This window comes from Mammaliicoccus sp. H-M34, from assembly GCF_022386495.1.
In the GTDB taxonomy this organism is placed as follows: domain Bacteria; phylum Bacillota; class Bacilli; order Staphylococcales; family Staphylococcaceae; genus Mammaliicoccus; species Mammaliicoccus fleurettii.
In genome coordinates this window covers 57672-114572 of sequence record NZ_JAJNIK010000001.1, presented here as the reverse complement: position 1 = coordinate 114572, position 56901 = coordinate 57672, and the positions used below count along the sequence as shown (strand labels likewise).

Sequence of the window (56901 nt, the reverse complement as noted above, 5' to 3'; positions counted from 1 at the left end):
TAACCTAGACTTATGGTATGGTGATTTTCACGCATTAAAAAATATTAATCTTGATATCACTGAGAACGAAGTAACAGCGATAATTGGTCCATCAGGTTGTGGTAAATCAACTTATATTAAAACATTAAATAGAATGATCGAGTTAATTCCAAGTGTTAAAACATCTGGTGAAATCATTTATAGAGATAAAAATATTTTTGATAAAAAATATAGTGTTGAAGAATTAAGAACGAATGTAGGTATGGTATTCCAAAAACCAAATCCATTTCCTAAGTCTATTTACGACAATATAACTTATGGACCAAGAATTCATGGAATTACGGATAAAAAAGTATTAGACGAAATTGTTGAACGTTCTTTAAAAGGTGCAGCTATATGGGATGAATGTAAAGATAGACTTGATAAAAATGCGTATGGACTATCTGGTGGACAACAACAAAGAATTTGTATCGCTAGATGTTTAGCAATAGAGCCAGATGTAATTTTAATGGATGAACCAACATCTGCATTAGATCCTATTTCTACATTAAAAGTTGAAGAACTTGTTCAAGACTTAAAATCAAAATACTCAATTATTATCGTGACACATAATATGCAACAAGCTGCTAGAATTTCAGACAAGACAGCATTCTTCTTAAATGGATATGTAAATGAATTTGATGAAACGAATAAAATTTTCTCAAATCCAAGTGATAAGAAAACTGAAGACTATATTTCTGGGAGATTTGGTTAATATGGTTATTAGAGAAAAATACGAAGGCGAGTTAAACTTACTTATTGAAGATTTGTTTAAACTTGGCAAAGAAGTTTATAATATGATTGAGCAATCCATTTCCGTTCTTAGTGATGAGAAAAAAGATAATGCTAGAAATCTAATTGCATATGATAAAAAAATTAATCAAATGGAATATGATATCAATGAAAAAGTCGTTATGTTAATTACAAAACAGCAACCAATTGCCACTGATTTACGTGTAATGATTTCAGCTTTAAAAATTGCTTCAGAGCTAGAAAGAATGGCAGATAACTCAACTAATATAGCTCAAATTAGAAAAAGAGCTAAAATTACTGATTATTTTATATTAATGAGACTAAAAACAATGGGTAAATTGGCTATGTTAATGCTTAGAGATCTAGAAACTGCTGTTAATAATAAAGATATATTATTAATTAAAGAAATCATTGAACGTGATGATGATATTGATGATTTGTATAAAGAGATTAATAATACGACTTATTTAATAGACAATGACCCATTCATTTCTGCACAAGCACACTTAGCTGCAAGATATTTAGAAAGAATTGGAGATCACATTACAAATATTAGTGAAAGCTGTTATTATTATATTACAGGCAAACACTATGAAGCCGTTGAAAAATAATACTGGAATTATATAACCATAGATGGTATTATAATAAGGTCGTATATTAATTGAAATAAGAATAGGAGGGTTCATCATGCGCGTAAATGTAACTTTAGCATGTACTGATTGTGGTGAAAGAAACTACATCTCTAAAAAGAATAAACGTAATAACCCAGAGCGAATTGAAATGAAAAAATATTGTGCTCGTGACGGTAAACACACTCTTCATAGAGAAACAAAATAGTAAAACGAACAAGAACACATTGCCAGCTTTGGTAATGTGTTTTTTATTCGTTTTTAGGAGACCTACAACTACCTTTCACAGTATTTCTTGTGTTATCATTAAATGTATAAAATGGTAAAAATGAAATAATAATTGGGAAGTGTTAAACTCATGACGATGAAGAAAGATTTGAGAAAAGAAATATTAGGTTTGATGAAAAATCAACAAAAGTCTCAGAAGGACGATTATGATTTTAATTTACATGAACAATTATATACGCACTATAAATATCAAAATGCAAATTCTGTAGCTATTGTAATGAGCATGGATCATGAAGTAGATACTTTGCCAATTATCCAAAAAATATTAAAGGATAATAAAAAGGTTTATGTACCTACAACAAATTACAACACAAAAATGATGAAATTCCAGCGATTAACAGATTTAGAGTCAATTGCAATAGACGAAAAAGGCATTAAATTTATAGATAAAGAAACAGAAATAGAGGACAATATTGATTTGATAATTGTACCTGGTGTAGTATTTAATAATGAAGGTTATAGAATTGGTTATGGTGGTGGTTATTATGATAAGTTCTTATCTCAATATAGTGGAGATACGCTTAGCTTAGTATACCCATTCCAAATTAAATCTTTTGAATATGAAGAACATGATATACCTGTTGAAGAAATTATATTACCAAACGTTTTAAATGGAGAAGAATAAATGGATAAAATAAAGCAAATGTGGAAATCGATTTATTATTTAGTATATACAGAAGGGTTTAACATTTTATCGATTGATGAAGATGAATCAGAAATTTGGTTAACGCATGAATCTAAAAAAATCGTTAAAAGATTTATACATAAGACCCCGACACATCAAGAAGTTGATTTTGATTTTGAGAAAACAACGGATCATTTAAGCAATTTGATTGAAAGTATAGGGTTTAGTTTTGAACAACTAGATATATACTATGTAACGGATAAAGAAATAGATTTCACAGAGTTTAATCATTATAAGCGTCCTAAAATACGGTATTACGCTTTAAGTAATGTGGAAGATTTTCAAAAAGTTTCAGGGCATTTAATTACTAAGCAGCAAATTAAACGCTCCAAGACATCGGCCGTAACAACTTATAAAAATAAGTTACTTAATGCCAGTTTTATTGATAGTTTTATGTTGAAATTCTCACCAGTTACATATATTTTAGTAGCAATTAATGTGATTGTTTGGTTATCTTTAGTATTAATATTTAATCAAGTAGCGCAAATAAATTTAGTAGATTACGGTGGTCTAGTACATTTTAATGTTGTACATGGGGAATGGTATAGATTATTAACATCTATGTTCTTACATGCCAATTTCACACATCTTATAATGAATGTATTTTCACTTATTATATTTGGTAAATTAATTGAAGGTGCATTAGGATCGGTCAAGATGTTTACGATTTACATGGCATCTGGGCTATTTGCAGGATTAGTATCTTTGAGTATTGATACAGAATCTATATCGATTGGTGCGAGTGGTGCAATATTTGGTTTGATTGGTGCATTTATTGTTTACTTATTTACTAGAAAAAATATAAATAAACAATTTGTATTGCAAACTTTTATTGGAATTGCAATCATTTCACTATTAGCCTTATTTATTAATAATGTGAACCATTTTGCACATTTAGGTGGATTTATAGGTGGTGCTATCCTAATGTATATTATATATCGTTGGATGGAACATGATAAATTCAAATTATATTATATCATTGGGTTTATAGTATTAATTATTATTCTAATCATAGTTATTTTTAGTAGACAGCAGCATTATATATATGATGAATTAACGAAAAATGCTATGAATAACGGTGATTTTGATAGTGCTGAAACAATGGTAAAACAAATAAAAGAAAAAGATTTTGAATCAGATGAAACATATATTTTAAGTGGATTGATTGTTGCAAATAAAACTTCATTAAATGAAGCAATATTAGAATGGGAAAAAGGATTAAAAGTTTTTCCAAAATCTGGACAGTTAAATTATCAATTAGCGCTAGGTTATAGAGCTAAAGACGATTATGATAAAGCCAGTAAATTTATAAATCAATCATTGAAGCTTGATAAAGATAATAAACGCTATAAAGCTTTAAAAAAAGAAATAACTGCATTTAGGAGTTAATATATGGAAAACTTATATGATGTACAACAATTGTTAAAAAAGTTTGGATATATCATTTATTTTAAAAATGAAGATGATCAACTAGAAATGATGGAACAAGAAATCAAAACCATGTATCAATCTATGCTAATTGATAAAGACACATTTTTACAAGCAAGACTCATTATTAACCAAAGAAGGATTGAGAAAAAATGACACATATTTTATCAGCAGATATCGGCGGAACAACATGTAAATTAGGAATATTTGATCGTTCTTTAAATATTGAAGAAAAATGGGAAATTTCTACGAATAGAACTGGAGAAGGTATATTAGAAAACATTTACGATTCATTTATGGTCCATATGAATCGTAAAAATATAGACATTGAAAATATAATCGGTATGGGTCTTGGTGTTCCAGGACCTATCGATTTTGACAATGGTATTGTACATGGTGCAGTTAATTTAAATTGGAAAGGAAATATTGAAGTAAGAAAACTTATGCAACAATATTTTGATGGCCCAGTTTATGTTGATAATGATGCGAATGTAGCAACTTTAGGTGAGAAGTTTAAAGGTGCAGGAAGAAATGAAAGTGATGTCGTATGTATAACACTTGGAACTGGTGTTGGTGGTGGAATTGTATCCAATAGTGAATTAATTCATGGCCATAATGGTTCAGGAGCAGAAATCGGTCACTTTTTAGTAGATCAAAAGAAAAGGTTTCAATGTAATTGTGGATTAAAAGGTTGTTTGGAAACAGTTGCATCTGCAACAGGAGTTATAAATTTAGTTCATCATTATTATCCAAATATTAATATGAAGTCTAGACTACATGAATTAATCGCAAGCAAGAACGTAACGGCTAAAGATGTATTTGATGCTGCTAAAGCTGGTGATGAATTCAGTTTGTTTATTATAGATAAAGTGGCTGGTTACATAGCTTATGCAGCGAGCGTAATTAGTGTTATGACAAATCCAAAGTATATTATAATTGGTGGAGGCGTTAGTAAAGCTGGAGATATTCTTATCGAATTTATTAAAAAGCATTATGAAGAAATGACTTTTAAACCTGCTCAAGAAGATACGCACATTGAAGTAGCACAATTAGGCAATGATGCTGGTATAATTGGTGCAGCTGGCCTTATTAAGACATATGTACTAGAAAAGGAGAATCAATAATGGCAATCGTTGATGTGGTTGTAATACCGGTAGGAACAGAAGGACCGAGTGTGAGCGAATATATTGCAGATATCCAGTTGATTTTAGAAAAACATAAACAATCTGGAAAAATTGATTTCCAACTTACACCTATGAACACTTTAATCGAAGGTGACTTGAAAGATTTATTTGAAGTAATTCAAGAAATTCATGAAAGTCCATTTAATAAAGGATTGGATAGAGTATGTACTAACATAAGAATTGATGATCGAAGAGACAAATCAAGAAAAATGAATGAAAAATTAGAATCAGTTAACAGACATTTAAACAAATAAAAAAAGACGAGTGTAAACTCGTCTTTTCTTTAATGATGCAAAATTGGATAACCGTATGTAAATATTGTTGCTAATGAGAAAAAGCCAAAAGATACTACAGTTATTGCACCAAAAAGAATGCCCAAAATATTTTTGTTTTTGAATGCTGAAATCAAACCAAATATTGCAAGAATAAAAACGGCAAGCATTAATAAAGAGAAAATATTAACGCCGATATGGATTTTTATTCCAAACAACTCAAATAGTTCCCCTGTGTCGATAAATGGCATTCCAATACCCCCAATACGTTTTCTTTTATTATCATATTAATTGTATAATTAATATGTGATTTTGTCGAGGTACTTTTTAAAAAAAGAGGAGGAAATACAATGAAAGTACATAGTTATGCTTTAGGAATAGTTGAAACTAACTGTTATATTATCGAAGGAGATAAGGAACTGCTAGTAATTGATCCGGGTGATAATGGACAATTTATAAACAAACGCATAGAGAAATTCAATAAAAAGTTAAGTGGTATTCTACTTACACATGCTCATTTTGACCATATAGGTGGCATTGATGATGTCGTTAAAAAATATGAAGTCGATGTATATGTTCATAAAGAAGAAAAATCATGGTTAACAGATACAGTGAAAAATGGATCTAAAAAATTCGCAGCATATCAATTACCTCAAGTTGTACAACATACAGTACCTTTAGTAATGGATGAAGGAACTCACAAGATAGGAGAGTTTGAGTTTGAAGCTCTACATACACCAGGGCATTCACCAGGTAGCTTGTCATTCGTTTTTGGTGATTTTGCAATTGTTGGGGATACTTTATTTAAAGGTGGAATAGGTAGAACGGATTTATATAAAGGTGATACTGAAACTTTGATTAAATCAATTGAAGATAAATTATTAGAATTAGATCCCAATACTACAATTTTTCCAGGACATGGTCCCGAATCAACTATTTCTGAAGAAGAAATGACAAATCCATATTTAAATGGGTTTAGTTAAATAAAAAAGCATTACACATAATGTGTAATGCTTTTTTTAATGATGACCGAAGCCTGGCTCTAATAAGAATGTTGAATAATATGTAAATCCAACAAAACATAATACTAAATAAATAGCGAATATATACATATACATTCTTTCTGTTAATTTTAAGTATCCCAATAATACGAAAAATCCTGTCTGAGCTACAAAGAAATACGCCATCATGTCCATTCCTCCGACATAAAACATTGTAGCAAATATAGCAGTCCAGAAGCCTAGAGTTTTATAAACTTTATCCATCTTCTTAAGAACCCCCTCTGTGTTTACTTTCTTATTCACATTTAATTATAAAGTTACTCTATACAAAAGTAAATAGCATTTTTAGCAAATTAAAAACTATCATGGAAGTAATCAGCGAAATTGAAAGCGTTTATATATATGAGGAGGAGATTATGGAGAAATTATTCAAATCAATTATTAATGACGCAGTGAAATTAGAAGCTAGTGATATACATTTTATCCCAGTAATTGCTGATAAGGTTATTGTCCAAATGAGAATCAATGGCGAAAATAATCACTATGATTTATCGATGGATTCGAAGTTGTATAGTAGATTGTTAATTTATATGAAATTCATCTCTCATTTAGATGTAAGTGAAAGGAATAAAGCACAAAGCGGACAATATTTATATGAGCATGAGATAAGTTATTATTTGAGAATATCAACGATACCAATTAGCTTAGGTATTGAATCGTGCGCTATTAGAATAACACCACAATATTTTAGTGAGAGAGGATTTAGTAAGGATGATTTAGATTTTAAAGAAATTAGAAATGAAATATATAATGCTGAAGGATTATTTCTGTTTACTGGTCCCACTGGATCGGGCAAGTCCACATTGATGTATGAATTAATGCATGATTTAAAAAAAGTAAAAAACAAACATATTATCACTATTGAAGATCCAGTTGAACAAACTTTGGATGGTATTGTACAAGTTTCTGTTAATGAAAAAGCAAATATCTCTTATAATCAGTCATTCAAAGCCATTTTAAGGTGTGATCCTGATGTCATTATGATAGGTGAAATTAGAGATAAAGAAACTGCTAAACAAGTTATTCAAGCAAGTTTAAGCGGTCATTTAGTACTTTCAACAATGCATGCTAAAAATAATATTGGCGCAATACACAGGTTAATCGAATTAGGTATTACTACTGAACAAATTAAACAAGGTATATCATGTATCGCAAATCAGCGCTTAGTTAAACAAAATGACTCCAGTCGCAGTAGAGTTATGACTTATTTATTCAATGATGACATTGTTAAGTATATGGTGTGTGATTTTAATGAATAAAGGCAATGTCTTAAAAAAAGAAAAAGTATTATATCTAATAAGACTTTCAGACATGTTGAAACAAGGTTTTACCTTGTTAGAAGCAATTCAATTATTGAATGATCAATTTCCTCAATTGTCTAAAAAAGAATTAAAGATAAAAGTAATTGGACTAGTCAAAGATACTGGACAATTACACGAAGTTCTAAAATTTTTAAATTATCCTCAAGTAATCTTAACTCAAATATATTTTGGTGAACAATATGGAAACTTGATTGAAACAGTTGATCATTCCATTTTATATTTAAGAAAAATTGAGCAAGTAAAAGAAAGATTTATAAAAACAATTCAATATCCTGCTTTATTATTCTGCATTTTTTTCATGTTATTAGCTGCAGTAAATCAGACAATCATTCCTCAATTTAGTGAAATATACGAATCTATGAATGTTGAAATTTCAACTTCATTAAAAGTAATAACGACAATTTTTTCTTATTTACCCACAACTATTTTTACATTGTTTTTAAGTTTAGTACTTATTCTCCTCATTATTTACTTAAATTATAGTAGTAAAGACGTATCTAAAAGAATTTCATTCTCCAATAAAATACCTTTAATAAACAAATATATATCTATGTATCATTCATATAGAATATCTAGGGACTTTTCATTTTTTATACAAAACGGAATAACGCTTAATAAAATAATTGAAATATACATGATGCAAACAAAAGATAGCTTTTTAAAGTACATTGGCTTATCAATAAATAAATCTATGGAAAAAGGTGAATCGTTCCCGGATGCGATAAAAAAATTAGGATGTTTCGAGGAGCATTTAATTCATTATATTAAACACGGAGAAAATAAATCAAAGTTAGATATGGAATTGCATTATTTCAGTGTATTTATGTTAGACAAACTAGAAAAAACTTTTATAAAACATTTGAAATGGATTCAGCCAATTGTATTTGGCATTTTAGCATTACTCATTATAACGCTTTATTTAATTATAATTTTACCAATGTTGCAGATGGTAGAAGGAATAAAATGAAAGGGTGTAATAGATGAAAAGTTTTAAATTATTTTGTAAAAAAGAAGGTTTCACACTAGTAGAAATGTTGATAGTACTTTTAATCATAAGTATCTTGTTGATAATCATCATTCCTAACATTAGTAAGCAATCGGAAACAGTTAAAAGTACTGGTTGTCAAGCTCAAGTAAAGATGGTAGCTGGACAAGTTGAAGCTTATACGTTAAAGCATGATGCTAAACCGAATTCTGTAAATGATTTAGTAAGTGATGGTTATATCAATGATAAACAGCTTACTTGTAAATCAGGCGAAAGAATAACTTTGCAAAATGGCGAAGTAGTTGCTAATTAATGTGCAATAAAGGATTTACTTTAATTGAAATGATATTTGTAATTTCAATTTTAAGCATGATTATGATGTTAACAATGTTCTTATCAATTAATGCAATCGATAAAGTTGATTTAACAAATGGAATATATGATTTAGAAACAAAGTTAGAGTATTTAGAAACAAAATCTATTGCTACAAAAAAGCCGATTTTAGTTTGGTTTAAACCTAATTCAGAGAAAATTTATTATCAAATAGAAAGAAATCAAATTCAGACACTTACATTATATAAAGGAAATATTTCAAAAGATAATAAGTTTACTACGTTAGTATATGATGGTGAAGGAAATATCAATCAGTTTGGTACTTTGAAAATCATTTTTAATAACAAAAAATATAAAATTATATTTCGGATTGAGAAAGGGAGATATAGAATTGTTGAAGAATAATAACGGGTATGTTTTTATAGATTTTATGCTTTCGATATTTATTATCATGTTATTGAGTGGAACTTTATTACCATTAGTGACTTCTTTAAATAAAAATATTGAAAAAGAACATAATAAAATAAAACTATATCAGTTGTTATATCAAACTATTCAATCTCCTAGCGATGATCTCAAATATGATGTAAGGCGATATAAATATTTAAATTTAAAAAATCAAATTTGCTTGGAAGATGAAATGAAAAATGAAAAAGTTTGTGTTAAAAAATAATAAAGGGTTTACTATGATCGAGATGTTGCTGTCTTTATCATTTTTATTAATTATACTCGCGCTTATACCTATATTAATTAAAAGTATTTATACTTTAAAAGATAATGCTATCGACCATACTAATTACGAATTAATCATGTTTAGAAAAGATTTATCTGAAGAAATTAAAGATTGTAAGGTTATCATCGATTATTCAAACACGAGGATAAAGTGTATTCGCAATAGAAACTCAACAGAATACACTTTATTAAATTCAAAAATTTTTAAAAGTATAAACGGTAAAGGTAATATTACATTACTAAATAATGTTGAAAGTTTGAATATACAGCAATTACATCAAAATACCCTCAAATTAGATTTACTGATTAGGAAGGGTGACAAAAAAGTTCATGAAGAAATTTATATTTAAAAATGAAGGATTTATTCTGCCTTTTGTACTAGGGATATTATTTATTTATTCAGCTTTTCTATCATTTTATTTAGTTCAATATAGTTATAAATTAAATATTTATCATAATTTAGAGCAGTACTATCAACGAGAAATAAAAATAATTTTAAATAATAAATAATATTAGACTTTTTATTTTCTGAATAATGAGATAGAATAAAGTTTAAGTTGAAATGTAACAACTAAGGAGTAGATTTAATGTCGATAGTGTTAGTTGGTTTTATGGGTGTTGGCAAAACAACGATAGGTAAATTGTTAAGTGAACATTATGACAGGCCTTTAGTAGATATAGATACTTATATCGTTGAAATTACACAATTACCAATTCCACAAATTTTTGAAAATTTTGGTGAAGCATATTTTAGAGATTTAGAATATAAAGCTTTGCAAAAATGGATTGGTAAAGATGTTATTATTTCAACTGGTGGTGGTATTATAGAATCTGAACTTTCGAAAGATATTTTGAAAGATAATTTGAATACATTCTGGTTAAAATGTGATATTGAAATACTATTTAATAGAATTAATCATGATAATAATAGACCGAATGCAAGAGGTAAATCTTTAAATGAATTAAAAACCTTGTATTCAAAACGAGAATTAAGTTATAATGAAATCGCATACAAACATATTGATGCAAGCAGACCTAAAGAAGTAGTTGCAAGTGAGATTATTGAATCTTTATAAGCATATATAATTGCGAATGATCAAAGTTAGAGAGAGTGAATGTTATATTCATCGCCGAAGGAGCAAACCATTTTTGAGTGAATCTCTCAGGCAAAAGGATAACTTTGTGACGCATTCCTGAAGAGTACTTCAACAGGGTAGCGAAAGCTACCCTGTTTTTTTATTATACATATTTAGAAGGGGAGAGGTATGATGACTACAGAATTAAAGAAAACACCTTTATATCAAACATATATCGATCAAGGTGCTAAAGTTATTGATTTTTCTGGCTGGGCATTACCAGTTCAATTTTCAAGTATTAAAGAGGAACATAATGCTGTAAGAACAAAAGTTGGCATCTTTGATGTTAGCCATATGGGTGAAATTATTGTTACTGGTGAAGAAGCAGATCAATTTGTTCAATATGCTTTAACAAACGATTCTTCAATTTTAAATGAAACGAAAGCACAATATACAACACTTTGTAACGAAAAAGGTGGGGTTGTTGATGATTTAGTTATATATAAATTGGATGAATCAGTTTATTTCTTAGTTGTTAATGCTGGTAATACTGATATAGATTTTGAATGGTTACAAAAAATTGAAGGATTTAATGTAAACATTGAAAATAAATCTTCAGAATATGGTCAATTAGCTATTCAAGGACCAGAAGCTCGCGATTTAATTCAAAAATTAGTAGATGTAAATGTAAGTGAAATGAAAATGTTTGAGTTTCAACAAAAAGTTAGTTTATTTGGTAAAGAAGTTATTTTGTCACAATCAGGTTATACAGGTGAAGATGGCTTTGAAGTATATTGTCAATCTGAAGACACTAAAGAAATTTGGGATGGTTTCATAAGTGAAGGTGTCGTGCCTTGTGGTTTAGGCGCTCGCGATACGCTAAGATTAGAAGCTGCTCTACCGCTACATGGTCAAGACTTATCTGAACAAATCACACCTTATGAAGCAGGTATTGGATTTGCAGTCAAACCTTTAATTGAGGCAGATTTTATTGGTAAGTCTGTTCTTAAAGACCAGAAAGAAAATGGTGCAGAAAGAAAATCAATTGGTATTGAAATGATTGATAAAGGCATACCTAGAACGGATTATAAAATTTTAGATCCTGATAGTAATGAAATTGGATATGTCACATCAGGCACTCAATCGCCATCAACTGGAAAAGCAATAGCAATGGGATTAATCAAGAAAGAAGCGTTTGAATTAGATAAAGACATTTTAATTCAAGTAAGAAAAAGACAAGTAAAAGCTAAAATTGTAAAAAAATCATCATTTAAATCATAGGAGTGAATAAAATGGGTCACCGCTATATACCTTTAACTGAAAAAGATAAATCAGAAATGTTAGATTTCATAGGTATTAAATCTGTAGATGAATTGTTTACTGATATACCTGAATCTGTAAGATTTAATAAAACACTGAATATTAAAGAGAAAAAACCAGAAACTACTTTATTAAGAGAATTATCACAAATTGCTAATAAGAATATTACGAGTGAAACACATGCGTCATTTTTAGGAGCAGGTGTTTATGATCACTATATACCGACTGTAGTAGATCATGTCATCTCTCGTTCTGAGTTTTATACTGCATATACACCATATCAACCTGAAATTTCTCAAGGTGAATTACAAGCTATATTTGAATTCCAAACATTAATATGTGAATTAACAGGAATGGATGTAGCAAATTCGTCAATGTATGATGGAGGTACTGCTTTTGCTGAAGCTGCAGTACTTGCTGCAGGACACACAAAAAAGAAAAAAGTAATTGTATCTAAATCAGTACATTACCAGTCTATAGAAGTGCTTAAAACATATACTAAAGCCCAAGATATTGAAGTTGTCAAAGTTGACTTAGACGGCACAGTAACTGATTTGGATAAATTAAAAGAAGTTATCGATGATGATACTGCAGCTGTTTGTGTTCAATATCCGAACTTCTTTGGTTCATTAGAAGATTTAGAAGCAATTAAACAATTGATTGAAGATAAGAAGGCGTTGTTTATCGTTTCTAGTAATCCATTAGCTCTAGGTTTAATTACACCTCCTGGAGAATTTGGAGCAGATATCGTTGTTGGGGATGCTCAAGTATTCGGTATTCCAGCCCAATACGGTGGCCCACATTGTGGTTATTTTGCATCTACTAAGAAATTAATGCGAAAACTACCAGGTCGTCTAGTTGGTCAAACACAAGATGAAGATGGTAATAGAGGCTTTGTGCTAACACTACAAGCTCGTGAACAACATATAAGAAGAGATAAAGCTACTTCAAATATTTGTTCTAACCAAGCATTGAATGCTTTGGCTGCATCTGTATGCATGAGTGCATTAGGTAAAAATGGTGTATATGAAATGGCAAAACTAAATATGGAAAATACGACGTATATGAAACGTAAAATGCAAGAAGCAGGCTTTGAAGTATTAGAAAGTATTTCATTTAATGAATTTGTTGTTAAATTTAATAAATCTATTAGTGACATCAATAAAGATTTATTAGAAGAAGGTATAATAGGTGGTTTTGATTTAGGATTTATGAATGACGACTTTAAAAATCACATGCTAATTGCCGTAACTGAACTAAGAACAAAAGATGATATTGATACATTTATCCAAAAAGTAGGTGAATATAGTGCGTAAACCATCAAGTGAATTAATTTTTGAAAGATCTAGAAAAGATAGATTTGCATATTCATTACCAGAAAAAGAAGTTGAAACACAAAATGTTCAAGAAATACTAGGAGATAAATTTACTAGAAAACAAAAAGCTGAGTTGCCAGAGGTTAGTGAATTAGACTTAATGCGACACTATACAGAATTGTCGAATAAAAATCATGGTGTAGATACAGGTTTCTATCCTTTAGGTTCATGTACTATGAAATACAACCCTAAAATAAATGAAAAAGTAGCAAGAATGTCTGGATTTGCTAATGCACATCCATTACAAGATGTATCAACAGTACAAGGGTCACTAGAAATAATATACGACTTACAAGAACATTTAAAAGAAATTACTGGAATGGATGAAGTAACATTACAACCTGCTGCCGGAGCCCATGGTGAATGGACTGCACTATTAATGATTAAAGCCTTCCACGAAGCAAATAATGATTTTAATAGAACTAAAGTAATCGTTCCAGATTCTGCACATGGTACGAATCCAGCATCAGCTAAAGTAGCAGGATTTGATACTGTTACAGTTAAATCAAATGAAAAAGGGCTAGTAGATATAGAAGATTTAAAACGAGTAGTAGGTGATGACACTGCTGCAATTATGTTAACAAATCCAAATACATTAGGTTTATTTGAAGAAGATATTGTAGAAATTAGAGAAATCGTCCATCAAGCTGGTGGTAAACTTTATTATGATGGTGCAAATCTAAATGCTATAATGAGTAAAGTAAGACCAGGAGACATGGGGTTTGATGCAGTACATTTAAACTTACACAAAACATTTACTGGACCACATGGTGGCGGTGGACCTGGATCTGGACCTGTTGGCGTTAAATCAGATTTAATACCATATTTACCTAAACCAACAGTTGTAAAAGAAAATGATTCTTACAAATTCGAACATGATATGCCAAATTCTATTGGTCGAGTTAAGCCATTCTTCGGTAATTTCGGCATTTACTTAAGAGCCTACACTTACATTAGAACGATGGGGCCAGATGGATTAAAAGCTGTTTCTGAAACAGCAGTTCTAAATGCGAATTACATGTTGAGAAGATTACAAGATCATTTCGATACGCCATATACGCAACATTGTAAACATGAATTTGTTATAAGTGGTTCTAGACAGAAAAAACTTGGTGTAAGAACATTGGATATTGCAAAACGACTATTAGATTTCAATTTCCATCCACCTACAATCTACTTCCCAATAAATGTGGAAGAATGTATGATGATAGAACCAACAGAAACTGAATCAAAAGAAACTTTAGATGCTTTTTGTGACACTTTAATACAAATTGCAAAAGAAGCGGAAGAGAATCCAGAAACAGTCTTAGATGCACCACATACTACTGTTATAGGACGTTTAGATGAAACACAAGCAGCTAGAAAACCTGTTTTAAAATTCGAGTTGCTAAAAGAAGAAAAAAATTAATAAAAAAGGATGAATTCAATTAGAATTCATCCTTTTTTATTATTTAGACTTAACTTTCCCAGTCCATTTTTTATATCCGCCTTTAAGCATGTACAAGTCTGTATAACCTTTTTTCTTCATCATTCTTGCAGCTCTGGAACTTGCTACACCATTTGCATCACAAAAATAAATAGGTTGGTCTTTACGTAACCCTTGGTATCTTGTACGAAAGACACTCATTGGTATGTTTCTTGCCCCGATGATATGACCATATTCAAAATCAGCCTTTTCACGTAAGTCGATAACTTGTGCCTTCCTTAAACCCTTGTGAAACTCATTTTGATCTAATTCTTTAACTGCGCGCTTATTCAATGAATAGTTAATTGCCATATAAATGATAATCAAGACTAGGACTATGAGCGCGATGTACCAATAATTCATGGTCTAATTCCTCCCAATTCAAGTCGATACTACTATTATAAGATTTCTTGTGAGATTTATCAAAATTTTTTTGCTAAAATAGACAAGTATATAGAATTAATTGAATAGGAGTTTTTAATTGTGAAAGAAACTTGGCACTTTATAAACACAAAATCAAATGATCCATACTATAATATGGCAGTAGATGAAGCACTCATGAACTTCGTAAGCAGAGGTGAAATAGATCCAGTAATCAGGTTTTATACATGGAACCCTGCAACATTATCTATAGGGTATTTTCAAAAACTAACTAAAGAAATAGATATTGAGAAAGTTAAAGAAAAAGGTTATGGACTTGTTAGACGTGCAACAGGTGGTAGAGGCGTCTTACACGACAAAGAACTGACATATAGTGTTATCGTTCCAGAATCGCATCCAAATATGCCTAAAACAGTTACAGAAGCATATAGAGTAATATCAGAAGGATTATTAGAAGGATTTAAATCATTAGGCTTTGATGCTTATTTTTCTATTCCTAAGACAAAAGAAGCAAGAGATAAATTAAAGACACCTCGGAGTTCAGTTTGTTTTGATGCACCAAGTTGGTATGAACTTGTAGTAGAGGGTAGAAAAATAGCAGGGAGTGCTCAAACGAGACAAAAGGGTGTTATTTTACAACATGGATCTATTTTACAAGATATAGATGTAGACGAGTTATTTGATATGTTCATATATAGAAATGATAGATTGAAAGATAAAATGAAAGCAGCATTCGTGGATAAAGCAGTGGCCATAAATGATTTAGCTGACAGACATATTACTATTGAAGAAATGGAACAAGCATTTCATGATGGATTTAAAAAAGGGCTAGATATAGAATATAAGCCTTTGAACTTTACGGCTGAACAACTAGCAGAGATTAAACAAATAGAAGAAAAATATAAATCAGAAGAATGGACGTATAGAAAATAAAGAACATATTTAGATTTATATTCTTACATTGCGCATTAGTCGAATTGTAAAAAAAAAGAGACCATAGAGGTCTCTTTTTTATTTATTTCTACGCTTTTGTTTGCGCATTGCTTTCTTATATTTTCTTTGATCTGGTGTTAAGAAGAAGAAATAGTAAATCAAATAAATGATTAACCCAAATATTATGAGTGAAATAATCATTCTAATAAATCCCATTATAAAGAAATCAAGGTTCATAATTAACCCGAATAGTGCTACTGCAATAATTAAATAAAATAAAACATTTTTCATAGAATCTCACCTTAATTTGTTAGTCTATTAAATATAGCACAAATCAACTTTGTACTCACTTAATTTGTCCTATTTCTTCGTCTAAATTATTTAACTGATTGATTGATTTTTCTACTGCTTTTTTATCTTTTTTATTATAAGCTTCGTTTAAATCTTTAAATACTTTTTCGATTCCATTGGATAATTTCAGCATACTTTTATGCAAATCTTTATAATCTTCCGGGATAGATTTCCCTTTCATTTCGTCTTTATATTTATTTGTAATAGTCTTTTGATCATTATATATGTTATCTAGTTCACTTTTTGTATCTTCATCATTAAATTTAGTTTTTACATCTTTTTTGATTTTGTTGTAACTTGAGATATTTGTCTTAGTTTCATTCACAAAACGAGTTGATGATTTTAAATATTGAGTTGTAAATTGTTTGGTAGATTGTTTTTTAGTTTGTTTTATTGAGCTTTCTATACTCGATTCTTTTTGTTTATATGTTTTGTTTTTATCTTCTAAATCTAGAACTTCTTGTTTATGTTTTCTATTATCGCTTTTTAATGTTGATTTCTTTTCTTCTAGTTGTTGAACTTTATCATTACCACACGCTGATAATACAACTGAACTTGCCATGATTGCTATTATTGTTTTTCTCATGTTTATTAACTCCCAATGTTTTACTGTGAAAAATTTATTGTATGTATGCTATTATTTTAATGTATATAGATTTATTGTACAAATAGAAAGGGGATAAATATGAAAATTAATAAATTGAGACAAGTTATGAATCAAAAAGAATTAGATGCAGTAGTCATACTTTCACCATATAACTGTAGATATCTTTCTGGATTTACTGGTACTAGTGGTAGTCTGTTAATTACACAAGATGATTCCCAATTAATTACAGATTTTAGATATATTCAACAAGCAAATGATCAAGCTAAAGATTTTGAAGTTATAAACCAAGAAGGTCCAATGTTAGCAAAAATAAATGAATTAATTGAACAAGGTAAGTATAAAAAAGTTGGTGTTGAAGCTGATTTAATAACTTATAATAATTATCAATCATTGAATACAGATAATGTTGAGCTTTCTTCTATTGAAGGTGTAATTGAAACGATTAGAATGATTAAAGATGAATTTGAAATTAAACAAATTCAAAAAGCTGCTGATATAGTGGATGAAACATATGAACATATCCTTAAATGGATTAAACCAGGGATGACTGAAAATGAAGTAAACAATGAAATGGAAATGTTTATGAGAAGTAAAGGGGCTACTTGTTCATCATTTGATACTATAGTTGCTTCAGGTCATCGTGGTGCACTACCTCATGGTGTAGCAAGTAATAAAGTAATTGAACATGGTGACATGATTACATTAGATTATGGTGCACTATATGAAGGATATGTAAGTGATGTGACGAGAACATTTGCGATAGGTGAACCAAAAGAAGAAATGAAAAAAATATATAATATTGTATTAGAAGCTCAATTAGCTGCTTTAGAGCAAATTAAACCAGGTATGACAGGTAAAGAGGCAGATTCAATTGCGAGAGATATTATTAAAGGATATGGTTATGGAGATGCGTTTGGTCACTCTCTAGGGCATGGTATTGGCTTAGAGGTGCATGAAGGACCTGGACTATCCCAAAAATCAGATATTGTACTTGAAGAAAACATGTGTATAACATTAGAACCAGGTATATATATAGATGGATTAGGTGGAGTTAGAATAGAAGATGATGTATTAGTTACAAAAAATGGCTTACAACGCTTTACTAAAACTTCAAAAGACCTTATTATTTTATAAGAAGGTATAAATAGGAGGAAAATGAATGATTTCAGTTAATGATTTTAAAACAGGTTTAACAATTAAAGTTGAAAATGGGATTTGGAAAGTATTAGATTTCCAACACGTAAAACCAGGTAAAGGTGCAGCTTTTGTTCGTTCTAAATTAAGAAATTTAAGAACTGGTGCAATCCAAGAAAAAACTTTCAGAGCTGGCGAAAAAGTAGAAAAAGCTCAAATTGAAAACAGTCGCATGCAATATTTATATGCAAATGGTGATAGCCATGTATTTATGGATAACGAAACTTATGATCAATTAGAATTACCAGAGGAAAGATTAGAATACGAACTTAAATTCATTAAAGAAAATATGGAAGTTCATATTCAATCATATGAAGGCGAAACAATTGGTATTGAATTACCAAACACAGTAACATTACAAGTAACTGAAACTGAACCAGGTATCAAAGGTGATACTGCTACAGGTGCAACTAAACAAGCGACAGTAGAAACTGGTTACAGCTTAAATGTTCCTTTATTTGTTAATGAAGGAGATTTACTTGTTATAAACACTACTGATGGTAGTTACGTATCAAGAGGTTAATCAGAAAGAATAAATGATAAAATGATCAATAGATATAAATTCTATTGGTCATTTTTGATTAAATATTAAAATCTCTTGAATTGGTATGACCACTAAAGTAAAATGTATGAAGTGTAAAGAATTAGAATTTAAAAGGAGATTTTCAAATGAACTTAAAACAAATTAAAGAATTAGTTGATGTACTAGACAATTCTTCTTTAACTGAAATTGACATTAATGATAAAGATTTTAAATTAACTTTAAAAAAAGAAATTAAGCAAGAAATTATTTATAGCCAAGGTACTTCGAACGTAGTTGCTGAACAACCACAACAAATTTCTCAACCTTCTCCTCAACAAAATGTTGAAGCAGAGGCACCAAGTGGTTTAACTATTAATGCTCCAATGGTAGGAACATTTTACAAATCCCCATCTCCAGACGAAGGTCCGTATGTACAAGTCGGCTCACATGTTGATGCTGATTCAACTGTTTGTATTTTAGAAGCTATGAAACTATTTAATGAAATACAAGCAGAGGTTTCAGGAGAAATCACTGAAATATTAGTTGAAGACGGACAAATGGTAGAGTATGGCCAACCGTTATTCAAGGTGAAATAATATGAAAAAAGTATTAATTGCTAATAGAGGGGAAATAGCTGTAAGAATCATTAGAGCTTGTAGAGAGCTAGACATACAAACAGTCGCAATTTATTCAGAAGCTGATAAAGATGCATTACATACTCAAATTGCAGATGAAGCTTATTGTGTAGGACCAACACAATCTAAAGATTCATACTTACATGTTCCTAATATTATTTCAATAGCAAAATCAACAGGATGTGATGGCATCCATCCAGGATATGGTTTCTTAGCTGAAAATAGTGACTTCGCTGAAATGTGTGAAGCGTGCCAAATTAAATTTATTGGACCTAGTTACCAATCGATACAAAAAATGGGTATAAAAGATGTAGCTAAAGAAGAAATGATTAAAGCTGATGTGCCTGTTGTACCAGGTAGTGATGGACTAGTAGATACAGTTAAAATTGCAAAAAGATGTGCTAAACAAATTGGATACCCTGTAATAATTAAAGCAACTGCCGGTGGTGGTGGTAAAGGTATAAGAATAGCGCGAAATGAAGAAGAACTTGTAACTGGATTTAGAATGACTCAACAAGAAGCTGAAACAGCATTTGGTAATAAAGGGCTTTACTTAGAAAAATTCATCGAAAACTTTAGACATATAGAAATACAAGTAATGGGCGATTCGGAAGGTAATGTTATCCATCTGGGAGAACGTGATTGTACGATTCAAAGACGTATGCAAAAGTTAGTAGAAGAATCTCCTTCTCCAGTTCTTTCAGAAGTTATGAGAAAAGAAATGGGTGAAGCGGCAATTAGAGCAGCAAAAGCTGTTAATTATGAAAACGCAGGGACGATTGAGTTTATTTACGATTTAGATGCTGAAGCATTCTATTTTATGGAAATGAATACACGTATTCAAGTTGAACACCCAGTAACAGAGATGGTTACGGGTATGGATTTAGTTAAGTTACAACTTAAAGTTGCCAGTGGTGAAACTTTACCATTAACACAAGATGAAGTTAATTTAAATGGGCATGCAATCGAGTTTAGAATTAACGCTGAAAGTCCATTTAAGAAATTTATGCCTTCTCCAGGTAAAATTAATCAATATTTAACACCAGGAGGATTTGGTGTTCGAATAGATTCAGCTTGTTACACAGGATATACAATCCCGCCATATTACGATTCAATGGTAGCTAAACTAATCGTGCATGGTAAAGACCGAACTGAAGCTATACAAATAGGTAAAAGAGCGTTAACAGAATTTTTAGTTGCAGGCATTGATACGACTATCCCATTCCATTTAAGATTGTTAGAAAACGATGTGTTTGAATCAGGTGATTTTAATACCAATTTCCTAGAGATTCATGATATTATAAATAATGAAGATAAATAGGGAGGGATTCAAGTGGCTAAAACAATTGAGAATGAAAAGCCTTCTTTAGGTAAAATTGAGATTGCACCAGAAGTAATTGAGGTAATAGCGAGTATTGCTACTACTGATATTAAAGGTGTATCTCATATGCAATCCGTTTTTAATAAGAATTCCCTAGAAAAATTCGGGAAAAAGAATTTTGGTAAAGGTATAAAAGTCGATATAAAAGATGAAGGCATCTATATTAATGTTTATTGTACATTTGATTATGGTACAAAAATTTCTGAAACTGCACGAAAAGTTCAATCAGAAATTAAACAAGCATTAAATACGATGACTGCATTAACTCCTAAAGAAGTTAATGTTCATATCGTTAATATACATTTCCAATAATAAAAAATGATTAATTAAGAGGATGCGTGCATCCTCTTATTCTTTGAAGGAGAAGAATATGAAAAGAACAGAATTAAGAGAACTCGTCTTTAAAACACTATATCAATTAGAAAATAATAAAACAGAATTAACGGTAGAAGAAGCAATTAACTACTTAGTTGATGATTTCAAAGGTGAACAATATTTATATGTTAAGAATTTTGTTAATGAAGTCACTGACAAAAAAGAAGAACTTGATGAAATATTCAAACCTCATTTGAAAAATTGGACATTAGAACGTCTGCTTAAGACAGATCGTATCATTTTAAGAATGGCATCATATGAATTAAATTATACAGATACACCGCAGAAGGTAATTTTTAATGAGGCAGTTGAAATTGCCAAAATATACAGTGATGACGATCATTATAAATTTATAAACGGTGTATTAAGCAGTTTATCAAAATAATAAAGAGTGATATAAATGGATAAATATTTATCAGTTACAGCTATAACAAAATATATCAAATATAAATTTGATCAAGATCCTCATTTACAAAATGTATTTATAAAGGGTGAAATATCAAATTTCAAAAGACATTCAAGTGGACACCTTTATTTTGCTTTAAAAGACGATAAAGGTGTATTAAGTGCGATGATGTTTAAGTCAAATGCTAATCAACTGTCATTTGAACCTAAAGAAGGCGACCAAGTGTTAATTGAAGGACGTATTGGTATATATGAATCTAGAGGATCGTATCAAATATATGTTCAATCGATGCAATTAGATGGTGTTGGTCTTTTATATGAGAAATTTGAAGCTCTAAAAAAAGAATTAATGGAAAAAGGATATTTTAATAGCGAACATAAACTAAATATTCCTAAGTATCCTAGAAAAATAGCTGTATTAACTGCGTCTACTGGGGCAGCAATTAGAGATATTTGTTCTACCTTAGACAAACGCTATCCACTTGCTGAGCAAGTATTAATTAGCACACTAGTACAAGGTAAAGAAGCTAAGGATAATATCATTAACAATATACAACAAGCTGACGCAATGGACGTTGATGTTATTATCGTTGGTCGTGGTGGTGGATCTATTGAAGATTTGTGGAGTTTTAATGAAAGGGAAGTTGTAGAAGCAATTTATAACTGTTCCACACCTATTATTTCTGCTGTAGGTCATGAAACGGATACCACTTTAAGTGATTTTGTAAGTGATGTGAGAGCAGCTACACCAACACAAGCAGCTGTGATAGCGACACCAGATATTAATGCACTATATCAACTAATTGCTAATGCTCGTCAATATTTAACAAAACATGTTACTCAAAGTATTCAACAAGATAAACAAAAATTAAAGCAGCTCTCATCATATTATAAATTGAAGACACCTTCATTATTATATGATCAAGAAACACAGAAATTAGACGATTATCAAAAACAATTAACCAGAAATTTAGAGCAAACTATTTTACAAAATAAACATAAAATAGATATATTGCAAAATAAATTGAGAATAGCTCCAATCTATAATAAAACAACACAATATAGACAAGATTATGACAGATTAAATATTATGCAAAATCAGCTTATCAACAGGATTATTACACAAAAAAAGCAAATACTTAAAAGCAAGTTGGCCCAATTAGATGCACTGAGTCCAACGCAAATTATGCTTAGAGGTTATTCAATAATTGAAAAAAATGATAAAATCATTACAAGTAAAGATGATTTAAATGTAGAAGATGACATTACTATCAATTTAAAAGATGGTAAAATAGAAGCTAATGTAAAAGAAATTAGGTGACAATGTGGCTAAAGAACAAACTTTTGAAGAAATGATGGTTGAATTAGAGAAAGTCGTAGGTAAACTAGATGAAGAAAATATTTCATTAGAAGAATCTATTGAACTTTATCAACGTGGAATCGAATTAAGTAGTAAATGTGAATTGAAACTTAAAGAAGCAGAAGAAAAAGTAAATAAACTTGTTCAAAAAGAAGGTGATTCAGATGAGTCAGATCATGAATAATTATGTAGACAAATTTAATGAAGCTATAAAATCTACAAAGCTTGATCCAGTAGTTGAAACTAAGCTAGAAGAAAGCATGAGATATTCATTATCAGCTGGTGGTAAACGTATAAGACCTGTTTTACTTTTAATGACATTATCAATGCTTAAAATTGATATCAAAAAAGGTATGGAAACTGCGAAAGCACTAGAAATGATACATACTTATTCTCTAATACATGATGATTTACCTGCTATGGATAATGATGATTTTAGACGCGGTATGAAGACAAATCATAAAGTTTATGGGGATGCTACTGCAATACTTGCTGGAGATGCATTATTAACTAAAGCATTCGAACTTATTACTAAAGATACATATTTAGGCTCAGAAGAAAAAGTTAAAATTATTAGATTGCTTTCAGAATCAGCTGGTCATCAAGGAATGGTTGGTGGTCAAGTATTAGATATGGACAGTGAAGATAAAGAAATATCACTAGACACTCTACGTAAAATCCATAGGTATAAAACTGGTGCACTTATACGTTTCTCTGTAGTTGCTGCTTGTACAATAGCAAAAGTTAATAGCAAAACATTTTTACTACTAGATTCTTTTAGCCAAGAGTTAGGTTTGATCTTTCAAATTAAAGATGATTTATTAGATATTGAAGGTGACTTTGATAAAATCGGTAAATCAGTTGGAAGCGATGAAAATAATAATAAAAGTACTTATGTTTCACTCTTAGGTAAGACAAATACTAAAGTTGCTTTAGAACAACACGTAAATCAAGCATTGTATTTACTTGAACAATTAGAAGATAAATATAATATTGATGAACTGAAATCACTTACTCAATTATTTGCAAATAGAGAAAATTAAAAACAGTAAACTAAAGCGTTAGATCGTTTCGTAAGAAATAGTGCTGAAGGTGGTTAAACAATGGATGTATCTAGCATAAAAAATCCATCCTTTATCAAAGATTTATCTAATCAAGAACTTGAACAGTTAAGCAGTGAAATTAGAAAATTTTTAATAGAAACATGTTCAATAACTGGTGGACATATTGGAGCTAACTTAGGTGTGGTTGAATTAACGCTTAGTTTGCATAAACATTTTAATAGTCCTATAGATAAAATTATATGGGATGTTGGACACCAATCTTATATTCATAAAATTTTAACTGGTAGAGGTCATGAATTCAATTCTTTAAGACAATATAAAGGTTTATGTGGATTTCCTAAAACGAAAGAGTCTCGGCATGATGTATGGGAAGCTGGGCATAGCTCTACTTCATTATCAGCTGCTATGGGGATGGCAAAAGCACGTGATATTTTAGGAAACACAAATCATGTTGTACCTGTTATTGGTGATGGTGCTTTGACAGGTGGGATGGCACTTGAAGCACTGAACCATATAGGACATGACAAAACTAATTTAACGATTATATTAAACGATAATGAAATGAGTATAGCGCCTAATGTAGGTGCTATGCATAATATGTTTGGAAGAATTAGAACAAATCACAACTACAATAGATTTAAGTTTGATGCTGAAAGTTTTATGAATAGACTTCCTGGTGGAGATCGTTTAAGAGTTTCAGCAGACAAAATAAAGGATAGTTTAAAGTATTTAGTTGTAGATGGTATATTTTTTGAAGAATTAGGCATTAAATATATCGGACCAGTCAATGGTCATAATTTCAAAGAATTAGATGAAGCTATCAATACATCTAAACAAATAAATAAACCTGTGTTAATACACGTTGTAACTAAAAAAGGTAAAGGCTATAAACCTGCTGAAGTAGATACTATTGGTACTTGGCATGGTCTTGGACCCTATAAACTTGAAACTGGTGAGGTTATTAAAGGTAATGCAGAAGGACCAGCTTGGAGTGCATTAATGAGTAATCAAGTTCTAGAGTACGCTAAACAAGACAAACGTGTTGTTGCTATTACACCTGCAATGCCAGTAGGTTCAAAACTAACTAAGTTCCAGCAAGAATTACCAGATCAATTTTTTGATGTTGGTATTGCCGAGCAACACGCCGTTACGATGGCAGCTGGATTAGCAACTCAAGGTATGAAACCGTATGTAGCGATTTATTCAACATTTATGCAACGAGCGTATGATCAATTATTACATGATGTAGATAGACAGAATTTAAACGTATTATTTGGTGTTGATAGAGCAGGTCTTGTAGGTGCGGATGGTGAAACACATCAAGGTGTGTTCGATGTTGGATTTTTAAGTCAATTTCCGAATTTTACTATTATGATGCCTAAAGACGGTAATGAAGCAATGGATATGGTAAATACAGCATTTAAAACAGATCATGGTCCTATGGCTATAAGATATCCCCGTGGAAATGCTCCTATGCTAAGGGATACTAAAGAACATGAAATTTTAGACATTGGCACATGGACGTATGAACGAAAAGGAAGTAATTTATCTTTAATTAGTTATGGTCCAACTGTTAATTTCATTTCTGATATTGCAGATGAATTATTAAAAGAAGGTATTAATGTTAATGTCATTAATGCACGATTTATTAAGCCTATGGACTTTGAAATGCTACATGAATTAGGTGAAGAGTCTATGCCTATTATCACGATAGAAGAATCAATGTTAACTGGTGGATTAGGAAGCCAAATAGCAACTTTCTTAAAAGATCATGATTATAAGAATGTATTACGTAGAATTGGTATTGATAATGAATATATTGAACATGGTGATGTAGATTTATTATTAGAAGATATAGGTATCTCTAAAGCAAAAATTAAATCACTTGCAAAATCTTTAATAAAATAATATTTATAAATATATGAATAATTATATTGAAAGTGACGCTTTAGTAGTTCTAAAGCGTCTTTTAATATATTAATAGCGCTTACATTACTATTTTTGTTAATTTTATGCTATTATAAGTGTATAAATATTCATTAACAGAGGTGTATGAAATGGCGAACAAAACAATGCGTCAAATTAAGATAAGAGAAATAATTTCTAACGAACAAATAGAAACTCAAGAAGAGCTCGTAAAGCGATTAAATGAATACGAATTGAATATTACACAAGCTACTATTTCTCGTGATATAAAAGAATTACAACTAATAAAAGTTCCAGCTCCTTCAGGTCAATACATTTATAGTTTACCTAGAGATAGAAAATATCATCCGATTGATAAATTAGGTAGATATTTAATGGATTCATTCGTTAAAATTGATGGTGCGGATAATTTATTAGTATTAAAGACATTACCAGGCAATGCTCAATCAATTGGGGCAATCATTGATCAAATTGATTGGACAGAAGTTATTGGTACTATTTGTGGAGATGATACTTGTCTTATCATCTGTAAAGATACAGATGCTGCTGAAGTTATCACTGATAGAATTTTTAATATGCTTTAAAGGAGATTTTAAATACTATGTTACAAGCACTTACGATTAAACAATTCGCTATAATTGAATCTTTAGAAATAAATTTTTCAGATGGACTAACTGTATTAAGTGGTGAAACAGGCGCTGGTAAATCTATCATTATAGATGCAATCGGCCAATTAGTAGGTGCAAGAGCATCGCAAAGCTTTGTAAGACATGGTGAGCAAAAGGCGACTATAGAAGGCGTATTTGATATTGATAATGTACCAAACGTAAATAAAATCTTAAATGAGTTAGATATTGATTACGATGAAGATTTTTTGTTTGTAAAAAGAGAAATCTTCTCATCTGGTAAAAGTATTTGTAAATTAAATAATCAAAATGTTACTTTATCTGATTTAAAAACCGTCATGCAAGAATTATTGGATATACATGGACAACATGAGACGCAAGTATTATTAAAGCCTAAGTATCACTTATCTCTGCTTGATGATTTTGCGGATGGGGCTTATCAATCAGAAATCGATCAATTTGAAAAAGCTTTTCATTCTTATCGTTCGAAAAAGCAAGAATTAGAAAAATTAGAATCTCAAGATCAGGCATTACTACAACGATTAGATTTAATAAAATTCCAACGTGATGAATTACAAGATGCAGACTTAAAAGAAGATGAAATTGACTTTTTAAATAAAGAAATTAAAATGCTTCAAAATCATGAAAAGATTAACGAAAGTCTTAATAAAGCACATTTCTTACTGAGCAGTGAAGAGAACATTACAGATAAAATATATGAACTCAATCAAGAGATTCAACATATTAATGATATTATTCCTGATAAATATACATCGTTTAGTGAAGAACTAGATCAAATGTATTATACTTTGGAAGACTACAAACATGAATTATATAATGAATTAACGTCAAATGATTTTGATGAGTCATTATTAAATGACTATGAATCACGTTTAAATGTACTCACAGATTTAAATCGTAAATATGGTAAGAGTATAGCCGAATTAATAAAATATAGAGATAAAATTGATGATGAAATATTTAAAATTGAAAATTATGAACAAAGTACAACACAATTAAGAGATGAAATAAATAATTTATATGATGATGTAATGAAATATGGTAAAGTACTTTCAACAAAGAGAAGACAAGTTGCTTTGAAGTTAAGAGATAGATTAGTAGAAGAAGTTCAAAATCTACATATGCAAGATGCAAATATAGAGATAACTTTCACTAAAACTAAACCTAGCTCTTATGGATTAGAAGAAGTTGAATTTTTAATTAGTCCAAACAAGGGTGAACCACTAAAAAGTTTAAATAAAATAGCTTCTGGTGGTGAACTATCTAGGATTATGCTTGCTTTAAAAAGTATATTTGTATCATCAAAAGGACAAACTGCAATATTATTTGATGAAGTTGATACTGGTGTATCTGGTAGAGTAGCTCAAAAAATGGCAGAAAAGATGCATCAAATTTCGCAATCTTTACAAGTAATTTGTATATCACATTTACCACAAGTGGCTGCAATATGTGATAATCATTTATATATAACTAAAGAAACAGTAAACGATCGAACAACTACTTCAATTAAACAATTAAATGGTGAAGATAAAATAGATGAAATAGCAAGAATGATTTCAGGTGTTGAAGTTACAGAATTAACTAAACAACATGCTAAAGAAATGATTTTACAAAATAAAAATTTAAAATAAAATGATTTGATAGGGTGTTAGCATGGTAATTAAGGTAGCAATTATAGAAGACTCGAAAGCATATGTAAGTGAAATGGCTCAGTATCTAAAAAATCATGATATTGAGATAGTTAATATTGGATACAATGGTAAAGAAGCTCTTGATATTTTAAGTGGAGAAGCTTTCGATGTTCTTCTACTAGACTTAATCTTGCCACACATTGATGGTATGACTTTGCTTAAAAAATATATTAACCCAAATAAACAATATAAAGTAATATGTATGAGCGCATTTGTAAGCGATGATGTATTAAAAGAATCTGTTTCATTAGGTGTAGATTATTTTCTAATTAAGCCAGTTGAATTTGATGTCTTACTAAATACAATACAACGCGTATTAAATACAAGTGAAACAAATATTTCTGAAATAGACGCTTTAGATTTATTACTTGAAAAGATAGGTTTTTCATATAATTTGAACGGTTATAAATATATTAAATGTGGTGTTCATATAATGCTTAAACATACACACAAAATGCAATTAACTAAAGAATTATACCCACTTATTTCAGATTATTATGACGTTCAAGCTAATAATGTAGAGCGTTCAATCAGACATGCAATTAAATTAGCTTGGGAAAAAGAATTAAAAACGTATTGGTATAATAGTGAAAAATCTTATATAAGACCAACAAATGGTGAGTTGATTACGCATCTTTACAAAAAGTATAAAGAAACACAAAATGAAAAAAACTGATAAATCAAATTATGATTTATCAGTTTTTTTTGTATTATTTTTTTTCATAAAGTGTTCTTGCGCTCTTTTATTTTTCTTTTCACGATGTAAAATATATCCACCAATAAAAATAACGCCGAATACGAAAAATATGAATCCCAAGAAAAATTGCAACCAAATAAATTGTAATTGTGGAACAAGTTCACCAAAAACTGCGTCTCTCATCCACTTAATACCTAATCCTGCTATTATTCCTGGTATTACTAAAATGAGTAATGCAATGTACTTTTGCATAAGTTAAAACTCCTATTGATTAATAACTTATATTATATATGAGATAATGATTAAAAGTAAACATTGAAAAAATGGAATAATCATCAAAATTTGATTATGATATTAGAAGGAGGGGATTAAATGCAATTTAAAGATATGATAAATCAAGGTCAAAATATTTCAGCAACAATTGCAGTCTGTAAATCAAATGATGAAGGGGTTATTAAAGCAATAGTTAAAGCTATAAAATACACTCAAGCGAATTTTATATTATTTGATGAACAGCCGCAAGATGAGTTGATTAGATCATTCAATTTAACCCATGATGAGTTTAATAGAATTAAAATTATACAAACAGATGATGAAGCGCATACTGTTTCTGAGTGCGTTAAATCAGTAGATGAAGGACAAGCTGATTTAATAATGAAAGGTTTAATAGATACTTCTACTTTGTTAAAAGAAGTGTTAAATAATAAATATAATTTAAAAACAACAGATAGAATGAGTCATATTGCATTATTTAATATTCCTGAATATCATAAAATGCTAACTGTATCAGATGTTGCGATGAATATTGAACCTAATGTAGAACAAAAAATAGATATTACGACGAATTTAATAACATGTCTACAAAAAATAGGTATTGAATCTCCAAAAATAGCAGTTTTATCTGCAATTGAAAAAGTGAATCCTAAAATGAAGTCCTCGGTAGATGCTGATGCAGTTGTTTCAGGAATTCGAAATAAAATGGCAAATTTAGAAATTGAAGGCCCAATGGCATTTGATGCTGCAATCAATAAAAGAGCTTCGATTATTAAAAATATAGATTCTGAAATTTCTGGTAATGTTGACGGTGTTGTAGTGCCGCAAATTGAAAGTGGTAATATTTTATATAAATCGCTCGTGTATTTATCAAAAGCAGATGTAGCTTCTGTGATTATTGGTGCAAAAATACCAATAATTTTAACGTCCCGTTCAGATTCTTCTCAAGATAAATTTCATTCGATTTGTAGTGCTTTAATGCTTATTTAGTATATTATAATAATAAATAAATAACTATACTCCATTAAAGTGTTAAATGAAAGTGTTTACATTGCTTTTATATCAATTTATTTTGAATTTTCTAAAAATTTTTACTTCTTGAAAGCGCTATCATTTTTCGTTAATTTATTTGATAAATAAAACATTTGATGTAAAATTAGATTTAGAGTTAATATATTAAAGGATGAAAAGGGGATTATTATGTTATTTGAAACGATTGAGAAATATGACTATGAACAAATTGTATTTTGTCACGATAAAAGTTCAGGATTAAAAGCGATTATTGCAATACATGATACAACATTAGGGCCAGCACTTGGTGGTTGCAGAATGTGGCCATATGAAAATGAAGAAGAAGCAATCAATGACGCATTACGCCTTTCAAGAGGTATGACATATAAAAACGCTGCTGCAGGATTAAATCTTGGTGGAGGTAAGACCGTAATCATCGGAGATCCTAAAAAAGATAAATCAGAAGCTTTATTTAGAGCTTTAGGTAGATATGTAGAAAGTTTAAATGGCAGATACATAACAGCTGAAGATGTAGGTACAACTGAAGATGATATGGATATCATTTTTGAAGAGACTGATTATGTAGTTGGCCTATCTGAAAGTCATCAATCAAGTGGTAATCCGAGTCCAAAAACATCTTTAGGTGTATTTGTTTCAATGAAACGTGCTGCTAAAGAAGCGTTTGGCACAGATGAATTAGATGGAAAAACTGTTGCAGTACAAGGTGTAGGACATGTTGCTTATGATTTATGTCGCTATTTACATGAAGCTGGTGCTAAATTAGTTGTTACAGATATTAATCAAGAAGCTATAGATAGAGTTGTAAATGATTTTAATGCTACAAGTGTAGGTATTAACGATATCTATGACGTAGATGCAGATATATTTGCACCATGTGCACTTGGTGGCGTATTAAATGATGATACAATTAATCGTTTAAAAGTTAAAGCTGTTTGTGGTAGTGCAAATAATCAATTACAAGATATTGATAAACACGGTGCTCAATTAGAAGAAAAAGGTATTGTATATGCACCAGATTTCGTAGCTAACTCTGGTGGTGTTATTAATGTAGCAGATGAATTAGATGGCTATAATGAAACACGTGCTATTTCAAATATTGAAAAAATCTATGATCAAATGGATAAAGTATTTGAAATTAGTAAAAGAGATAACATTACTACAGCTCGCGCTGCAGAAATTTTAGCAGAAGAACGTATTGATCAGTTGATGAAAGTAAGAAGTAACTTCTTAAAAACGGAAAGATCAATTATATCTAGAGGTAAAAACTAATGAAAAAAATTCTTGTACTTAATTTAGGAAGCACATCATCTAAAGTTGCAGTATTTTCTGATTATGATATGTTATTTGAAGATGTTATAAGACATAATGTCGATCAAACAAATCTTCCGTTAATTGATCAAGTCCCATTTAGACTTGAAAGTATCAAGAAATCATTAGAACAACACCAAATAACTCTACAAGCTATAGATGCTATAGCTTGTAGAGGCGGTGTTTTAAAGCCAATTGAAGGTGGCACTTATTTAATAAATAACATAATGTATCATGATTTAAAATCATTTAAATATGGGTTTCATGCGTCTAATTTAAGTGGTGTTATAGGATATGAACTATCTCAAGAACTCAATATAGATTCTTATATTGTAGATCCAGTTGTAGTAGATGAATTAATTCCTGAAGCAAGGATAACTGGAATAAAAGGTATTGAAAGAAGAAGTATTTTCCATGCACTAAATCAGAAGTCCGTTGCTAAACAATATGCAGATGGAATTGGTAAAAATTACGAAGATATAAATGTCATCGTAGCTCATCTTGGTGGTGGTATAAGTATAGGCGCTCACAGAAAAGGTAGAGTTATTGAAGTAAATGATGGTTTGTTAGGTGAAGGACCACTTAGTCCTGAAAGGGCAGGTTCTATACCAAATGATGCGCTATTAAAATGGGCGATTGACCATGAATACAACTCTATAGAAGCAAATAATGAACTGAGTAAAAATTCTGGCTTATTATCATACTTTGGTACTAATGATTGTCTTAAAGTTGAACAATTAATGGAAAATGGCGATAAAGCAGCGAAATTAGTATTAGATGCTATGTGTTATCAAATTTCGAAATCAATCGGTTCTTGTGCAGTTGTACTTGAAGGTCAAGTGGATCAAATTATTATTACAGGTGGATTAAGTTATTCAAAATATATAATAAATAAAGTAAAACAATATGTATCTTGGCTACAAAATGTTACTATATATGAAGGTGAAAAAGAAATGCATGCCTTAAATGTTGGTGTTTTGGACCTCTTTTACGGTAAAATTAGTACCAAGTCATATGAATAAGGAGTAATACTATGTCTAAAGAATATGATTTAGTAATTCTTGGTGGAGGAACTGCAGGTTATGTATCTGCAATACGTGCTTCTCAACTTGGAAAAAAAGTAGCAATAGTAGAGAAATACAAAATTGGTGGGACATGTTTGCATAAAGGTTGCATTCCGACGAAATCGTATTTAAAAACAGCTGAAATTTTAAGATATATTAACCATTCAAATGAATATGGTATAAAAACAGCTTCAGCAGATTTTGAAATGACAGATATCGTTGCGAAAAAAGATGAAACAGTTTCAACTATGTACAGTGGTGTTCAAAGCCTGATGAAGAAATATAAAATAGATATTTATGAAGGGAATGGCACAATACTAGGACCTTCACTGTTTTCACCTCAAGCTGGAACAGTTTCTGTTGAGTTTGAAAATGGAGAATCAGAACTTCTTGTGAACAATAATGTGCTTATAGCAACTGGATCTCGACCTGTTGAATTACCATTTTTAAAATTTAATCATCATACTGTCGTTTCTAGTGACGATATGATGCAATTAGAAAGTTTACCTCATAATATTTTAATTATAGGTGGTGGTGTAATTGGTCTTGAATTTGCTTCATTATTGAATGATTTAGGAGTAGAAGTTACTGTCATTGAAGCAGGTGATTCTATCATTCCTAATGAGCAACAAGAAATTAGTAAGACAATTAAACGCTCATTTGAAAAGAATGGTATTAAAATATATGAAAAAATGCCATTGTCAGAAGAAAATATTCTTGTCCAAGATAATCATGTTGAAGTTCAGATTCAAGATAGTAACGAAACCTTTGATAAAGTATTGGTCGCTGTTGGTAGAACACCAAACACTGAAGAGCTTAGCTTAAACAATACTAAAATAAAAACTGATGATAAAGGCTATATAATTACGAATGATGTTTATCAAACTGATGATAAACATATTTATGCTGTTGGAGATGTGATTGGTAATTACCAATTAGCCCACGTTGCAACAAAAGAAGGGACAATTGCGATTGAACATATGTTTGATCAAGATCCAATTTTGTTAGACTATTTAACAATACCTAGATGTATTTATACAAATCCAGAGGTGGCTTCAATTGGCATGACTGAACAAGATGCTAAAAATGAAAACATTTCATTTAAAAAATTTAAAGTGCCATTTAAAGCTATTGGCAAATCTGTAATTGAGAACAATGGATTAGGTGAATGTATTTTAATTAAAGATATTGAAAATGAAAAAGTGCTCGGTATTCATATGATTGGTGCTAAAGTAACAGAATTGATTAATGAAGCAGCTCTATTTACATTTATGAATGGCTCAACTGAAGAATTAGCAACTACTGTACATGCACATCCATCTATAGGAGAAGTGCTTATGGAATTAGGACTAAAATCTGAGAATCGTGCTATTCACGTCTAAAGAGGAGAGATTAGATGTTAGATTATAAGACTGTCGGATTAACGCATGAAGACTTAAAAGAAATTTATAAATGGATGTTATTAGGAAGAAAAATTGACGAAAGAATGTGGTTACTAAACCGTGCGGGTAAATTGCCATTCGTCATTAGTTGCCAAGGTCAAGAAGCAACTCAAATTGGTACATATTTTGCTTTGAAAGATGAAGATGTATTAGCACCTTACTATAGAGATTTAGCTCTAGTAACTGCGCGTGGTATTTCAGCTGAAGAATCTATGTTAGCTGCATTTGCAAAACAAGGTGATACGTCAAGTGGTGGTAAGCAAATGCCTTCTCATTTCAGTAAAAAAGATTTAAATATCCTAACACAAGGATCATGCGTTACTACACAAGTGCTGCATGCAGTTGGAGCAAGTTTGTCATTAAAAATGGATGGCAAAAAAAGTATAGCACTTGCGACTCTTGGTGAAGGTAGTACGAGTCAAGGTGATTTTCATGAAGCTATGAATTTTGCAGGTGTCCATAAATTACCTTATATTTGTATCATTGAAAATAATAAATATGCTATATCAGTACCAAGTCACTTACAATATGCGACAGATGACCTGTCGTCAAGAGCAGCAGGTTATGGTGCTTTTGGAGAACAAGTTGATGGTAATGATCCAATAGCTGTTTATGAAGCTGTTAAGCGTGCAAGAGAACGTGCAATAAATGGTGAAGGACCAACCTTGATTGAAGCTCTATGTAGTAGGTTGACGCCTCACTCATCAGATGATGATGATAATTATCGTCCTTCAGATGAAATGAAACTTGAAAAAGAAAATGACTGTATGATTAAATTCAAAGAATATTTAGTTGAAAATGAAGTTGCTAATGATGCGTGGTTTAATCAAATTGAAGAAGAAATTAAACAAGAAATAAATACTGCTACAAAAAATGCTGAAAAAGCACCTTATCCACTACCTGAAGAAGCTTTAACACATGTATATGATCAAGGAGGCGAAAAAAATGCCTAAGTTATCTTATCTTGATGCAATTAATCAAGCAATGGACCAAGCAATGGAAAAAGACAATAATGTATTTGTAATTGGAGAAGACGTTGGCCTTAAAGGTGGCGTATTTGGTGCTACTAAAAATCTATATAATAAATACGGTAATGGCAGAGTGTTAGATTCACCACTAGCAGAATCTAATATTGTGGGTGCTTCAATTGGAGCGGCTATGATGGGAAAAAGACCTGTAGCAGAAATTCAATTTGCTGAGTATATCGTTCCAGCGACTAATCAAATCATTAATGAAGCTGCAAAAATTAGATATAGATCAAATAATGATTGGGATTGTCCGCTTACGATAAGAAGTCCTTTTGGTGGAGGAATTCACGGTGCGCTTTATCATTCCCAAAGTATTGAAAGTATATTTTGTTCAACTCCAGGTTTAAGAGTTGTTATTCCATCAAGTCCATATGATGCTAAAGGCCTATTACTTGCATCAATAGAAGACAACGATCCTGTATTGTATTTTGAACATAAAAAAGCTTATCGATTATTAAAAGAAGAAGTACCTGAAGAATACTATACTGTGCCATTAGATAAAGCGGATGTTAAACGAGAAGGATCTGATATTACAGTGTTTACGTATGGTTTATGTGTAAACTATGCACTTCAAGCAGCTGAAATATTATCAACAGAAGGTATCGATGCTGAAATTGTGGATTTACGTTCAATATATCCATTAGATAAAGAAACTATTATTAATTGTGCGAAAAAGACTGGTAAAGTATTGGTTGTTACAGAAGACAATTTAGAAGGTAGTGTTATAAGTGAAGTTTCAGCTATAATAGCTGAAAACTGTTTGTTTGACTTAGATGCGCCAATAGCAAGACTTGCAGGTCCAGACGTACCAGCTATGCCATTTTCACCGCCAATGGAAGACTTCTTTATGATGAATCCAGAGAAAATAGAACAAAAAATGAGAACATTAGCTGAATTTTAGGAGGTTAAATTATGGACGTAAAGATGCCGAAACTTGGAGAAAGTGTTCATGAAGGTACAATCGAACAATGGTTAGTTAAACCTGGAGATACGATTGAAGAATATGATGCATTATGTGAAGTGATTACAGATAAGGTTACTGCTGAAGTACCTTCAACATATAGCGGTACAATTAAAGAAATCGTTGTCGAAGCAGGCGAAACTGTTGATGTTGGGACTGTTATTTGTCGTATGGAAGTAGAAGGCGATATTCCAACAGATGAAAATGTTAGTTCTTCTGAAGTAGTTCATGACAGCTTACAAGTAGCAGAAAATGACCAAGAAGATAATGTCGCTAACAAAAATAATTCAGATAATAAATTAAATAATGGTCAATATTCACCTGTTGTATTTAAATTAGCAAGTGAAAACAACATTAATTTAGAGAATGTAAAAGGTACTGGCAACCTAGGTAGAGTGACGAAGAAAGATATTTTAAATGCGATTGAAAATGGTACGGTTGATGTATCAAACACTCAACAAAATGTTGAAGAAAAAACGACTGAAGTATCCAATGCGAGTTTCCAAAACGAACCAAACGAAAGTACAAATCTACCTGGAGATTCAGTTCCTATAAATGGCGTAAGAAGAGCAATAGCTAATAAAATGGTTCAAAGTGTTAATGAAATTCCACATGCTTGGATGATGGTTGAAGTAGACGCTACAGATCTTGTTAAAACAAGACAGCATCATAAAACTTCTTTCAAGCAAAATGAAGGTTATAATTTAACATTTTTCGCATTTTTTGTTAAAGCTGTAGCAGAAGGTTTAAAAAAATATCCAATGCTTAATAGTACTTGGGCGAATGATGAAATTAAAATTCATAAAAATATTAACGTTTCTATAGCAGTTGCAAGTGAAGATAAATTATACGTTCCAGTTATTAAAAATGCAGATGATAAATCTATTAAAGGTATTGCAAAAGAAATAAATGATTTAGCTACTAGAGGTAGAAAACATCAACTCACTTCTCAAGATATGCAAGGTGGGACTTTCACTGTGAATAATACAGGTTCATTTGGATCTGTTTCTTCTATGGGAATTATTAATTACCCTCAAGCAGCCATTTTACAAGTAGAATCAATAGTAAAAAGACCAGTCGTTGTAAATGATATGTTTGGGATACGCGATATGGTCAATTTATCTTTATCAATTGATCATAGAATATTAGATGGTTTAATGGCTGGTGAATTTTTGAAATATGTAAAAGAAAGAATACAAAGCATGACTGTTGAGAACACTTCTATATATTAATGAAACCTTGTCATTGTTTTAACTTTAATTCTCCTGTAAAATAGACTTATCTATTATTACAGGAGGCTTTTTATATGGAAATGGATTTCAATTTATATATGAATGATGTAGTCAGTTCTGCTCGAAATGAGATTGAATCAGCAGGTTACAAACAATTAACATCAAAAGAAGAAGTTGAAGAAACTTTTAATAAACCAGGAACAACATTTGTGATGGTAAATTCAGTTTGTGGGTGTGCAGGTGGTATAGCTAGACCAGCAGCTCAACACGCATTACACTATGATAAATTACCTGATCAATTAGTTACAGTATTCGCTGGTCAAGATAAAGAAGCTACAGAAACTGCTAGAGATTACTTTGAAGGTTATCCACCATCAAGTCCATCATTTGCATTTCTTAAAGATGGAAAAATTGTCAAAATGATTGAAAGACATGAAATTGAAGGACATGATCCAATGAGTGTTATTACAAACATTCAAGCATTATTTGAAGAACATTGCGCAGAATTATAAAGGATTGGTTAATTTCCTATGCAAATAAAACCGTATAGAATTGGTTATAGAACTTTAAAGACTGCCTTAGGGATGACATTAGCTGTCATCCTTTCTCAGTTAATAGGATTAGATAATTACGCTTCAAGTGCAATTCTCGTTGTACTTTGCATTAAAGATACAAGGATCAAGTCTTTTGAAGCAGCTATATATCGTTTTATAGCGTGTTTCATTGCGATAATGATAGGATCTGTATTTTTCACATATTTAGGTAGCACGCCTATAATATTAGGGATAATGGTTTTATTATTTATTCCAGTCACAGTTATGGTAGGCGTTCAAGAAGGAATTGTAACGAGTTGTGTTATAATTTTACATTTATACATGGCTAAAACAATTGATTTTCACTTAATCATAAATGAAATTTTATTACTAATTATAGGTATCGGTATTGCATTAATTATGAATATGTTCATGCCTAGTTTAGATCATAAACTCAATCAATATAAAAGAAAAATTGAAGATGACTTTATTATTATTACTTTTGTATTTAGTGAAGCCTTAAAAGACCCTAACAAAAAAATAAATACACCTTCATTTGATCAAGTATCTCAAAATATTAAAAAAGCTAAATCATTAGCGTTCAGAGAAGTTAAAAATCATTTTGTTAGAAATGAAAATTCTTACTATCATTATTTTGATATGAGACAAGAACAACTCTCATTATTGAAACGCATGAAAAATTTGATTGAATCAATGCAACACAGTAATCACGCTCATTATTTATGTAGTGAATTAATGCTTGATGTTTCTCAGAATGTTCAAAGTAAAGATTACTCATTAATGAGATTGCATAGTTTATACGAAATAAAAATTAAATTACAATCTATAGACTTACCTAGAACTCATGAAGAACTCGAAAGTATAGCAGCACTCATTCAATTATTAAATGAAGTTGAAGAATATTTATTAATCAAATCACAATTTGGTAGTTTGAAAAAATAGTAAGCTTATAAGTTAATATTTTAAAAAAATCACCCAATCCGAAAATGAATTCAATGGATTGGGTGATTTATTTTGAGAAAGATAATTATATCTCGCTATTTTTAGTTTATGATAGTAGAAATGGCAAAACACCAGATAGTACTAATGCTGCAACTATTGCTACTAACATTACTATGATGACTATTTTACGAACTTTCTTGTTTAGCATGGAAACCCTCACTTTGAACAATAATTTTGTATATATTTATTAACTATTATACACTAGATAATGAGATATTTAAATAAATGAAATGAGGGACCATCATGATCAATGAAGAAAGATTACTTAATACATTCTTAGAATTAATAAAAGTTGATTCTGAAACTAAAAATGAAAGAAAAATTGCTGACTTACTTAAACAAAAATTTACTGAACTAGGTTTAGAAGTTAAAGAAGATGATTCAGCAACTGAAACGGGTTATGGGGCAGGAAACCTAATTTGTAAATTAAAAGGTCAGGATAGTAGCAAAACTCCAATTTATTTTACAAGCCATATGGACACAGTAACTCCTGGGAATAATATTGAACCGGAACTACGTGAAGATGGTTATATTTATTCAAATGGTGAAACAATCTTAGGATCAGATGACAAAGCTGGATTGGCAGCGATATTAGAAGCAATCAAAGTTATGCAAGATGACAATATCAAGCATGGAGATATTGAATTTATCATTACTGTTGGCGAAGAGTCAGGACTAGTAGGTGCTAAAGCATTAAACCCTGAAGACATAAATGCTAAATTTGGTTATGCAATTGATGCTCCTGGTAAAGTTGGAACAACAGTTGTTGCAGCTCCAACTCAAGCTAAAATTGAAACAATTATTACAGGCAAAACTGCTCATGCTGGATTAGAACCAGAAAAAGGAGTATCTGCAATAAATATTGCTGCTAAAGCTATTAGTCATATGAGTTTAGGAAGAATTGATGAAGAAACGACTGCTAATATTGGTAGATTTGAAGGTGGTACAGCTACTAATATCGTTAGTGACCACGTATATATACTTGCGGAAGCTAGATCATTAAATGACGAAAAAATGAATCAACAAGTATCACATATGAAAGAAGCTTTTGAAAAAACAGCAGAAGAATTTGGTTGTACTGCTGAAGTAAATGTACAAATCATGTACCCAAGCTTTAATTTATCTGAAAAAGATGAGGTTGTAAAATTAGCTATTAAAGCGTCAGAAAAAATAGGTCGTCAACCAGAACTTGTAAAATTAGGTGGCGGTTCAGATGGTAATATTATAAGTGGTTTTGGAATACCTACTGTAGTGTTAGGTGTTGGATACGAATATATTCATACTAAAAATGAACGTATGCCAATTGAAGAATTACAAAAAATTACAGAACAAATAGTCGCAATATCTGAATTAGCATAAAAAATACTAATGTAAACGTATTCATTTAATTTTAAGGTGCTATAAGACGCGAAACCAATTCAAATTATGTTAAAATATACTAGAAAATGAAAAAAAGTGAGGTTAATTTCATGACACAACAAATAGGCGTAGTTGGTTTAGCTGTAATGGGTAAAAACTTGGCTTGGAATATTGAATCACGTGGCTACTCAGTCTCAGTATATAACCGTTCTAAAGAAAAAGTCGACCAAATGGTTGAAGAATCAAAAGGTAAAAATATACATCCGAACTATTCTATTGAAGAATTCGTAGATTCATTAGAAAAACCAAGAAAAATTTTACTTATGGTAAAAGCTGGTGAAGCAACAGATAAAACGATTGATAGCTTATTACCATTATTAGATAAAGGCGATATTCTTATTGATGGTGGAAACACTAACTATTTAGATACTATTCGTAGAAATCAATTCTTAGACGAGAGTGGAATAAACTTCATCGGTACTGGCGTTTCAGGTGGAGAAGAAGGTGCATTAACTGGACCATCAATCATGCCTGGTGGACAGAAAGAAGCTTATGATTTGGTAGCACCAATTTTAGAAAGTATTTCTGCAAAAGCATCTGACGGATCACCATGTGTGACATACGTTGGACCAGATGGTGCGGGACACTATGTAAAAATGGTGCATAACGGAATTGAATATGCAGATATGCAATTAATTGCAGAAAGTTATGACTTAATGAAACGTGTATTACACATGGATCATAAAGAAATTGCAGAAACATTTAAGTCATGGAATACTGGTGAACTAGAAAGTTATCTTATCGAAATTACTGGTGAAATCTTTAACAAATTAGATGAAGATGGAACACCATTAGTTGAAAAAATTATGGATAAAGCTGGACAAAAAGGTACTGGTAAATGGACTTCAATTAATGCTTTAGAATTAGGAATTCCATTGACTATTATTACTGAATCAGTATTTGCTAGATTTATTTCATCATTTAAAGATGAAAGAGTTAAAGCAAGCACTGCATTTAATCCAGAAGTTACAGAATTCGATGGAGATAAAGAGGCATTCTTAGAACAAATCAGACAAGCACTTTATATGAGTAAAATTTGTGGTTATGCTCAAGGATTTGCTCAAATGAAAACTGCGAGTGAAACAAATAACTGGGACTTGAAATTAGGCGAATTAGCTATGATTTGGAGAGAAGGTTGTATCATTCGTGCCCAATTCTTACAAAAAATCAAAGAAGCTTATGATAATGATAAAGATTTAACAAACTTATTATTAGATCCATACTTCAATGATATTGTTGCTAAATATCAAGGTTCATTAAGAGAAGTGTCAGCAACAGCTATAAAAGCTGGTATTGCAACACCAGGTTTCTCTTCAGCTATAAACTATTTCGATAGTTATAGATCAGAAGATTTACCAGCCAACTTAATTCAAGCACAACGTGATTACTTTGGTGCACATACTTATGAGCGCAAAGATAAAGAAGGTATTTTCCACACTGAGTGGACTAAATAATTAGAGCTTGGAACATATTTCCTAACTCAAAATAAATAAGCATATCACTTAACTGATTTTTAAAGTTACAGTGATATGCTTATTTTTTATAATATCCTACGATTTTGTACGTGCATGCTTGCCTAGGGTATGGCTCGAGCCTGTAGTCTCTCACGCATACTATTCCCTCAGGCGTCCGCACTTAACAAAATCGTTGTTCATATTTATTTTTATACAAAAAAAGCACTTTCGTATAATTTAATTAATAATAATAAAAACTAAATTAACGAAGTGCTTTCACTTATCATTTTGATTAATTCAATCTTTTATGATCGATTGGAACCCATAGTTGTACTTTTGATATTTCCTGATTAAAGTTAACATCTAATGGGTAAACTTCTACGTAAAAGTCATCATGCAAATAGGGCATTTTAAGTTGCCATTGATTTTCAATATGATGCCATGCTTCACTTACTACAAAATCTAATTCACCTTGTAAATTAAATGTTGCGAAGTGATGACCTGGTAAATAATAATTATCTAAATGACCTGGGTAGCGATCACTAGGAACACCCACAAATACTTCTAGTCCATCTAAAAGTGGTCTTCTAACAATAAATAATTGATGGGGTTTTACATCATTATATTTAATGAAATCTTCGATATATTTATTTTCTAATAACATTTCTAATAAATCAGGTATTAAAAAATGATTATCTAGTTCGTTTGAATGATAATGATGATTCTTGCCAACTAATTTTAAATCATCTTTATACTGTAATGAATAATTTAAAGGTTCAGTCTCAGTTGCTGTTAACTTTATAGATACACGTTTTTTGATTTTTAACATAGATTGATGCGTCTTTGTTTGTAAAGGACTTATACCATGATATTCATTATAATCATGTGCGAATGCGTTAGCGTCTTTATAGCCATACTTAAGTGCAATATCTAGTATTCTTGAGTGACCACCAAGTATATCAAAAGCCGCTTCTGTCATTTTTCTCGCATTTTGATATTCAATAGGTGTCATACCAATCACCATTGTAAATGTTTGATTCAAATGAAATGGTGATTTGTCTACATGTTCACTTAAGGTTTGCAAATCAATATTGCTCAGTAAATGGTCTTCTATGTACACAATCGCTCTCTGTAAAACTTTAATTACTTCCAATGTTCAGTCACTCCTGTTGGTAGAAAGATTAGTTAATATCGTCCCACCATTTAAATCCATCGATAGACAATAATAGCTGACTTTTTATTGGTCCATTAGTGCCAGCTCTATAATTTGGGAATGGTGCTTTATCATTGTCCCACACATTTTGTATTACATCTACATATTTCCATGTAGCTTTTAGTTCTTCCCAATGAGTGAAGTTGGTAGCATCACCTTTAAGACAATCAAATATTAGATTCTCATATGCATCTACGGTGTTCATTTTATCTTGAGCACTCATTGAATATGATAATTGTACAGGTTCAGTTTCAATACCTTGAACTTGTTTTTTAGCATTTAAATGTAATGATAAACCTTCATTAGGTTGGATGTTGATAACTAATAAATTTGATTCTAATTCTGAATCACGGTCATAATATAAGTTCATAGGTACTTCTTTAAATTCAACAATAACTTGAATACCTTTTTTCTTCATTCTTTTACCAGTTCTAATAAAGAATGGTACGCCAGCCCATCTAAAGTTATCGATTAATAATTTACCTGCAACGAAAGTAGGTGTGTTAGAATCATCAGCCACTTTCTCTTCTTCTCTATAACTTTTAACTTGTTCTCCGTCAATTTGACCTTTGTCATATTGTCCTCTAACAAAGTTTTGTTTTACTTCTGATTCATTTAGAGGTCTTATAGAACGTAAAACTTTTACTTTTTCATTTCTAACGTCTTCACTATTTAAACTAATAGGGGGTTCCATTGCTAATAAAGCTACCATTTGTAACATGTGATTTTGGAACATATCTTTAAGTGCGCCACTATTTTCATAATAGCCTCCACGATCTTCGACACCTAAAATTTCAGATGAAGTTACCTGTACGTTTGAAATGTATTTATTATTCCATAATGGTTCAAACATAGCATTAGCAAATCTTAACACTTCAATGTTCTGAACCATATCTTTGCCTAAGTAGTGGTCTATTCTATATATTTCTTCTTCTTTAAATGAACGTCTTATTTGTATATTTAATTCTTCTGCAGATGCTAAATCAGTACCAAAAGGTTTTTCTATAATTAATCTTTTGAAACCGTCAGTCTCAGTTAAGCCAGATGATTTTAAGAAGTCAGTTACAGTTCCGAAAAATTGAGGTGCCATAGCTAGATAAAATAATCTATTGCCTTCTAATTGATATTTAGAATTTAATTCATTTGAAAAAGTTAATAACGCTTCATAACTAGAAGGGTCACTCACATCATGTGATTGATAAAATACATGTTCCATAAATTCATCTAATTTATCTGTATCTTGAACATGCTTTTCTACTGAAATTTTAATTTCATTTCTGAATTTTTCAGTAGACCAATCTCTTCGTCCAACACCAATAATTGCAATGTGGTCATCTAGTTGGTTTTGTTGATATAAATGAAAAATAGATGGGAATAATTTGCGATGACTTAAATCACCTGTTGCCCCAAATATTGTAATTAAACATGGGATATTTTTAGTTTCGGTTGTCATTTATTTACCTCGATTCTCTAACTTTGTTGCTATTTTCAATATCATTTATTATAACATGTTACTAATTGATATTCTTCAATTTAAACTGTTAATTTTCGATTTATTCAGTAATTTGTATAATGACAGGTTTATTTATGTATTTTTATAAATCGCAGTTAAGAACATGTTATAATAATTTCGTAAGGAGGAAGACGATGGAACTAACATTTTTAGGCACAAGTGCCGGACTACCGACTAAAGAAAGAAATACACAATCTATTGCTTTTAATTGCCTTCCACATGAAAATCAAATTTGGTTATTTGATGTAGGAGAAGCAACTCAGCACAGAATATTGCATACAGGCATAAAGCTGGGTAAGGTAAGTCACATATTTATAACGCACTTACATGGTGATCATATATTTGGATTACCTGGATTATTAACGAGTCGTTCCTTCCAAGGTGGTAAAGATAAACCGTTAACGATAATAGGGCCAAAAGGAATTGCAAAATTTATTCATACGGCTCTAGAAATATCACAATCAAATTTAAATTATCAAATTACAGTAAATGAGTTTAATACAGAAACTGAATTAAATGTAGATAGTTTTCATATTCAAGCTTTGCCTTTAAAGCATGGTATTTTATCAGTTGGTTATAGAATTACAGCACCAGACATAGAAGGTAAATTAGATGTAGAAAAGCTTAAGGCTTTAGGTATTGAACCTGGCCCAAAATATCAAGAAGTTAAAGCTAATGAAACATTCGAATATAATAATCAAACTTATCAATCTAAAGATTTCAAAGGACCAAAGAAGAAAGGTAAAGTTATCACGATATTTGGAGATACTATGCCTTGTCAAAATGAACTAATTCTAGCTAAAGATGCAGACGTAATTGTGCATGAAACGACATATATAGAAGGCGATAAAAATTTAGCTAATTCTTATTTTCATAGTCATATTGATGATGTATTTCAATTAATGAGAGATGAAAACGTTAAAAAAGGATTGTTCACACATTTATCTAATCGATATGAACTAGAAGATATAAAAGAAATAGAACAATCATTAATTAAAAATACAGACCAAGAATTTTACTTTGTAAAAGATTATGATCATTTTCAAATATAAATAAAAAGTCTTCTATTTAAACTTAATTGACAATAAAAAAAGATGAAAGTATCGTATTGATACTTTCATCTTTTTTATTAATCTTCTTCAGCTTCAGCAAGCTCGATACTTCTTTTTACAGCAGCATTCAAGCAATCTAAGAAAACAGCTTCGATATCATGATTACTTAAAGCATTTAATCCAGCTTGTGTTGTACCACCTTTAGATGTAATGTTTTTACGTAATTGATCCATTTTTAAATCTGAACGTTCGATCATTTTACCAGTACCAATAATTAATTCTTTTATAGACTCTTCAACTTGTGATTGTTCGATACCAAGTTTAGTACCAGCATTAACATATTGTTCAAATACGTGATATAGAAATGCAGGACCACTACCTGTAATGGCAGTTACTTGATGTAAATGGTCTTCTTTTACTTCTAAAGCAGTACCAAATGCTTCGATAAGCGTTAATACTTCTTGTTTAGAATTTGGACCAAAGTTAGTTGAGAAGCTAATCCCTGTAACAGAATGCCCAACGTGTGCATTTGTATTCGGCATAATTCTTGCTATTGGATTTTCAACTTGCAAATTCTCTCTAATATAACTAATTGGTAAACCAGCCATAATTGAAATGAATTTGTTGTCTTTTGTGATGTAAGGTTTAATACGTTCAGCTAATTTTAAAAAGTCATAAGGCTTAGTACTTAAGAAAACATAATCAGCATCTTTTAATAATTCTTCATCATCATAGCTATAACTCACGCCTAATGTGTCATGATAACCTTCTAATTTTTCTAGATTAGATTTGTTTGTTAAAAAAATATTTTCAGGCTCAATTGATTTACTGTTTACTATTCCTGTAAAAATTGCATTTGCCATATTACCAGATCCATAAAAAACTATTTTCATAATAAAACCACTCACTTCCATAAGAATTCATTTTAATTATAAAGTAATTAAAACTTATGTCAAAAGTGCTTGTATATAATTTAGCAGTTAGAAACATTTGTGATACATTAAATATAATAAGCAAAAAAGGATGATTGTAATGCTAGGTAAACATTATTTGCTAACTGGAGCAACGGGTTCATTAGGAGAAAGTATTATTCAGGCTCTCAATAAACATGGAGCATATGTATCAATAATTGTGAGAAATAAAGAAAAAGCAAATAAGTTAAAAGCTAAATATAAAAATATATTAGAAGTATATATACTAAATATGAATGATGTAACTCAAATTGAATCTTTCCAAGTATCAGAAAATATAAAATATGATGGCATTATTAATAATGCAGGGTTAGGATTTTTTAAATCAAACGAAGCGCATACTACTGAAGAAATTAAGGAAATATATAATATCAACCTCATAAATCTTATTATTTTAATAAATAAAATTATACCCAATTTAAAAAGAGGATCCTCAATAGTGAACATTTCGTCTATTTCTGCAAAGGTAACAACGCCATATGGAAGTCATTATGCGGCATCTAAAGCAGCTTTAAGTAGTTTTACGAACGCGCTAAGATTAGAAAGAGAAGATTTGCATGTTTTAACAGTTCATCCAGGTCCATTTAAGTCTCAATTTCATTTAAAAGCGGATCCTACAGGAACATTTCAAAAACTCACAAAAAATATTCAACTTGATGTCGATGAATTAGCAGAAAAAATTGTCAGAGGAATGATAAAAAAGAAAATAGAAATTAATGAACCACAGTGGATGGATTGTGGTTTGAGATTTTATCAATTAGCTCCAAGAACATTCGAAAAGATATTTAAAAAAGGGTTTTTAAGCAAAAAAATATAAAACACGCCAATTCCAAAATAAATGAATTTGGATTGAGCGTGTTTTGTTTGTCTTAATTTTTATGATAAGTGATTTGTATACTCTAGATTCTTAACGATTGCTCTTGCGTGTTTGATTTCTTTTTCTGTTAATGATTGGTTATAGTTTTGAATACTATCTTTAAGTTGATCTGGTGAGCTTGCACCTGTAATAATTGACCCGAGTGCATTGAAAGACTTCAAATAATTGAAAGTGACTGCTGACAAATTATCATATTCTTTATTGAGCTGAGAGATCGTGTCTGAAAGATCATTATAATTGTATTCTAATAAACCATCTTTGAATTTTTTATCAAGTATTTCAGTGGATTTGCCTGTTAACAAACCTTTGGATACAGGGCCTCTTGCTAATATTTTTACATCATGTTGATCTATTTTTTCTAATAAATCTTCTGGTCTATTATCTAAAAGGCTAAATTGCATCATGATTGTCTCAATATTACTATTTTCTAAATAATAATCAATGACATTTGGTCGGATAGAAGAAATACCATATGCTTTAATTAAACCTTCTTCTTTCAATCTTTCAAATGCCTCAATTGATTCGTCTTTATTATCTTCAATTGTACCACCGTGTAACATATATAAATCTAATTGTTCAAGGTTTAATCTTTGTAATGATTCTTTAATGCTATTCATTATATGCTCTTTAGAAGGATCCCAATAATGTTCTTTTGTTTCTTTGTTAAAATGATTTCCTACTTTTGAACCTATAACAATGTTATTTTGATCTTGATATTTCTTTAAAATTTGCCCAACTATTTTTTCATTTTCACCGAAATCATATAAGTCTGCTGTATCAAAATAAGTGATACCTTGTTGAATGGCTTCATCTATAATTGTTTCAGCATGATTTGAATCTGTGCCTAAACTCATGCAACCTAAGCCAACTTCCGAAATTTCAATGCCACTTTTTAATATATTTTTTTGCATATTGAAGCTCCTTTCGCTACACTTTATATATTAAGTTTAGCAGATAAATTATTTAAATGAAAAGAGGGGCACTTGAATGAAATTAACAGAAGAAACGATATCGAAAGAAAATATATATAATGGAAGAATTATCAACCTTGAAAAGCATAAAGTTAAATTACCAAATGGTAAAACAAGTGAACGTGAAATTGTTTTACATAATGGGGCAGTTTCAGTACTAGCAATAACACCAGAAAATGAAGTTATTGTTGTAGAGCAGTTTAGAAAAGCTATGGAGAAAACTTTGATTGAAATACCAGCCGGTAAATTAGAAGTTGGAGAAGAAAGAGAAAGTGCTGCTTTACGTGAATTAGAAGAAGAAACAGGTTATATAGCTGATAAATTAGAACTTATAGGTGAAGTTTATGGGTGCCCAGGATTTTGTAACGAAAAAGTGAGTATATATATCGCTAAAGATTTAACGGAAGGAAAAGTTAATTTAGACGAAGACGAATTTCTACACTTAAGTAAAATACCAGTAGAAAAAATTAAATCACTATTATTGTCACAAGAGATTGAAGATGCTAAGACAATGATCGCATTTCAATACTTATTACTAAATTATAATCATTCTAAATAAAAGGACATTTTCTCTTGCTTTTTAATCATATTATTGGTATTTTAGTATACGAATACAATTCTAATTGATAATGATTTTATTTAAGAAAGAAGGTGTCAAGTTGGAAGAACGTATACAACGTGTGAAAGAACAATTACACAAAGCTTCCTACAAACTAACGCCGCAAAGAGAAGCGACAGTTAGAGTACTACTTGAGAATGAAGCCGATCATTTAAGTGCGGAAGATGTTTACTTAAAAGTTAAAGATAAGGCACCTGAGATTGGATTAGCAACTGTTTATCGTACACTTGAACTTTTAGCTGAACTAAAAGTAGTTGATAAAATTAACTTTGGTGATGGCGTTGCAAGATTTGATTTGAGAAAAGAAGGTGCAAAACATTTCCATCATCATATGGTATGTATGGAATGTGGAGCAGTTGATGAAATTGAAGAAGATTTATTAGAAGACGTTGAACGTCGTGTTGAGAAAGAATTTAACTTTAAAATTTTGGACCATCGATTGACTTTCCATGGTGTTTGTCATAGATGTCGTGAAGAATAAATCTATATATTTTGACGTTACTAAAAGAAGTTCATACTGATTTTAGTGATGTCTTTTTTTATGGTAAAATAGTGACAATAACGAGGTGAGTATATGGATCAAATCATAAATGAATTCATAGATTTTATAAGATTAGAAAAAGGATTAAGTCAAAATACAATTCAATCTTATAAACGAGATTTAACACAATATAATAAATATATAAATGAGCATAAGGTTAGTCACATTGATAATATAGACCGTATTGTTATTCAAAAATATTTTGCTCATTTAAAAGAAGAAGGAAAATCTTCTAAAACAATTGCTAGATTAGCAGCTACTATAAGAAGCTTTCACCAGTTTGCAATAAGAGAAAAGTATGCTGTAAAAGATCCAACAATTCTTATTGAAACACCGAAATACGAACAAAAACTTCCAGATGTCTTAAGTGAAGAAGAAGTTAACCAGTTACTTACATTTACGCATATCACAAACGAGAGAGATGAACGTGATAGAGCTATGCTTGAATTACTTTATGGTACAGGCGTAAGGGTATCAGAGCTCATTCAATTAAAAGTAGAAGATGTTAATTTGACAATGGGGTTTATTAGAGTATTTGGTAAAGGGAATAAAGAAAGAATTGTACCTCTTGGTGATCATTTAATGGCTGTGTTGAAACGTTATATACAAGACGTGAGACCAAATTTATTGAAGAAGCAAATAACAGATGTATTATTTTTAAATGCTAGAGGTACAGCTTTAACTCGTCAAGGATTTTGGAAAATATTAAAAAAAATCGGATTTGAAAAAGGTATAACTAAAACTTTAACGCCACATACTTTACGGCATTCGTTTGCAACGCATTTGTTAGAAAATGGAGCAGACCTTAGAGCTGTTCAAGAAATGTTAGGACACTCTGACATTTCAACAACTCAACTCTACACACATATTTCTAAAAAACAAATAAGAGACATGTACTTGAATTACCATCCGAGAGCAAAAAAGGAGATTAAGCATGAAGAATAATAAATCACAAAATAATGAAACGAAAAAATATAGAACATTAGCTGTTCTATTAACTTTTGCAATAGTGTGGGGATTTGTTTATTGGTTATTTATAGTTTAGAATGACGTTGGTTGTAAGCTAAATTTCTGCTTTCTATAACTTCCGTACGGTCACGAAGCAGATGATGATGCTTAATATAATCTGATACATTTTTATTATAGTTAAAATCAAAGTCATCATAAGTACTTTCTAAAGCTTGGTAACATGCTTTAGTTAATGGAAGCTGTATATTACGATATACTTTACCTTGATCAATTCGCATGATTTGCGACTTAATAATTGATACATAAGGTGTCTTTTCAATACCTAATTGATGAAATTCATCATTAGCCTCTGCGATTTGTAAAGATTTTTTATATGTTTTAAGTGCGCCAGTAATATTTCCACGTCTATAGTGATAACAAGCAGTAGAAAATAATATTAAACTAACTATTGAGTCGTTTTTACTAAAATTCTCATATTCTTTCCAATGTTCTTCTAAAATATCGTGACATTCAAAGTAATGTCTTAAGACATGGAAATGATAATGAAATGACATAACTTGTGTTTCCATTTTAAATCCCTCTTAGCATAGAATCTTTATATGTAATCATGGTATAATAATTTTTAGGTTTATGCACGTAAAAGGAATAGAAATGAGGAAGTTTTAAATGTATGAAGTAAAACTTGATGCCTTTGAAGGACCTTTGGATTTATTACTTCATTTAATACAGAAATACGAAATTGATATTTATGATATACCAATGAAGGAACTTACAGAACAATATTTAAGTTATATACATCAAATGAAGATATTAGAAATTAATGTGGCAAGTGAGTATTTAGTTATGGCATCAGAATTGTTAATGATAAAAAGTAAATTATTATTGCCTACACAACCTTCTGACATTGATGAATTTGAAGATGATCCAAGGGAAGATTTAGTTAAACAGTTAATAGAATATCAAAATTATAAAGAATATGCAGAATTGTTAAATGTTAAAAAGAATGATAGAGAACATATATTTATTAAAAAACCTGCAGATTTGTCCAAATTTGAAGCGGTACACGATAAACGTGCACCATTAGATTTAGATATGACGGATTTAATTATTGCATATCAACGAACAAAGAGAAGACAGAGATTTAATAAACCACAGCATGTAACTGTGAGTGAAGATAGTTATACAATTGAGATGGCTACAGCAAATGTTAAAGATCAACTCTCGCGTTGTAAAAGTTTTAATTTTTTCGAAACTTTACCACCTGATTTGAATACAAATGTTTTAGTAACAATGTTTTTAGCAATATTAGAAATGATGAAATTAAGACAAATTGATGTTTTTCAACAATATCAATTTGGAGAAATAACTATAAATCGAGGCGTGAACTATGTCAGTGAGTAAATTAGGATTATTAGAAGGATTATTATATTCATTAGGTGATGAAGGAATTGAAACAAACCAATTATGCGAATTGTTGGAAATTACACCATCACAATTGAAAGATTTAGCCGCTGAATATGAAAGAGAAACATTGCAAATTATATTTTATGGTAACAAGTGTATTTTAACTGCTAAACCAGTTATGCATGCATATCTTGAAAAGTTAATGATAGACAATATGAATACTAAGTTATCACAAGCAGCTTTAGAAACTTTATCAATTATTGCATATAATCAACCTGTTACAAGAAGTGATATTGAAGTAATTAGAGGCGTGAATTCTGACGCTTCTGTAAAAACATTAATAGCTAAAGGTGTAGTAGAATCAAAACATAATGAACAATCTAGAAGTCAATTACTTTATACAACTGATTACTTTTTAAATGTTTTTGGTCTTACTTCTTTAGATGATTTACCTAAATCAACGAACGAAGAAAATGAACAAGAAGAAATGGATTTGTTTTTTAGTAGCATGAATGAAAAACAAAATAATGAGGAGCAATAAATATGAGCGAAGAATTAGAAAGATTACAAAAAGTAATCGCAAAAAGTGGATATACTTCACGTAGAAAAGCTGAAAAATTAATCGAAGAAGGACTTGTATATGTCAATCATAAACAAGTTAAAGAACTAGGTACTAAAGTGAGAGATTCAGATTATATAGAAGTTGAAGGTATTCCTTTAGAAATGCCTGATAAATTATATATATTATTCCATAAACCAACAAAAGTAATCACAAGCGTATCTGATGATAAAGGTAGAACAGTTGTAACAGATTTTTTCAAAGAAATTAAAGCAAGAATTTTCCCTGTTGGTCGTTTAGATTATGATACTTCTGGATTACTAATTTTAACAAACGATGGGGAATTCACTAATTTAATGACACATCCTCGTTATAAAATTCAAAAAAAATATGTAGCGAAATTAAAAGGCTATTTATTGAGAGAAGAAGTTAAACAACTAGAAAAAGGGATACAACTTGAAGATGGTTTAACACAACCAGCTATCGTTAAAGTGAAAAGTCAGGATAAAGAACGCAACGTAACACATGTTGAAATTACGATTACTGAAGGTAGAAATCGACAAGTTAGAAGAATGTTTAGTCACTTTGGACATGAAGTTGTGAAACTATCACGAGTTGAATATGGACCTTTAAATTTAAAAGGGTTAAATGCAGGTCAAGGTAGAACAATGTCACCACATGAAATAAAAGTATTAAGACATTTAGCACAAGATGGTAAATAAACTGTAAACGTTCACAATAATGCCACTAATCTGCTTTTTAGTCATGATATACTATACAAAACACCATAACATTTTACATGTATGGTTTTTTTATTGTGTTAGGGAGGATAATAATAAATGAAGAAAAAACAGAAGACTATACTCCAAATTGTTATTACGGCGGTTATTCTTCTCGCAATTATATTTACAGTATGGTCTAGCCTTACTAAAGATAATGATAAAATTGCTCAAGTAGGAGATGAGGCTCCTCTATTTGAACTTGAAACTGTTGATGGAAAAAAAGTTAACTTAAAAGATTTTCGTGGAAAAGGCGTATTAATAAACTTCTGGGGAACATGGTGTGAACCTTGTAAACGTGAAATGCCTGAACTTGAAAGACAATACCAAAACTATAAAGATAACGGCGTAGAAGTCATTGCTATACATGTAAGAAATAATCCACAACAAATTAAACAATATTTAAGTTCATTAAAAGAAACGCCATCATTTAATGTTGCGATGGATAATGATAATTTGGTCACTGATGCATATGGAGTAAACCCATTACCTACAACTATTACTGTTGATAAAGATGGTAAAGTTAAGTCTAAGCATACTGGTGAACTTTCTAAAAAACAAATCATCAAAGAAATGGAAATGGTCAAAGTGAAATAGAGGGGGATTTAAGGTGAGTAACAAGCAAATTATTTGTGAGTGTGGGCATAAAAACCCTGAAGGTACTCAACTCTGCTTAAACTGTGGTCGTTTAATAAATGACGACTACGATAAGAAAAAAACAACTGACGTTATGCGTTATGATGGCCAAGCAATACGTTCAAAGACTAAGAATAGAACAATTTTAGATCGTGTCTGGAATTTCTTTGCTTCAATTAAAACTGGGGTTACATTACTTATATTGACTGTTGTAGCAGCATCAATAGGTACTATATTCCCGCAAGAATATTTCATTCCTATGAATGTTAATCCAGAACAATATTATTATGAACATTACGGATCGTTAGGATTGTTATACTACAAATTAGGATTTCATAATTTATATACTTCATGGTGGTTTTTAATTTTACTTGGCTTAGTTGCCTTTTCAATTATTACATCTAGTATAGATAGAGGTATACCATTACATAAGTCTTTGAAAAATCAAAGAACAAAAAAACACAGCACATTTTATAAACGTCAAAGATTAAACATGTCTACTAGAAGTGAAGTTGACTTAGATAGTATTGGTAAATCATTTAAAGAAAAACGATACAAAGTAAAACAAGAAGACAATCATTTGTTACTTGAAAAAGGTCGCTTATCTAGATATGGTCCTTACATTAATCATACAGGACTTATTATATTGTTATTCGGTGCTATGCTTAGATTTTTACCAGGCTTTTATTTAGATGAAATGCTTTATGTTAAAGAAGGAGAAACTAAACCTGTTCCTGGAACTGATAGAGCATATTATATAAAAAACAATGACTTTATATACGAAGAGTATGATCAAAAGTCTCAATCTAATACAAATGCGGAATCAATCGATCCAAGTTTAAATAAAATTGCTAAAAACTATGAGACTAAAGCTACGTTATACAAGAATGATCAACAAGATGTTATAGGTTCGAAAGCAAACTTAAAAGAAGTAGCTACAGATTCTATAAAAGTAAATCATCCATTAACATATGACAATTTGCAATTTTATCAAAGTAGCTTTGATAATTCTTTATTAAAAGATATGACTTTTAACTTAAAAACGAAAGACGGAAAATCTTTAGGTGAATCATTTACTGTTAATTTGGAAAGTCCTAAAAAGGAATATAAACTTACTGATGATTTAACAGTAAAATTAAGAAGTTATGCACCAGACTATGAAAAAATAGAAAATGGTGTATTAGCTACTAAATCACCAAATCCAAATAATCCTGCTTTTGTGTTTGAAGTTACTAAAAAGGGTGAGAAACCTGAATTTAGTTTCTTGAGAATTAAGGAATCAGAAGATATATCAAAAGGTAATCAATATGATGTGAAGTTCGCTAATGCTACGAATCAATGGGCAACCGTTTTAGCGGTTAAAAAAGATTTAACATTACCAATATTATTTACTGGATTTGTCATTTTCTTAATTGGCCTAGCAGTTGGTTCATATATTAATCACAGACGTATTTGGATTAATAGCGACAATGGTGACTTTAATATTGCAGCCCATACAAATAAGAATTACTATGGATTTAGTAAAGAAATCAATCAAGTATTAGATAAACATCAAATTTCACATATCAAAGATACAAAAGAAGATATTCACGAAAGCAAGGAGGCAAATAATGGATAAAGATTTATTTTTAAATATTAGTAATATTAGTTTATATTCGGCATTTATACTATATTTAATAGCAATTGTGCCATTTTCTTTTTCAGTTCGTTCATCTAAAAAAAGAGCTGAAAAAATTGGAATTATTTTAACAGTTGTTGGTTTCGTATTACAAATTATTTACTTTATTACGAGATGGATTGCTTCAGGTCATGCTCCAGTTAGTAATATGTATGAATTTTTAACGATGTTTGGAATCATGATGGTAGGAGGATTCCTTGTTATTTATTCAATTTACAAAACACCAATTCTTGCACTATTCGTACTACCAATTGCAATGTTACTAATTGCATATGCAAGTATGTTTTCTAGAGATGTATCACCATTAATACCTGCATTACAATCTAGTTGGTTAGCAATACATGTAATCACAGTAACGATTTCTTACGGTATATTATCTATTAGTTGTGTTGCTGGTTTAATATATTTATTTGCAGCAGTTGATCCAAAAGAAAAAACGATACATAGCTTCTTTGTTGAAGTGATTATGTATTTCGTTGTAATCATCATAGGTTTTATTTTAACAACTGTAATCATGAAAGATATTGTTGGATATGATGACACATTCTTCTTTATTGATAAAAACGACAGTAATTCTGTACAACATTACCATTTACCTGCATTTGTGACACAGCAAGACAGCTTGCTTGTTGATCATGTTTCAGGAAGTGATTATGAACCAATTGAAAGAAACGATATATTGAGCTGGATTAAAATTGAATTACCAGCCGTAATCAATGCTCAGAAACTCAATACAGTAATATGGTCAATTGTGATTGGTTCTATCTTGTATGGTATACTGAGATTGATTTTAAAAGGAAAAACATTGTTCAGTCTAATGAAACCATTGACGAAAAAAGTCAATCTATCCTTAATGGATGAAATAGGATATCGAGCAGTTATAATAGGATTTCCTTTATTTGCTCTGGGTGGTATTTTATTCGCGAGCATTTGGGCTCAAATGGCATGGAGTAGATATTGGGGATGGGATCCTAAAGAAGTATGGGCACTCATCACATTCTTGTACTATGCGATATTCCTACACTTAAGATTAGGTAAAGGTTGGGAAGGTCGCAAATCAGCATGGTTAGCTGTTGGTGGTCTTGCAATTATCCTATTTAATGTTATTGCAGTTAACTTAATTGTAGCTGGTTTACATTCTTATGCTTAAAAATTGCTAGAAGGGAGTTAAGCAAGTATGACAGATCGTATTTTAGTTGTAGATGATGAAGATAGAATTCGCAAGTTAGTAAAAATGTATCTTGAAAGAGAAG

68 protein-coding genes and 1 riboswitch (2 of these 69 running past the window's edge) are annotated in these 56901 nt (G+C 30.5%); of the genes, 56 read left to right on the top strand and 12 right to left on the bottom strand.

The window, feature by feature from the left end; all coding sequences use genetic code 11:
• From pstB to LQ608_RS00565, 8 genes are all read left to right on the top strand, one after another.
• A protein-coding gene (gene pstB, locus LQ608_RS00600; protein ID WP_239749370.1) for a phosphate ABC transporter ATP-binding protein PstB crosses the window boundary here: on the top strand, positions 1–733 show its 3' portion. The gene continues 56 nt to the left of window position 1, outside the view; the window shows 733 of its 789 coding nt (coding positions 57–789); its start codon lies off the left edge, out of view; the stop codon is at positions 731–733.
• A 1-nt stretch (position 734) separates the two neighbouring features.
• Positions 735–1382, top strand: a complete 648-nt coding sequence (gene phoU, locus LQ608_RS00595) for a phosphate signaling complex protein PhoU (protein WP_078356547.1) — start codon at positions 735–737, stop codon at positions 1380–1382.
• Between the two features lie 76 nt (positions 1383–1458).
• Complete coding sequence (gene rpmG, locus LQ608_RS00590) at positions 1459–1608, top strand: 50S ribosomal protein L33 (protein ID WP_016911879.1); 150 nt, start codon at positions 1459–1461, stop codon at positions 1606–1608.
• 150 nt (positions 1609–1758) lie between these two features.
• Positions 1759–2313 carry a 5-formyltetrahydrofolate cyclo-ligase gene (locus LQ608_RS00585; RefSeq protein ID WP_239749176.1) on the top strand — a complete coding sequence of 185 codons (555 nt, stop codon included), beginning with the start codon at positions 1759–1761 and terminating at the stop codon, positions 2311–2313.
• Positions 2314–3762, top strand: a complete 1449-nt coding sequence (locus LQ608_RS00580) for a rhomboid family intramembrane serine protease (RefSeq protein ID WP_078356549.1) — start codon at positions 2314–2316, stop codon at positions 3760–3762.
• 3 nt (positions 3763–3765) lie between these two features.
• Positions 3766–3957 (top strand): YqgQ family protein, encoded by a 192-nt coding sequence (locus tag LQ608_RS00575; RefSeq protein ID WP_078356550.1) that lies wholly within the window; start codon positions 3766–3768, stop codon positions 3955–3957.
• Entirely contained in the window at positions 3954–4925 is a 972-nt protein-coding gene (locus LQ608_RS00570) for an ROK family glucokinase (RefSeq protein WP_239749175.1), read from the top strand. The genes LQ608_RS00575 and LQ608_RS00570 overlap by 4 nt, the downstream gene beginning before the upstream one ends.
• Positions 4925–5239 (top strand): MTH1187 family thiamine-binding protein, encoded by a 315-nt coding sequence (locus tag LQ608_RS00565; RefSeq protein WP_078356552.1) that lies wholly within the window; start codon positions 4925–4927, stop codon positions 5237–5239. The genes LQ608_RS00570 and LQ608_RS00565 overlap by 1 nt, the downstream gene beginning before the upstream one ends.
• Before the next feature lie 29 nt (positions 5240–5268).
• Here the strand turns inward: LQ608_RS00565 and LQ608_RS00560 are convergent, their stop codons facing one another.
• Positions 5269–5508, bottom strand: a complete 240-nt coding sequence (locus tag LQ608_RS00560; RefSeq protein ID WP_078356553.1) for a DUF2759 domain-containing protein — start codon at positions 5506–5508, stop codon at positions 5269–5271.
• Positions 5509–5607: 99 nt separating this feature from the next.
• Between LQ608_RS00560 and LQ608_RS00555 the strand changes: the two genes are divergently transcribed.
• Positions 5608–6240 (top strand): MBL fold metallo-hydrolase, encoded by a 633-nt coding sequence (locus LQ608_RS00555; protein ID WP_239749174.1) that lies wholly within the window; start codon positions 5608–5610, stop codon positions 6238–6240.
• A gap of 36 nt (positions 6241–6276) precedes the next feature.
• On the opposite strand, the gene LQ608_RS00550 is transcribed toward LQ608_RS00555, so the two are convergent.
• Positions 6277–6522, bottom strand: a complete 246-nt coding sequence (locus LQ608_RS00550) for a DUF2626 family protein (protein WP_078356555.1) — start codon at positions 6520–6522, stop codon at positions 6277–6279.
• Between the two features lie 152 nt (positions 6523–6674).
• Between LQ608_RS00550 and comGA the strand changes: the two genes are divergently transcribed.
• The 10 genes from comGA (at position 6675) to gcvPB (ending at position 14870) form a co-directional block, all read left to right on the top strand.
• A complete protein-coding gene (gene comGA / locus LQ608_RS00545) occupies positions 6675–7577 on the top strand; it encodes a competence type IV pilus ATPase ComGA (protein ID WP_239749173.1) in 903 nt (300 codons plus the stop codon).
• Positions 7570–8607, top strand: a complete 1038-nt coding sequence (comGB, locus tag LQ608_RS00540) for a competence type IV pilus assembly protein ComGB (RefSeq protein ID WP_078356557.1) — start codon at positions 7570–7572, stop codon at positions 8605–8607. Before comGA ends, comGB begins: the two co-directional genes overlap by 8 nt.
• 13 nt (positions 8608–8620) lie before the next feature.
• A complete protein-coding gene (gene comGC / locus LQ608_RS00535; RefSeq protein WP_107509991.1) occupies positions 8621–8938 on the top strand; it encodes a competence type IV pilus major pilin ComGC in 318 nt (105 codons plus the stop codon).
• Positions 8938–9363, top strand: coding sequence for a competence type IV pilus minor pilin ComGD (comGD, locus tag LQ608_RS00530; RefSeq protein ID WP_078356559.1), 426 nt, complete (start codon positions 8938–8940; stop codon positions 9361–9363). Before comGC ends, comGD begins: the two co-directional genes overlap by 1 nt.
• Complete coding sequence (gene comGE, locus LQ608_RS00525; RefSeq protein ID WP_239749172.1) at positions 9353–9631, top strand: competence type IV pilus minor pilin ComGE; 279 nt, start codon at positions 9353–9355, stop codon at positions 9629–9631. The genes comGD and comGE overlap by 11 nt, the downstream gene beginning before the upstream one ends.
• Entirely contained in the window at positions 9606–10040 is a 435-nt protein-coding gene (gene comGF / locus LQ608_RS00520; protein ID WP_239749171.1) for a competence type IV pilus minor pilin ComGF, read from the top strand. Before comGE ends, comGF begins: the two co-directional genes overlap by 26 nt.
• A gap of 237 nt (positions 10041–10277) precedes the next feature.
• Positions 10278–10766: a shikimate kinase gene (locus LQ608_RS00515; RefSeq protein ID WP_239749170.1), complete on the top strand. Its 489-nt coding sequence runs from the start codon at positions 10278–10280 to the stop codon at positions 10764–10766.
• Between the two features lie 16 nt (positions 10767–10782).
• A riboswitch (glycine riboswitch) is annotated at positions 10783–10878 on the top strand.
• 80 nt (positions 10879–10958) lie between these two features.
• The gene (gene gcvT, locus LQ608_RS00510) at positions 10959–12047 is read left to right on the top strand and encodes a glycine cleavage system aminomethyltransferase GcvT (protein ID WP_239749369.1); all 1089 of its coding nucleotides are present in this window, start codon (positions 10959–10961) and stop codon (positions 12045–12047) included.
• A gap of 11 nt (positions 12048–12058) precedes the next feature.
• Positions 12059–13402: an aminomethyl-transferring glycine dehydrogenase subunit GcvPA gene (gene gcvPA, locus LQ608_RS00505; RefSeq protein ID WP_239749169.1), complete on the top strand. Its 1344-nt coding sequence runs from the start codon at positions 12059–12061 to the stop codon at positions 13400–13402.
• Positions 13395–14870 (top strand): aminomethyl-transferring glycine dehydrogenase subunit GcvPB, encoded by a 1476-nt coding sequence (gene gcvPB, locus LQ608_RS00500; protein ID WP_078356566.1) that lies wholly within the window; start codon positions 13395–13397, stop codon positions 14868–14870. The genes gcvPA and gcvPB overlap by 8 nt, the downstream gene beginning before the upstream one ends.
• A 39-nt stretch (positions 14871–14909) precedes the next feature.
• Here gcvPB and LQ608_RS00495 read toward each other — a convergent pair whose 3' ends face one another.
• Positions 14910–15290 carry a rhodanese-like domain-containing protein gene (locus tag LQ608_RS00495; protein ID WP_078356567.1) on the bottom strand — a complete coding sequence of 127 codons (381 nt, stop codon included), beginning with the start codon at positions 15288–15290 and terminating at the stop codon, positions 14910–14912.
• Positions 15291–15410: 120 nt separating this feature from the next.
• On the opposite strand from LQ608_RS00495, the gene LQ608_RS00490 reads away from it, so the two are divergent.
• Entirely contained in the window at positions 15411–16241 is an 831-nt protein-coding gene (locus LQ608_RS00490; protein WP_239749168.1) for a lipoate--protein ligase family protein, read from the top strand.
• A gap of 78 nt (positions 16242–16319) precedes the next feature.
• Here LQ608_RS00490 and LQ608_RS00485 read toward each other — a convergent pair whose 3' ends face one another.
• Together LQ608_RS00485 and LQ608_RS00480 are read right to left on the bottom strand one after the other, a co-directional pair.
• Complete coding sequence (locus LQ608_RS00485) at positions 16320–16532, bottom strand: SA1362 family protein (RefSeq protein WP_239749167.1); 213 nt, start codon at positions 16530–16532, stop codon at positions 16320–16322.
• A gap of 55 nt (positions 16533–16587) precedes the next feature.
• Positions 16588–17178: a hypothetical protein gene (locus tag LQ608_RS00480; RefSeq protein WP_239749166.1), complete on the bottom strand. Its 591-nt coding sequence runs from the start codon at positions 17176–17178 to the stop codon at positions 16588–16590.
• A gap of 99 nt (positions 17179–17277) precedes the next feature.
• On the opposite strand from LQ608_RS00480, the gene LQ608_RS00475 reads away from it, so the two are divergent.
• From LQ608_RS00475 to LQ608_RS00415, 13 genes are all read left to right on the top strand, one after another.
• Complete coding sequence (locus LQ608_RS00475) at positions 17278–18333, top strand: M24 family metallopeptidase (protein ID WP_239749165.1); 1056 nt, start codon at positions 17278–17280, stop codon at positions 18331–18333.
• A gap of 25 nt (positions 18334–18358) precedes the next feature.
• Positions 18359–18916: an elongation factor P gene (gene efp / locus LQ608_RS00470; protein WP_078356573.1), complete on the top strand. Its 558-nt coding sequence runs from the start codon at positions 18359–18361 to the stop codon at positions 18914–18916.
• A gap of 146 nt (positions 18917–19062) precedes the next feature.
• Positions 19063–19512, top strand: coding sequence for an acetyl-CoA carboxylase biotin carboxyl carrier protein (gene accB / locus LQ608_RS00465; RefSeq protein ID WP_078356574.1), 450 nt, complete (start codon positions 19063–19065; stop codon positions 19510–19512).
• 1 nt (position 19513) lies between these two features.
• Positions 19514–20872 carry an acetyl-CoA carboxylase biotin carboxylase subunit gene (accC, locus tag LQ608_RS00460; RefSeq protein WP_239749164.1) on the top strand — a complete coding sequence of 453 codons (1359 nt, stop codon included), beginning with the start codon at positions 19514–19516 and terminating at the stop codon, positions 20870–20872.
• Positions 20873–20884: 12 nt separating this feature from the next.
• Positions 20885–21244 (top strand): Asp23/Gls24 family envelope stress response protein, encoded by a 360-nt coding sequence (locus LQ608_RS00455; protein ID WP_078356576.1) that lies wholly within the window; start codon positions 20885–20887, stop codon positions 21242–21244.
• Positions 21245–21302: 58 nt separating this feature from the next.
• A complete protein-coding gene (nusB, locus tag LQ608_RS00450; protein WP_078356577.1) occupies positions 21303–21692 on the top strand; it encodes a transcription antitermination factor NusB in 390 nt (129 codons plus the stop codon).
• 15 nt (positions 21693–21707) lie between these two features.
• Positions 21708–23033 carry an exodeoxyribonuclease VII large subunit gene (gene xseA, locus LQ608_RS00445; RefSeq protein ID WP_239749163.1) on the top strand — a complete coding sequence of 442 codons (1326 nt, stop codon included), beginning with the start codon at positions 21708–21710 and terminating at the stop codon, positions 23031–23033.
• A 31-nt stretch (positions 23034–23064) separates the two neighbouring features.
• Positions 23065–23256, top strand: a complete 192-nt coding sequence (gene xseB / locus LQ608_RS00440) for an exodeoxyribonuclease VII small subunit (protein ID WP_237687672.1) — start codon at positions 23065–23067, stop codon at positions 23254–23256.
• A complete protein-coding gene (locus LQ608_RS00435; protein ID WP_088368988.1) occupies positions 23237–24115 on the top strand; it encodes a polyprenyl synthetase family protein in 879 nt (292 codons plus the stop codon). The genes xseB and LQ608_RS00435 overlap by 20 nt, the downstream gene beginning before the upstream one ends.
• A gap of 60 nt (positions 24116–24175) precedes the next feature.
• The gene (gene dxs, locus LQ608_RS00430) at positions 24176–26044 is read left to right on the top strand and encodes a 1-deoxy-D-xylulose-5-phosphate synthase (protein WP_239749162.1); all 1869 of its coding nucleotides are present in this window, start codon (positions 24176–24178) and stop codon (positions 26042–26044) included.
• 149 nt (positions 26045–26193) lie between these two features.
• Positions 26194–26646: a transcriptional regulator AhrC/ArgR gene (gene ahrC / locus LQ608_RS00425; protein ID WP_078356581.1), complete on the top strand. Its 453-nt coding sequence runs from the start codon at positions 26194–26196 to the stop codon at positions 26644–26646.
• 17 nt (positions 26647–26663) lie between these two features.
• Entirely contained in the window at positions 26664–28340 is a 1677-nt protein-coding gene (recN, locus tag LQ608_RS00420; protein ID WP_239749161.1) for a DNA repair protein RecN, read from the top strand.
• A gap of 22 nt (positions 28341–28362) precedes the next feature.
• A complete protein-coding gene (locus LQ608_RS00415; RefSeq protein WP_239749160.1) occupies positions 28363–29076 on the top strand; it encodes a response regulator in 714 nt (237 codons plus the stop codon).
• Between the two features lie 9 nt (positions 29077–29085).
• On the opposite strand, the gene LQ608_RS00410 is transcribed toward LQ608_RS00415, so the two are convergent.
• Complete coding sequence (locus LQ608_RS00410) at positions 29086–29349, bottom strand: DUF2627 family protein (RefSeq protein ID WP_078356584.1); 264 nt, start codon at positions 29347–29349, stop codon at positions 29086–29088.
• A 120-nt stretch (positions 29350–29469) separates the two neighbouring features.
• On the opposite strand from LQ608_RS00410, the gene LQ608_RS00405 reads away from it, so the two are divergent.
• The 9 genes from LQ608_RS00405 to LQ608_RS00365 all read left to right on the top strand — a co-directional run bounded on the left by LQ608_RS00405 (position 29470) and on the right by LQ608_RS00365 (position 38933).
• Positions 29470–30360, top strand: coding sequence for a phosphate acyltransferase (locus tag LQ608_RS00405; protein ID WP_239749159.1), 891 nt, complete (start codon positions 29470–29472; stop codon positions 30358–30360).
• A 210-nt stretch (positions 30361–30570) separates the two neighbouring features.
• Entirely contained in the window at positions 30571–31671 is a 1101-nt protein-coding gene (locus LQ608_RS00400) for a Glu/Leu/Phe/Val dehydrogenase dimerization domain-containing protein (protein ID WP_275582977.1), read from the top strand.
• Entirely contained in the window at positions 31671–32732 is a 1062-nt protein-coding gene (buk, locus tag LQ608_RS00395; RefSeq protein WP_239749158.1) for a butyrate kinase, read from the top strand. Before LQ608_RS00400 ends, buk begins: the two co-directional genes overlap by 1 nt.
• A gap of 11 nt (positions 32733–32743) precedes the next feature.
• Entirely contained in the window at positions 32744–34156 is a 1413-nt protein-coding gene (gene lpdA, locus LQ608_RS00390) for a dihydrolipoyl dehydrogenase (RefSeq protein ID WP_239749157.1), read from the top strand.
• Positions 34157–34170: 14 nt separating this feature from the next.
• The gene (locus LQ608_RS00385; protein WP_078356589.1) at positions 34171–35169 is read left to right on the top strand and encodes a thiamine pyrophosphate-dependent dehydrogenase E1 component subunit alpha; all 999 of its coding nucleotides are present in this window, start codon (positions 34171–34173) and stop codon (positions 35167–35169) included.
• Positions 35162–36145, top strand: coding sequence for an alpha-ketoacid dehydrogenase subunit beta (locus LQ608_RS00380; protein ID WP_078356590.1), 984 nt, complete (start codon positions 35162–35164; stop codon positions 36143–36145). Before LQ608_RS00385 ends, LQ608_RS00380 begins: the two co-directional genes overlap by 8 nt.
• 11 nt (positions 36146–36156) lie before the next feature.
• Positions 36157–37437 (top strand): dihydrolipoamide acetyltransferase family protein, encoded by a 1281-nt coding sequence (locus LQ608_RS00375; protein WP_239749156.1) that lies wholly within the window; start codon positions 36157–36159, stop codon positions 37435–37437.
• 74 nt (positions 37438–37511) lie between these two features.
• Positions 37512–37949 carry a BrxA/BrxB family bacilliredoxin gene (locus tag LQ608_RS00370; protein ID WP_078356592.1) on the top strand — a complete coding sequence of 146 codons (438 nt, stop codon included), beginning with the start codon at positions 37512–37514 and terminating at the stop codon, positions 37947–37949.
• An 18-nt stretch (positions 37950–37967) separates the two neighbouring features.
• Entirely contained in the window at positions 37968–38933 is a 966-nt protein-coding gene (locus tag LQ608_RS00365; protein ID WP_107509684.1) for an aromatic acid exporter family protein, read from the top strand.
• A 106-nt stretch (positions 38934–39039) separates the two neighbouring features.
• Here the strand turns inward: LQ608_RS00365 and prli42 are convergent, their stop codons facing one another.
• Positions 39040–39141 (bottom strand): stressosome-associated protein Prli42, encoded by a 102-nt coding sequence (gene prli42 / locus LQ608_RS00360; protein ID WP_157946502.1) that lies wholly within the window; start codon positions 39139–39141, stop codon positions 39040–39042.
• 95 nt (positions 39142–39236) lie between these two features.
• On the opposite strand from prli42, the gene LQ608_RS00355 reads away from it, so the two are divergent.
• Both LQ608_RS00355 and gndA read left to right on the top strand, forming a co-directional pair.
• The gene (locus LQ608_RS00355) at positions 39237–40352 is read left to right on the top strand and encodes a M20/M25/M40 family metallo-hydrolase (RefSeq protein ID WP_239749155.1); all 1116 of its coding nucleotides are present in this window, start codon (positions 39237–39239) and stop codon (positions 40350–40352) included.
• A gap of 110 nt (positions 40353–40462) precedes the next feature.
• Positions 40463–41866: an NADP-dependent phosphogluconate dehydrogenase gene (gene gndA, locus LQ608_RS00350; RefSeq protein ID WP_107509685.1), complete on the top strand. Its 1404-nt coding sequence runs from the start codon at positions 40463–40465 to the stop codon at positions 41864–41866.
• A gap of 292 nt (positions 41867–42158) precedes the next feature.
• Here gndA and LQ608_RS00345 read toward each other — a convergent pair whose 3' ends face one another.
• Positions 42159–43019, bottom strand: a complete 861-nt coding sequence (locus LQ608_RS00345; protein ID WP_239749154.1) for an effector binding domain-containing protein — start codon at positions 43017–43019, stop codon at positions 42159–42161.
• 28 nt (positions 43020–43047) lie between these two features.
• On the bottom strand, positions 43048–44532 hold the full coding sequence (gene zwf, locus LQ608_RS00340) for a glucose-6-phosphate dehydrogenase (protein WP_078356597.1): 1485 nt from the start codon (positions 44530–44532) through the stop codon (positions 43048–43050).
• 194 nt (positions 44533–44726) lie between these two features.
• On the opposite strand from zwf, the gene rnz reads away from it, so the two are divergent.
• Positions 44727–45644 carry a ribonuclease Z gene (gene rnz, locus LQ608_RS00335; protein ID WP_078356598.1) on the top strand — a complete coding sequence of 306 codons (918 nt, stop codon included), beginning with the start codon at positions 44727–44729 and terminating at the stop codon, positions 45642–45644.
• A 77-nt stretch (positions 45645–45721) separates the two neighbouring features.
• On the opposite strand, the gene proC is transcribed toward rnz, so the two are convergent.
• The gene (gene proC, locus LQ608_RS00330) at positions 45722–46537 is read right to left on the bottom strand and encodes a pyrroline-5-carboxylate reductase (RefSeq protein WP_078356599.1); all 816 of its coding nucleotides are present in this window, start codon (positions 46535–46537) and stop codon (positions 45722–45724) included.
• A 139-nt stretch (positions 46538–46676) separates the two neighbouring features.
• Here proC and LQ608_RS00325 point away from each other — a divergent pair, with 139 nt between their 5' ends.
• A complete protein-coding gene (locus tag LQ608_RS00325) occupies positions 46677–47432 on the top strand; it encodes an SDR family NAD(P)-dependent oxidoreductase (protein ID WP_239749153.1) in 756 nt (251 codons plus the stop codon).
• A 59-nt stretch (positions 47433–47491) separates the two neighbouring features.
• Here LQ608_RS00325 and LQ608_RS00320 read toward each other — a convergent pair whose 3' ends face one another.
• Positions 47492–48403: an aldo/keto reductase gene (locus LQ608_RS00320; RefSeq protein WP_239749152.1), complete on the bottom strand. Its 912-nt coding sequence runs from the start codon at positions 48401–48403 to the stop codon at positions 47492–47494.
• 76 nt (positions 48404–48479) lie between these two features.
• Between LQ608_RS00320 and LQ608_RS00315 the strand changes: the two genes are divergently transcribed.
• The 3 genes from LQ608_RS00315 (at position 48480) to xerD (ending at position 50568) form a co-directional block, all read left to right on the top strand.
• Complete coding sequence (locus tag LQ608_RS00315; RefSeq protein WP_078356602.1) at positions 48480–49022, top strand: NUDIX hydrolase; 543 nt, start codon at positions 48480–48482, stop codon at positions 49020–49022.
• A 100-nt stretch (positions 49023–49122) separates the two neighbouring features.
• A complete protein-coding gene (gene fur / locus LQ608_RS00310; RefSeq protein ID WP_016912376.1) occupies positions 49123–49563 on the top strand; it encodes a ferric iron uptake transcriptional regulator in 441 nt (146 codons plus the stop codon).
• Between the two features lie 93 nt (positions 49564–49656).
• Entirely contained in the window at positions 49657–50568 is a 912-nt protein-coding gene (gene xerD, locus LQ608_RS00305; protein WP_239749151.1) for a site-specific tyrosine recombinase XerD, read from the top strand.
• Positions 50569–50657: 89 nt separating this feature from the next.
• Here the strand turns inward: xerD and LQ608_RS00300 are convergent, their stop codons facing one another.
• On the bottom strand, positions 50658–51161 hold the full coding sequence (locus LQ608_RS00300) for a DUF309 domain-containing protein (RefSeq protein WP_239749150.1): 504 nt from the start codon (positions 51159–51161) through the stop codon (positions 50658–50660).
• A gap of 97 nt (positions 51162–51258) precedes the next feature.
• Here LQ608_RS00300 and LQ608_RS00295 point away from each other — a divergent pair, with 97 nt between their 5' ends.
• From LQ608_RS00295 to LQ608_RS00265, 7 genes are all read left to right on the top strand, one after another.
• Positions 51259–51993 carry a segregation and condensation protein A gene (locus LQ608_RS00295; protein ID WP_078356605.1) on the top strand — a complete coding sequence of 245 codons (735 nt, stop codon included), beginning with the start codon at positions 51259–51261 and terminating at the stop codon, positions 51991–51993.
• On the top strand, positions 51980–52537 hold the full coding sequence (gene scpB / locus LQ608_RS00290) for an SMC-Scp complex subunit ScpB (RefSeq protein ID WP_078356606.1): 558 nt from the start codon (positions 51980–51982) through the stop codon (positions 52535–52537). The genes LQ608_RS00295 and scpB overlap by 14 nt, the downstream gene beginning before the upstream one ends.
• Positions 52538–52539: 2 nt before the next feature.
• Positions 52540–53277 (top strand): pseudouridine synthase, encoded by a 738-nt coding sequence (locus tag LQ608_RS00285; protein ID WP_078356607.1) that lies wholly within the window; start codon positions 52540–52542, stop codon positions 53275–53277.
• A 117-nt stretch (positions 53278–53394) separates the two neighbouring features.
• Positions 53395–53931 carry a thiol-disulfide oxidoreductase ResA gene (resA, locus tag LQ608_RS00280; protein ID WP_078356608.1) on the top strand — a complete coding sequence of 179 codons (537 nt, stop codon included), beginning with the start codon at positions 53395–53397 and terminating at the stop codon, positions 53929–53931.
• A 13-nt stretch (positions 53932–53944) separates the two neighbouring features.
• A complete protein-coding gene (resB, locus tag LQ608_RS00275; protein WP_239749149.1) occupies positions 53945–55588 on the top strand; it encodes a cytochrome c biogenesis protein ResB in 1644 nt (547 codons plus the stop codon).
• The gene (gene ccsB, locus LQ608_RS00270) at positions 55581–56798 is read left to right on the top strand and encodes a c-type cytochrome biogenesis protein CcsB (protein ID WP_239749148.1); all 1218 of its coding nucleotides are present in this window, start codon (positions 55581–55583) and stop codon (positions 56796–56798) included. The genes resB and ccsB overlap by 8 nt, the downstream gene beginning before the upstream one ends.
• A 27-nt stretch (positions 56799–56825) precedes the next feature.
• Positions 56826–56901: the start of a response regulator transcription factor gene (locus LQ608_RS00265; protein WP_107509695.1), read on the top strand. Its footprint extends 632 nt past the window's final position; the window shows 76 of its 708 coding nt (coding positions 1–76); it begins with the start codon at positions 56826–56828; the stop codon falls past the right edge of the window.

What these genes read in the sequence shown, in the direction of transcription:
- phoU (WP_078356547.1), top strand. Translation starts at nt 735, where the DNA reads ATGGTTATTAGAGAAAAATACGAAGGCGAGTTAAACTTACTTATTGAA.
- rpmG (WP_016911879.1), top strand. Translation starts at nt 1,459, where the DNA reads ATGCGCGTAAATGTAACTTTAGCATGTACTGATTGTGGTGAAAGAAAC.
- LQ608_RS00585 (WP_239749176.1), top strand. Translation starts at nt 1,759, where the DNA reads ATGACGATGAAGAAAGATTTGAGAAAAGAAATATTAGGTTTGATGAAA.
- LQ608_RS00580 (WP_078356549.1), top strand. Translation starts at nt 2,314, where the DNA reads ATGGATAAAATAAAGCAAATGTGGAAATCGATTTATTATTTAGTATAT.
- LQ608_RS00575 (WP_078356550.1), top strand. Translation starts at nt 3,766, where the DNA reads ATGGAAAACTTATATGATGTACAACAATTGTTAAAAAAGTTTGGATAT.
- LQ608_RS00570 (WP_239749175.1), top strand. Translation starts at nt 3,954, where the DNA reads ATGACACATATTTTATCAGCAGATATCGGCGGAACAACATGTAAATTA.
- LQ608_RS00565 (WP_078356552.1), top strand. Translation starts at nt 4,925, where the DNA reads ATGGCAATCGTTGATGTGGTTGTAATACCGGTAGGAACAGAAGGACCG.
- LQ608_RS00560 (WP_078356553.1), bottom strand. Translation starts at nt 5,508, where the DNA reads ATGCCATTTATCGACACAGGGGAACTATTTGAGTTGTTTGGAATAAAA.
- LQ608_RS00555 (WP_239749174.1), top strand. Translation starts at nt 5,608, where the DNA reads ATGAAAGTACATAGTTATGCTTTAGGAATAGTTGAAACTAACTGTTAT.
- LQ608_RS00550 (WP_078356555.1), bottom strand. Translation starts at nt 6,522, where the DNA reads ATGGATAAAGTTTATAAAACTCTAGGCTTCTGGACTGCTATATTTGCT.
- comGA (WP_239749173.1), top strand. Translation starts at nt 6,675, where the DNA reads ATGGAGAAATTATTCAAATCAATTATTAATGACGCAGTGAAATTAGAA.
- comGB (WP_078356557.1), top strand. Translation starts at nt 7,570, where the DNA reads ATGAATAAAGGCAATGTCTTAAAAAAAGAAAAAGTATTATATCTAATA.
- comGC (WP_107509991.1), top strand. Translation starts at nt 8,621, where the DNA reads ATGAAAAGTTTTAAATTATTTTGTAAAAAAGAAGGTTTCACACTAGTA.
- comGD (WP_078356559.1), top strand. Translation starts at nt 8,938, where the DNA reads ATGTGCAATAAAGGATTTACTTTAATTGAAATGATATTTGTAATTTCA.
- comGF (WP_239749171.1), top strand. Translation starts at nt 9,606, where the DNA reads ATGAAAAAGTTTGTGTTAAAAAATAATAAAGGGTTTACTATGATCGAG.
- LQ608_RS00515 (WP_239749170.1), top strand. Translation starts at nt 10,278, where the DNA reads ATGTCGATAGTGTTAGTTGGTTTTATGGGTGTTGGCAAAACAACGATA.
- gcvT (WP_239749369.1), top strand. Translation starts at nt 10,959, where the DNA reads ATGACTACAGAATTAAAGAAAACACCTTTATATCAAACATATATCGAT.
- gcvPA (WP_239749169.1), top strand. Translation starts at nt 12,059, where the DNA reads ATGGGTCACCGCTATATACCTTTAACTGAAAAAGATAAATCAGAAATG.
- LQ608_RS00495 (WP_078356567.1), bottom strand. Translation starts at nt 15,290, where the DNA reads ATGAATTATTGGTACATCGCGCTCATAGTCCTAGTCTTGATTATCATT.
- LQ608_RS00485 (WP_239749167.1), bottom strand. Translation starts at nt 16,532, where the DNA reads ATGAAAAATGTTTTATTTTATTTAATTATTGCAGTAGCACTATTCGGG.
- LQ608_RS00480 (WP_239749166.1), bottom strand. Translation starts at nt 17,178, where the DNA reads ATGAGAAAAACAATAATAGCAATCATGGCAAGTTCAGTTGTATTATCA.
- LQ608_RS00475 (WP_239749165.1), top strand. Translation starts at nt 17,278, where the DNA reads ATGAAAATTAATAAATTGAGACAAGTTATGAATCAAAAAGAATTAGAT.
- efp (WP_078356573.1), top strand. Translation starts at nt 18,359, where the DNA reads ATGATTTCAGTTAATGATTTTAAAACAGGTTTAACAATTAAAGTTGAA.
- accB (WP_078356574.1), top strand. Translation starts at nt 19,063, where the DNA reads ATGAACTTAAAACAAATTAAAGAATTAGTTGATGTACTAGACAATTCT.
- accC (WP_239749164.1), top strand. Translation starts at nt 19,514, where the DNA reads ATGAAAAAAGTATTAATTGCTAATAGAGGGGAAATAGCTGTAAGAATC.
- nusB (WP_078356577.1), top strand. Translation starts at nt 21,303, where the DNA reads ATGAAAAGAACAGAATTAAGAGAACTCGTCTTTAAAACACTATATCAA.
- xseA (WP_239749163.1), top strand. Translation starts at nt 21,708, where the DNA reads ATGGATAAATATTTATCAGTTACAGCTATAACAAAATATATCAAATAT.
- xseB (WP_237687672.1), top strand. Translation starts at nt 23,065, where the DNA reads ATGATGGTTGAATTAGAGAAAGTCGTAGGTAAACTAGATGAAGAAAAT.
- LQ608_RS00435 (WP_088368988.1), top strand. Translation starts at nt 23,237, where the DNA reads ATGAGTCAGATCATGAATAATTATGTAGACAAATTTAATGAAGCTATA.
- dxs (WP_239749162.1), top strand. Translation starts at nt 24,176, where the DNA reads ATGGATGTATCTAGCATAAAAAATCCATCCTTTATCAAAGATTTATCT.
- ahrC (WP_078356581.1), top strand. Translation starts at nt 26,194, where the DNA reads ATGGCGAACAAAACAATGCGTCAAATTAAGATAAGAGAAATAATTTCT.
- recN (WP_239749161.1), top strand. Translation starts at nt 26,664, where the DNA reads ATGTTACAAGCACTTACGATTAAACAATTCGCTATAATTGAATCTTTA.
- LQ608_RS00415 (WP_239749160.1), top strand. Translation starts at nt 28,363, where the DNA reads ATGGTAATTAAGGTAGCAATTATAGAAGACTCGAAAGCATATGTAAGT.
- LQ608_RS00410 (WP_078356584.1), bottom strand. Translation starts at nt 29,349, where the DNA reads ATGCAAAAGTACATTGCATTACTCATTTTAGTAATACCAGGAATAATA.
- LQ608_RS00405 (WP_239749159.1), top strand. Translation starts at nt 29,470, where the DNA reads ATGCAATTTAAAGATATGATAAATCAAGGTCAAAATATTTCAGCAACA.
- LQ608_RS00400 (WP_275582977.1), top strand. Translation starts at nt 30,571, where the DNA reads ATGTTATTTGAAACGATTGAGAAATATGACTATGAACAAATTGTATTT.
- buk (WP_239749158.1), top strand. Translation starts at nt 31,671, where the DNA reads ATGAAAAAAATTCTTGTACTTAATTTAGGAAGCACATCATCTAAAGTT.
- lpdA (WP_239749157.1), top strand. Translation starts at nt 32,744, where the DNA reads ATGTCTAAAGAATATGATTTAGTAATTCTTGGTGGAGGAACTGCAGGT.
- LQ608_RS00385 (WP_078356589.1), top strand. Translation starts at nt 34,171, where the DNA reads ATGTTAGATTATAAGACTGTCGGATTAACGCATGAAGACTTAAAAGAA.
- LQ608_RS00380 (WP_078356590.1), top strand. Translation starts at nt 35,162, where the DNA reads ATGCCTAAGTTATCTTATCTTGATGCAATTAATCAAGCAATGGACCAA.
- LQ608_RS00375 (WP_239749156.1), top strand. Translation starts at nt 36,157, where the DNA reads ATGGACGTAAAGATGCCGAAACTTGGAGAAAGTGTTCATGAAGGTACA.
- LQ608_RS00370 (WP_078356592.1), top strand. Translation starts at nt 37,512, where the DNA reads ATGGAAATGGATTTCAATTTATATATGAATGATGTAGTCAGTTCTGCT.
- LQ608_RS00365 (WP_107509684.1), top strand. Translation starts at nt 37,968, where the DNA reads ATGCAAATAAAACCGTATAGAATTGGTTATAGAACTTTAAAGACTGCC.
- prli42 (WP_157946502.1), bottom strand. Translation starts at nt 39,141, where the DNA reads ATGCTAAACAAGAAAGTTCGTAAAATAGTCATCATAGTAATGTTAGTA.
- LQ608_RS00355 (WP_239749155.1), top strand. Translation starts at nt 39,237, where the DNA reads ATGATCAATGAAGAAAGATTACTTAATACATTCTTAGAATTAATAAAA.
- gndA (WP_107509685.1), top strand. Translation starts at nt 40,463, where the DNA reads ATGACACAACAAATAGGCGTAGTTGGTTTAGCTGTAATGGGTAAAAAC.
- zwf (WP_078356597.1), bottom strand. Translation starts at nt 44,532, where the DNA reads ATGACAACCGAAACTAAAAATATCCCATGTTTAATTACAATATTTGGG.
- rnz (WP_078356598.1), top strand. Translation starts at nt 44,727, where the DNA reads ATGGAACTAACATTTTTAGGCACAAGTGCCGGACTACCGACTAAAGAA.
- proC (WP_078356599.1), bottom strand. Translation starts at nt 46,537, where the DNA reads ATGAAAATAGTTTTTTATGGATCTGGTAATATGGCAAATGCAATTTTT.
- LQ608_RS00325 (WP_239749153.1), top strand. Translation starts at nt 46,677, where the DNA reads ATGCTAGGTAAACATTATTTGCTAACTGGAGCAACGGGTTCATTAGGA.
- LQ608_RS00320 (WP_239749152.1), bottom strand. Translation starts at nt 48,403, where the DNA reads ATGCAAAAAAATATATTAAAAAGTGGCATTGAAATTTCGGAAGTTGGC.
- LQ608_RS00315 (WP_078356602.1), top strand. Translation starts at nt 48,480, where the DNA reads ATGAAATTAACAGAAGAAACGATATCGAAAGAAAATATATATAATGGA.
- xerD (WP_239749151.1), top strand. Translation starts at nt 49,657, where the DNA reads ATGGATCAAATCATAAATGAATTCATAGATTTTATAAGATTAGAAAAA.
- LQ608_RS00300 (WP_239749150.1), bottom strand. Translation starts at nt 51,161, where the DNA reads ATGGAAACACAAGTTATGTCATTTCATTATCATTTCCATGTCTTAAGA.
- LQ608_RS00295 (WP_078356605.1), top strand. Translation starts at nt 51,259, where the DNA reads ATGTATGAAGTAAAACTTGATGCCTTTGAAGGACCTTTGGATTTATTA.
- scpB (WP_078356606.1), top strand. Translation starts at nt 51,980, where the DNA reads ATGTCAGTGAGTAAATTAGGATTATTAGAAGGATTATTATATTCATTA.
- LQ608_RS00285 (WP_078356607.1), top strand. Translation starts at nt 52,540, where the DNA reads ATGAGCGAAGAATTAGAAAGATTACAAAAAGTAATCGCAAAAAGTGGA.
- resA (WP_078356608.1), top strand. Translation starts at nt 53,395, where the DNA reads ATGAAGAAAAAACAGAAGACTATACTCCAAATTGTTATTACGGCGGTT.
- ccsB (WP_239749148.1), top strand. Translation starts at nt 55,581, where the DNA reads ATGGATAAAGATTTATTTTTAAATATTAGTAATATTAGTTTATATTCG.